This window comes from Bacteroidota bacterium, from assembly GCA_019637975.1.
Classification (GTDB): domain Bacteria; phylum Bacteroidota; class Ignavibacteria; order UBA10030; family UBA6906; genus CAADGV01.
Genome location: JAHBUR010000007.1, coordinates 115,343 through 163,659, shown reverse-complemented (window position 1 = coordinate 163,659; position 48,317 = coordinate 115,343). Strand labels below are relative to the sequence as shown.

General features: G+C 51.6%; 59 protein-coding genes and 6 tRNA genes (1 of these 65 cut by a window edge). 2 read left to right on the top strand and 63 right to left on the bottom strand.

What is annotated here, in order from left to right:
• The 49 genes from rplQ to KF749_05440 all read right to left on the bottom strand — a co-directional run.
• Window positions 1–359 (bottom strand): 50S ribosomal protein L17 (gene rplQ, locus KF749_05680; GenBank protein ID MBX2990642.1); only part of this gene is annotated, 359 nt, incomplete at its 3' end.
• A 38-nt stretch (window positions 360–397) separates the two neighbouring features.
• Complete coding sequence (locus KF749_05675; GenBank protein MBX2990641.1) at window positions 398–1,390, bottom strand: DNA-directed RNA polymerase subunit alpha; 993 nt, start codon at window positions 1,388–1,390, stop codon at window positions 398–400.
• Between the two features lie 22 nt (window positions 1,391–1,412).
• Window positions 1,413–2,042, bottom strand: a complete 630-nt coding sequence (rpsD, locus tag KF749_05670) for a 30S ribosomal protein S4 (protein ID MBX2990640.1) — start codon at window positions 2,040–2,042, stop codon at window positions 1,413–1,415.
• A gap of 47 nt (window positions 2,043–2,089) precedes the next feature.
• Window positions 2,090–2,488 (bottom strand): 30S ribosomal protein S11, encoded by a 399-nt coding sequence (gene rpsK, locus KF749_05665; GenBank protein ID MBX2990639.1) that lies wholly within the window; start codon window positions 2,486–2,488, stop codon window positions 2,090–2,092.
• 69 nt (window positions 2,489–2,557) lie between these two features.
• The gene (rpsM, locus tag KF749_05660) at window positions 2,558–2,941 is read right to left on the bottom strand and encodes a 30S ribosomal protein S13 (protein ID MBX2990638.1); all 384 of its coding nucleotides are present in this window, start codon (window positions 2,939–2,941) and stop codon (window positions 2,558–2,560) included.
• Between the two features lie 28 nt (window positions 2,942–2,969).
• Window positions 2,970–3,083, bottom strand: coding sequence for a 50S ribosomal protein L36 (rpmJ, locus tag KF749_05655; GenBank protein ID MBX2990637.1), 114 nt, complete (start codon window positions 3,081–3,083; stop codon window positions 2,970–2,972).
• A gap of 52 nt (window positions 3,084–3,135) precedes the next feature.
• Window positions 3,136–3,354 (bottom strand): translation initiation factor IF-1, encoded by a 219-nt coding sequence (gene infA / locus KF749_05650; GenBank protein MBX2990636.1) that lies wholly within the window; start codon window positions 3,352–3,354, stop codon window positions 3,136–3,138.
• Window positions 3,355–3,372: 18 nt separating this feature from the next.
• Window positions 3,373–4,137: a type I methionyl aminopeptidase gene (map, locus tag KF749_05645; protein ID MBX2990635.1), complete on the bottom strand. Its 765-nt coding sequence runs from the start codon at window positions 4,135–4,137 to the stop codon at window positions 3,373–3,375.
• A 15-nt stretch (window positions 4,138–4,152) separates the two neighbouring features.
• On the bottom strand, window positions 4,153–5,478 hold the full coding sequence (gene secY, locus KF749_05640) for a preprotein translocase subunit SecY (protein MBX2990634.1): 1,326 nt from the start codon (window positions 5,476–5,478) through the stop codon (window positions 4,153–4,155).
• Entirely contained in the window at window positions 5,478–5,960 is a 483-nt protein-coding gene (gene rplO / locus KF749_05635) for a 50S ribosomal protein L15 (protein MBX2990633.1), read from the bottom strand. Before rplO ends, secY begins: the two co-directional genes overlap by 1 nt.
• Window positions 5,961–5,994: 34 nt before the next feature.
• Window positions 5,995–6,180 carry a 50S ribosomal protein L30 gene (gene rpmD / locus KF749_05630; protein MBX2990632.1) on the bottom strand — a complete coding sequence of 62 codons (186 nt, stop codon included), beginning with the start codon at window positions 6,178–6,180 and terminating at the stop codon, window positions 5,995–5,997.
• A gap of 14 nt (window positions 6,181–6,194) precedes the next feature.
• Window positions 6,195–6,695, bottom strand: a complete 501-nt coding sequence (rpsE, locus tag KF749_05625) for a 30S ribosomal protein S5 (protein ID MBX2990631.1) — start codon at window positions 6,693–6,695, stop codon at window positions 6,195–6,197.
• A 73-nt stretch (window positions 6,696–6,768) separates the two neighbouring features.
• A tRNA-Gln gene (locus KF749_05620) sits at window positions 6,769–6,839 on the bottom strand.
• Between the two features lie 42 nt (window positions 6,840–6,881).
• A complete protein-coding gene (gene rplR, locus KF749_05615; GenBank protein MBX2990630.1) occupies window positions 6,882–7,250 on the bottom strand; it encodes a 50S ribosomal protein L18 in 369 nt (122 codons plus the stop codon).
• Between the two features lie 22 nt (window positions 7,251–7,272).
• Window positions 7,273–7,824, bottom strand: coding sequence for a 50S ribosomal protein L6 (gene rplF / locus KF749_05610; GenBank protein MBX2990629.1), 552 nt, complete (start codon window positions 7,822–7,824; stop codon window positions 7,273–7,275).
• Between the two features lie 24 nt (window positions 7,825–7,848).
• Entirely contained in the window at window positions 7,849–8,244 is a 396-nt protein-coding gene (gene rpsH, locus KF749_05605) for a 30S ribosomal protein S8 (GenBank protein MBX2990628.1), read from the bottom strand.
• A gap of 64 nt (window positions 8,245–8,308) precedes the next feature.
• A complete protein-coding gene (gene rpsN / locus KF749_05600) occupies window positions 8,309–8,578 on the bottom strand; it encodes a 30S ribosomal protein S14 (protein MBX2990627.1) in 270 nt (89 codons plus the stop codon).
• Window positions 8,579–8,594: 16 nt separating this feature from the next.
• Entirely contained in the window at window positions 8,595–9,287 is a 693-nt protein-coding gene (gene rplE / locus KF749_05595; GenBank protein MBX2990626.1) for a 50S ribosomal protein L5, read from the bottom strand.
• Window positions 9,288–9,350: 63 nt separating this feature from the next.
• Window positions 9,351–9,674, bottom strand: coding sequence for a 50S ribosomal protein L24 (rplX, locus tag KF749_05590; GenBank protein ID MBX2990625.1), 324 nt, complete (start codon window positions 9,672–9,674; stop codon window positions 9,351–9,353).
• 10 nt (window positions 9,675–9,684) lie between these two features.
• Window positions 9,685–10,053, bottom strand: coding sequence for a 50S ribosomal protein L14 (gene rplN / locus KF749_05585; GenBank protein ID MBX2990624.1), 369 nt, complete (start codon window positions 10,051–10,053; stop codon window positions 9,685–9,687).
• Between the two features lie 24 nt (window positions 10,054–10,077).
• Window positions 10,078–10,347, bottom strand: coding sequence for a 30S ribosomal protein S17 (gene rpsQ / locus KF749_05580; protein ID MBX2990623.1), 270 nt, complete (start codon window positions 10,345–10,347; stop codon window positions 10,078–10,080).
• Window positions 10,344–10,559 carry a 50S ribosomal protein L29 gene (rpmC, locus tag KF749_05575; GenBank protein MBX2990622.1) on the bottom strand — a complete coding sequence of 72 codons (216 nt, stop codon included), beginning with the start codon at window positions 10,557–10,559 and terminating at the stop codon, window positions 10,344–10,346. Before rpmC ends, rpsQ begins: the two co-directional genes overlap by 4 nt.
• A 25-nt stretch (window positions 10,560–10,584) precedes the next feature.
• The gene (gene rplP, locus KF749_05570) at window positions 10,585–11,016 is read right to left on the bottom strand and encodes a 50S ribosomal protein L16 (GenBank protein MBX2990621.1); all 432 of its coding nucleotides are present in this window, start codon (window positions 11,014–11,016) and stop codon (window positions 10,585–10,587) included.
• Between the two features lie 13 nt (window positions 11,017–11,029).
• The gene (gene rpsC, locus KF749_05565) at window positions 11,030–11,695 is read right to left on the bottom strand and encodes a 30S ribosomal protein S3 (protein ID MBX2990620.1); all 666 of its coding nucleotides are present in this window, start codon (window positions 11,693–11,695) and stop codon (window positions 11,030–11,032) included.
• 18 nt (window positions 11,696–11,713) lie between these two features.
• The gene (gene rplV / locus KF749_05560) at window positions 11,714–12,226 is read right to left on the bottom strand and encodes a 50S ribosomal protein L22 (protein ID MBX2990619.1); all 513 of its coding nucleotides are present in this window, start codon (window positions 12,224–12,226) and stop codon (window positions 11,714–11,716) included.
• Window positions 12,227–12,263: 37 nt separating this feature from the next.
• Window positions 12,264–12,551 carry a 30S ribosomal protein S19 gene (gene rpsS / locus KF749_05555; protein MBX2990618.1) on the bottom strand — a complete coding sequence of 96 codons (288 nt, stop codon included), beginning with the start codon at window positions 12,549–12,551 and terminating at the stop codon, window positions 12,264–12,266.
• A 24-nt stretch (window positions 12,552–12,575) separates the two neighbouring features.
• Entirely contained in the window at window positions 12,576–13,403 is an 828-nt protein-coding gene (gene rplB / locus KF749_05550) for a 50S ribosomal protein L2 (protein ID MBX2990617.1), read from the bottom strand.
• Between the two features lie 30 nt (window positions 13,404–13,433).
• Complete coding sequence (rplW, locus tag KF749_05545; GenBank protein MBX2990616.1) at window positions 13,434–13,724, bottom strand: 50S ribosomal protein L23; 291 nt, start codon at window positions 13,722–13,724, stop codon at window positions 13,434–13,436.
• 11 nt (window positions 13,725–13,735) lie between these two features.
• Window positions 13,736–14,365, bottom strand: a complete 630-nt coding sequence (rplD, locus tag KF749_05540) for a 50S ribosomal protein L4 (protein ID MBX2990615.1) — start codon at window positions 14,363–14,365, stop codon at window positions 13,736–13,738.
• 15 nt (window positions 14,366–14,380) lie between these two features.
• On the bottom strand, window positions 14,381–15,013 hold the full coding sequence (rplC, locus tag KF749_05535; GenBank protein MBX2990614.1) for a 50S ribosomal protein L3: 633 nt from the start codon (window positions 15,011–15,013) through the stop codon (window positions 14,381–14,383).
• A gap of 112 nt (window positions 15,014–15,125) precedes the next feature.
• Window positions 15,126–15,434: a 30S ribosomal protein S10 gene (gene rpsJ / locus KF749_05530; GenBank protein MBX2990613.1), complete on the bottom strand. Its 309-nt coding sequence runs from the start codon at window positions 15,432–15,434 to the stop codon at window positions 15,126–15,128.
• A gap of 62 nt (window positions 15,435–15,496) precedes the next feature.
• Window positions 15,497–16,708 carry an elongation factor Tu gene (gene tuf, locus KF749_05525; GenBank protein MBX2990612.1) on the bottom strand — a complete coding sequence of 404 codons (1,212 nt, stop codon included), beginning with the start codon at window positions 16,706–16,708 and terminating at the stop codon, window positions 15,497–15,499.
• Between the two features lie 45 nt (window positions 16,709–16,753).
• Entirely contained in the window at window positions 16,754–18,853 is a 2,100-nt protein-coding gene (gene fusA / locus KF749_05520; GenBank protein ID MBX2990611.1) for an elongation factor G, read from the bottom strand.
• Window positions 18,854–18,878: 25 nt separating this feature from the next.
• The gene (gene rpsG / locus KF749_05515; GenBank protein MBX2990610.1) at window positions 18,879–19,346 is read right to left on the bottom strand and encodes a 30S ribosomal protein S7; all 468 of its coding nucleotides are present in this window, start codon (window positions 19,344–19,346) and stop codon (window positions 18,879–18,881) included.
• 18 nt (window positions 19,347–19,364) lie between these two features.
• Window positions 19,365–19,739 carry a 30S ribosomal protein S12 gene (rpsL, locus tag KF749_05510; protein ID MBX2990609.1) on the bottom strand — a complete coding sequence of 125 codons (375 nt, stop codon included), beginning with the start codon at window positions 19,737–19,739 and terminating at the stop codon, window positions 19,365–19,367.
• 139 nt (window positions 19,740–19,878) lie between these two features.
• Window positions 19,879–24,153: a DNA-directed RNA polymerase subunit beta' gene (gene rpoC, locus KF749_05505; protein MBX2990608.1), complete on the bottom strand. Its 4,275-nt coding sequence runs from the start codon at window positions 24,151–24,153 to the stop codon at window positions 19,879–19,881.
• Between the two features lie 78 nt (window positions 24,154–24,231).
• On the bottom strand, window positions 24,232–28,002 hold the full coding sequence (gene rpoB, locus KF749_05500; GenBank protein ID MBX2990607.1) for a DNA-directed RNA polymerase subunit beta: 3,771 nt from the start codon (window positions 28,000–28,002) through the stop codon (window positions 24,232–24,234).
• Window positions 28,003–28,274: 272 nt separating this feature from the next.
• Window positions 28,275–28,661, bottom strand: a complete 387-nt coding sequence (rplL, locus tag KF749_05495; GenBank protein MBX2990606.1) for a 50S ribosomal protein L7/L12 — start codon at window positions 28,659–28,661, stop codon at window positions 28,275–28,277.
• A 49-nt stretch (window positions 28,662–28,710) separates the two neighbouring features.
• Window positions 28,711–29,232: a 50S ribosomal protein L10 gene (gene rplJ, locus KF749_05490; protein ID MBX2990605.1), complete on the bottom strand. Its 522-nt coding sequence runs from the start codon at window positions 29,230–29,232 to the stop codon at window positions 28,711–28,713.
• Between the two features lie 145 nt (window positions 29,233–29,377).
• Entirely contained in the window at window positions 29,378–30,073 is a 696-nt protein-coding gene (rplA, locus tag KF749_05485; GenBank protein ID MBX2990604.1) for a 50S ribosomal protein L1, read from the bottom strand.
• A gap of 97 nt (window positions 30,074–30,170) precedes the next feature.
• Window positions 30,171–30,593 carry a 50S ribosomal protein L11 gene (rplK, locus tag KF749_05480; GenBank protein MBX2990603.1) on the bottom strand — a complete coding sequence of 141 codons (423 nt, stop codon included), beginning with the start codon at window positions 30,591–30,593 and terminating at the stop codon, window positions 30,171–30,173.
• Window positions 30,594–30,623: 30 nt separating this feature from the next.
• The gene (gene nusG / locus KF749_05475; GenBank protein ID MBX2990602.1) at window positions 30,624–31,157 is read right to left on the bottom strand and encodes a transcription termination/antitermination factor NusG; all 534 of its coding nucleotides are present in this window, start codon (window positions 31,155–31,157) and stop codon (window positions 30,624–30,626) included.
• Window positions 31,158–31,167: 10 nt separating this feature from the next.
• Window positions 31,168–31,353, bottom strand: coding sequence for a preprotein translocase subunit SecE (gene secE / locus KF749_05470; protein ID MBX2990601.1), 186 nt, complete (start codon window positions 31,351–31,353; stop codon window positions 31,168–31,170).
• 190 nt (window positions 31,354–31,543) lie between these two features.
• Window positions 31,544–31,617 (bottom strand) — tRNA-Trp (locus KF749_05465).
• 25 nt (window positions 31,618–31,642) lie between these two features.
• Window positions 31,643–31,792 (bottom strand): 50S ribosomal protein L33, encoded by a 150-nt coding sequence (gene rpmG, locus KF749_05460; GenBank protein ID MBX2990600.1) that lies wholly within the window; start codon window positions 31,790–31,792, stop codon window positions 31,643–31,645.
• A gap of 32 nt (window positions 31,793–31,824) precedes the next feature.
• Window positions 31,825–31,897, bottom strand: a tRNA-Thr gene (locus KF749_05455).
• Window positions 31,898–31,927: 30 nt separating this feature from the next.
• A tRNA-Gly gene (locus KF749_05450) sits at window positions 31,928–32,000 on the bottom strand.
• A gap of 6 nt (window positions 32,001–32,006) precedes the next feature.
• Window positions 32,007–32,089, bottom strand: a tRNA-Tyr gene (locus KF749_05445).
• Window positions 32,090–32,144: 55 nt separating this feature from the next.
• Window positions 32,145–32,217, bottom strand: a tRNA-Thr gene (locus KF749_05440).
• A gap of 324 nt (window positions 32,218–32,541) precedes the next feature.
• On the opposite strand from KF749_05440, the gene KF749_05435 reads away from it, so the two are divergent.
• Window positions 32,542–33,426: an SCO family protein gene (locus KF749_05435; protein MBX2990599.1), complete on the top strand. Its 885-nt coding sequence runs from the start codon at window positions 32,542–32,544 to the stop codon at window positions 33,424–33,426.
• A 54-nt stretch (window positions 33,427–33,480) separates the two neighbouring features.
• Here the strand turns inward: KF749_05435 and KF749_05430 are convergent, their stop codons facing one another.
• From KF749_05430 to KF749_05395, 8 genes are all read right to left on the bottom strand, one after another.
• Entirely contained in the window at window positions 33,481–35,298 is a 1,818-nt protein-coding gene (locus KF749_05430) for an alpha-glucosidase C-terminal domain-containing protein (protein ID MBX2990598.1), read from the bottom strand.
• A gap of 34 nt (window positions 35,299–35,332) precedes the next feature.
• Entirely contained in the window at window positions 35,333–36,535 is a 1,203-nt protein-coding gene (locus KF749_05425; GenBank protein MBX2990597.1) for a DUF1624 domain-containing protein, read from the bottom strand.
• A 56-nt stretch (window positions 36,536–36,591) separates the two neighbouring features.
• Complete coding sequence (locus tag KF749_05420; GenBank protein MBX2990596.1) at window positions 36,592–37,734, bottom strand: DUF1624 domain-containing protein; 1,143 nt, start codon at window positions 37,732–37,734, stop codon at window positions 36,592–36,594.
• Window positions 37,735–37,798: 64 nt separating this feature from the next.
• Window positions 37,799–38,173 carry a response regulator gene (locus KF749_05415; protein ID MBX2990595.1) on the bottom strand — a complete coding sequence of 125 codons (375 nt, stop codon included), beginning with the start codon at window positions 38,171–38,173 and terminating at the stop codon, window positions 37,799–37,801.
• 59 nt (window positions 38,174–38,232) lie between these two features.
• Window positions 38,233–39,600 carry a hydroxysqualene dehydroxylase HpnE gene (gene hpnE, locus KF749_05410; GenBank protein MBX2990594.1) on the bottom strand — a complete coding sequence of 456 codons (1,368 nt, stop codon included), beginning with the start codon at window positions 39,598–39,600 and terminating at the stop codon, window positions 38,233–38,235.
• A complete protein-coding gene (hpnD, locus tag KF749_05405; GenBank protein ID MBX2990593.1) occupies window positions 39,575–40,462 on the bottom strand; it encodes a presqualene diphosphate synthase HpnD in 888 nt (295 codons plus the stop codon). The genes hpnE and hpnD overlap by 26 nt, the downstream gene beginning before the upstream one ends.
• Window positions 40,463–40,464: 2 nt before the next feature.
• Entirely contained in the window at window positions 40,465–41,274 is an 810-nt protein-coding gene (hpnC, locus tag KF749_05400) for a squalene synthase HpnC (GenBank protein MBX2990592.1), read from the bottom strand.
• A 64-nt stretch (window positions 41,275–41,338) separates the two neighbouring features.
• Complete coding sequence (locus KF749_05395) at window positions 41,339–41,842, bottom strand: nuclear transport factor 2 family protein (protein MBX2990591.1); 504 nt, start codon at window positions 41,840–41,842, stop codon at window positions 41,339–41,341.
• Here KF749_05395 and KF749_05390 point away from each other — a divergent pair.
• Entirely contained in the window at window positions 41,841–42,182 is a 342-nt protein-coding gene (locus KF749_05390; GenBank protein ID MBX2990590.1) for a hypothetical protein, read from the top strand. The two genes, KF749_05395 and KF749_05390, sit on opposite strands and share 2 nt — an antisense overlap.
• Window positions 42,183–42,187: 5 nt before the next feature.
• On the opposite strand, the gene KF749_05385 is transcribed toward KF749_05390, so the two are convergent.
• From KF749_05385 to ftsH, 6 genes are all read right to left on the bottom strand, one after another.
• The gene (locus KF749_05385; protein MBX2990589.1) at window positions 42,188–42,496 is read right to left on the bottom strand and encodes a DUF59 domain-containing protein; all 309 of its coding nucleotides are present in this window, start codon (window positions 42,494–42,496) and stop codon (window positions 42,188–42,190) included.
• Between the two features lie 309 nt (window positions 42,497–42,805).
• Entirely contained in the window at window positions 42,806–43,762 is a 957-nt protein-coding gene (locus tag KF749_05380) for a restriction endonuclease (GenBank protein MBX2990588.1), read from the bottom strand.
• Window positions 43,759–45,180 carry a site-specific DNA-methyltransferase gene (locus KF749_05375; protein MBX2990587.1) on the bottom strand — a complete coding sequence of 474 codons (1,422 nt, stop codon included), beginning with the start codon at window positions 45,178–45,180 and terminating at the stop codon, window positions 43,759–43,761. Before KF749_05375 ends, KF749_05380 begins: the two co-directional genes overlap by 4 nt.
• Before the next feature lie 89 nt (window positions 45,181–45,269).
• Window positions 45,270–45,737, bottom strand: a complete 468-nt coding sequence (locus KF749_05370) for a hypothetical protein (protein MBX2990586.1) — start codon at window positions 45,735–45,737, stop codon at window positions 45,270–45,272.
• An 8-nt stretch (window positions 45,738–45,745) separates the two neighbouring features.
• Window positions 45,746–46,411, bottom strand: coding sequence for a dolichol kinase (locus tag KF749_05365; protein MBX2990585.1), 666 nt, complete (start codon window positions 46,409–46,411; stop codon window positions 45,746–45,748).
• Window positions 46,408–48,317: the 3' portion of an ATP-dependent zinc metalloprotease FtsH gene (ftsH, locus tag KF749_05360; protein MBX2990584.1), read on the bottom strand. 97 nt of this gene lie beyond the right edge of the window; 1,910 of the gene's 2,007 nt are visible here — the last part of the coding sequence; its start codon lies off the right edge, out of view — the gene reads right to left on this strand; the stop codon is at window positions 46,408–46,410. The genes KF749_05365 and ftsH overlap by 4 nt, the downstream gene beginning before the upstream one ends.

The following is a 48,317-nucleotide window of genomic DNA, read 5'->3' as shown; positions in this document are numbered from 1 at the left end:
GCCATCTCGGCGGCGTCGCCTCTGCGCAGCCCGAGTCGCACAATGCGCGTATATCCTCCGGCACGTGTCGCCACTTTTTCGGCTATTGTTGTGAATAATTCCTTGATCACGGATCGATCTTTTATAAGCCGCCCGACTTCACGACGGGCATGAACTCCGACCGCCGGAGCATCCTGTTTTGAGGCTGCATTCTTCGCCCGTGTGATCAACTTCTCAACCACCATGCGGGTTTCCTTTGCCTTCGCCACGGTTGTCGTGATCCGTTTGTGGCGGAGAAGAGACGTTGACAGGGATGCCAACGTAGCTCGGCGGTGACTGGCTGTGCGCTTGAGTTTACGTCCTGACTTGCGATGTCGCATAATAGCTATCCAAAAAATTCTACCTGTGAAACAGCGACTTAGTTTGTTTGAATGTCGCCGATGTATTTTGTCACATCCATTCCGAATTTCAACTGCTCGCGCTCGATGATCTCGGAGAGCTCTGCTAGCGACTTGCGTCCGAAGTTGCGGAACTTCAACAATTCCGCTTCATCGCGGCGAACAAGGTCGGCAATAGTCTTGATGTTCGCTGCCCGCAGGCAGTTATGCGATCGAACGGAAAGCTCCAACTCATCAACCGGCGTGAGCAGCACTTTACGCACGCGGGAGAATTCCGCGTCCATTTCGCTTTCCACTTTTTCCGCTTCCTGCTCCGTATCGAAGTTGATGAAAAGCTGAATGTGATCGCGCAGGATTTTTCCCGAGTACGCCATTGCATCTTCGGGGGTGATCGAGCCGTCCGTCTCTACTTCAAGAATCAACTTTTCGTAATCCGTCTGCTGGCCCACACGAGTCGGCTCAACAAGATAGCGGACGTTCTTGATCGGCGTGAAAATGGAATCAAGCGGAATAACGCCCGCCGCCTGGTCGGCGGATTTGTTCTCCTCGGCGACAACAAATCCGATACCGCGTCCGATGCGAATATCAAGCTCGAAGCCGGCTTCCGCATTCAGCGTGGCGATGTGGAGATCGGGGTTCAACACCTCGATATCGCCCGAAGCATCCTGAATATCCCGCCCTGTAAACTCGCGGGGCCCCTTTAACGGAACGATAACCCGGTTGCTTTTCCTGTTGACAAGTTTCAGACGAACTTGCTTGAGATTCAAAATCATATCCGGCAGATCTTCGACAACACCGGGAATGGTTGAGAACTCATGTTGCACGCCGTCAACGTGGATGGAGGTGATGGCATATCCGGGCAGAGATGAAAGGAGGATACGACGCATCGAATTGCCGATGGTGGTTCCGAATCCCTTCTCTAGTGGCTGTACAATAAATCGTCCGAATGTGCCGGTGCGGCTCGATTCCTCGAGCTGAATGCGCTCCGGCATCTGGATTGTTCCTGCTGTCATTGGCTACACACCTTGTTTGTGATTACTTCGAATATAACTCAACAATCAACTGCTCGTCGGCATTCAGCGGAATATCCGCCCGCTCCGGAATGTTGAGGAATATGCCGGTCATAGTTGCTTTGTCGAGACTCAGCCACGGAAGCATGGCTGTATCCTTCATTCGTTTCATCGATGCATGGAACACATCGAGTTTTCTGCTTTTTTCCCGCACCGAAATTGTATCACCCGACCTGAGCAAGTACGACGGGATATCGACCGGCTTGTTGTTCACAAGAATGTGGCCGTGCGTGATCAGCTGCCGGGAGGTTTTCCGGGACGGAGCGAGACCGAGACGATACAGAGTATTATCAAGACGGCGTTCAAGCATCTTCACCAATGTCTCGCCGGTACGCCCGGTCTGCTTCAGCGCTTTCGCAAAATAATTGCGGAATTGGGTTTCCTGCAAGCCGTACATGCGGCGGACCTTCTGCTTCTCGCGCAACTGCGTTCCGTACTCCGAAACCTTTGTACGCCGCGATTGCCCGTGCTGACCTGGCGCATAGTTCCGCCGTTCAACCGGACATTTCTCGGTGAAGCACTTTGTTCCTTTGAGGAACAGCTTCTGCTTTTCTCTTCTGCAGAGCCTGCAGTTTGAATCGATGTATCTTGCCATGAATCCTTCCTTTGATGATCAAGCCCCCCTCGCGGGGGGGTGTACACTTACACTCTGCGTCGTTTCGGAGGCCGGCATCCGTTGTGCGGAATCGGCGTGATGTCGCGGATGGCGGAGATTTCGAGTCCTGCAACTTGCAGGGCGCGAATTGCCGCTTCACGACCGGAACCCGGACCTTTCACAAACACCTCAACTTTCCGAAGTCCAAGGCCAAATGCTGTCTTCGCCGCAGCCTCTGCCGAGACCTGAGCCGCAAACGGCGTGTTCTTCCGCGAGCCCTTGAAGCCGTTCTTGCCGGCCGACGACCAACTGATGGTGTTGCCGTAGATATCGGTAATCGTCACAATGACATTGTTGAATGTGGCTTTCACGAAAACCTTGCCGCTGATATCTACCGATATTTTCTTTTTCTTTTTAACTACGTCGCCTGAAGTGGTTTTTGCCACGTCGTACTCCTTTTTGTTCGTTTAACATTCTACCAGGCGCTCAGGCCTCGCAACGATACGCTGAACAGATTACGTCTTCGCAGCGGCCTTCTTCTTGCCTGCAACTGTCTTACGCTTGCCTTTGCGCGTACGCGAGTTGGTGCGTGTCCGTTGACCGCGTACTGGCAATCCCTTGCGGTGACGCAACCCGCGGTAGCAGCCGATATCCATCAGCCGTTTGATGTTGGATTGGACTTCACCGCGCAGCGCACCTTCCACTTTATAGTCTGCGGTGATGATGCCGCGAATCTTCGCGACTTCATCGTCACTCAGATCGGCGACTTTCTTGTCGAAGCTGATACCGGCCTTGGTAAGAATATCCGCCGCGGTTGTGCTTCCGACACCGTAAATGTACTGAAGGCCGATAATCGAACGCTTCTTTTTTGGTAAATCGACGCCAGCTATACGAGCCAACTGACTCCTCCTTCAATTAGAAAACGAATTAACCCTGACGCTGCTTGTGTTTCGGGTTCTTGCAAATCACGCGCACAACGCCGTTGCGACGGATGATTTTGCAATTGATGCAAATTTTCTTGACTGATGATCGTACTTTCATACTTTACTTCTCCTTGTGCGCCGTCGCCGGTTGTCTGCGACGGTCGATACCGTCATTTATATCTGTACGTGATTCTTCCTTTTGTCAGATCATACGGCGACAGTTCGACGGTTACTTTGTCGCCGACAAGAATTTTGATGAAATTCATGCGCATCTTTCCGGAGATGTGGGCCAAAACTTCGTGCCCGTTTTCCAGACTGACTTTGAACATTGCGTTGGGCAATGTGTCCGTGATAACACCGTCAACTTTAATGGGACCTTGTTTTGCCATGCTTCAGAAGTTCCGGACTTAGCGTGTCAGAATTTCAGCTTCTCCTTTTCGTACAACAACCGTGTGTTCAAAGTGTGCCGACGGTTTTCTGTCAACCGTTCTCACCGTCCAGCCATCGGGATCGTGTTCCACTTTGTATGTTCCGGCATTAACCATCGGTTCGATGGCAAGTACCATCCCTTCCTTCAACTTCACACCCGTTCCCGGGTCACCGTAGTTTGGAATCGCCGGCTCCTCATGCAAACTCTTCCCTACGCCGTGTCCCACTAGGTCTCTCACCACCGAATACCCGTTAGCTTCGACATACTTCTGGACTGCGAACGATACATCGTGAATGTGATTTCCTGCTACCGCCTTCTCGATCCCCTTGTAGAGAGATTCCTCCGTCACCCGCATCAGTCTCTGCTTTTCCTCCGAAACCCGCCCGACGGCAAATGTTCGTGCGCTGTCGCCGTAGTAGCCGTTCTTGCGAACGCCCACGTCAATCGAAACAATCTGCCCTTCCTCCAACTTCCTGCCATTCGGAATCCCGTGTACAACCTCTTCATCTATCGAGATGCAAAGGCTTGAAGGGAACAAGTTCTTTTTGTCGCTGCCGTATCCTTTGAACGCCGGTGTACCGCCTCTCGACCGGATGAACCGTTCGGCGACTTCATCAAGTTCTTTCGCGTCGACTCCGGGCTTGATTCTCGTTCCCACCAATGCCAACACTTCCGCCACAATTTGACTGCTTTCCCGAATCAACTCGATTTCGCGCGGCGACTTTATCGGAACTTTACCCATCATGTTTTGCGCCGGTTACCGCATCCGCCCTTTCAGCTTGCCGGATTTCATAAACCCATCGTAATGCCGCATCAGGAGATGTGACTCAAGCTGTTGTAACGTGTCGAGGGCAACGCCTACCATAATCAGCAGGCTGGTGCCGCCGAAGAACTGCGCAAAACTCGGTGTCACATTGAAGCGCGACACAAACGCCGGGAGGATCGCCACAATGGCAAGAAACACTGAGCCCGGCAGCGTAATTTTTGTCAGAATGTTGTCAATATAATCCGACGTGTGTTTGCCGGGACGAATGCCCGGGATAAACCCGCCTTGCTTCTGCATGTTCTCCGCCACGTCTTTCGGATTGAACGCGATTGCCGTGTAGAAATACGTGAAGAAAATAATCATGAGTGCGTACACAACGGAATACGTAACCGAAGTGTACTGGAAGTAACTTGCCGCCTCCTGCATCCATTCACTCGTGGGGAAGAACGTCACGGCCGTCTGCGGAATAAACATAATCGACTGGGCAAAGATAATCGGCATAACGCCCGCCGTGTTGACGCGCATCGGGATGTATTGCGTAACGCCGCCATACACCTTCCGGCCGACAACCCGCTTTGCATACTGAACCGGAATTCTTCGCGTTCCCTGTGTCACGAGCACAACACCGGCAACCACGGCAACCATAAACGCAACCAGAACGGTTCCGATGATGATATTCTGGCTGACGACAAACTGATCGATGATCGAGTGCGGGAATCGGGCAATAATACCGATGAAGATGATCAACGAAATACCGTTACCGATACCGCGTTCGGTTATCTGTTCACCGAGCCACATCATGAAAATCGTGCCTGCCGTCAGGAAGATCACCGTGGAAAGAGTGAACGCAATTCCCTGCACGGCCTCCGGCACAATCGGAATACCGGCAACATTCAGGTTCAACAACCGGACGCTGACACCCCACGCCTGAAGCGCTGCTACGAGCACGGTGCCATAACGGGTCAACTGCGTAAGCTTTCGTCGTCCTTCCTCTCCTTCCTTCGAGAGTTTCTGGAAGTAGGGAACAACGGCGCCGAGCAATTGCAGGATAATAGACGCGCTGATATAAGGCATAATGCCCAATGCGAACACCGCTGCGTTCTGGAACGCGCCACCCACAAACAAATCGTACAACCCGAACAGCGTATTCTGTTCCTGATTCTTCACCGCCTGCGCGAGCAGAATCGCGTCCACGCCGGGCAATGTCACATGAGCCCCGACGCGAACAACAACAAGAATCATCGCCGTGAAAAACAGCCGCGTGCGAAGTTCCTGAATCTTGAAAACGTTACGAAAACTCTCGGCTAAATTAACCATTATTCTTTCGGAGTTGAGCTGATTGTTTGCGCCTTGCCGCCCGCCTTTTCGATTTTTTCCTGGGCGGATTTGCTGAATGCATGTGCCGTTACATCGAGCTTTGCATTGAGATCACCGTTACCAAGTACCTTTACCGGGGCGGACGATTTTTTAACGATACCGAGCTTGGAAAGCACCTGAGGAGTAATAACCCCCGACTGCAACTTTCCGTCCTGCGAAAGCTTTCCAAGCGTCTCGACATTGACGATCTGGTATTCGACCCTGAACGGACTTGTGAAACCCCGTTTGGGAACGCGCCGAACGAGCGGCATCTGACCGCCTTCGAATCCGGCAACGAAGCGTGTTCCGGAACGGGAACCTGCACCTTTGTGTCCGCGGGTGGAGGTTCCGCCATGACCCGATCCCTGGCCTCTGCCGATACGCTTGCGCCGTTTGCGCGATCCGGCTGCGGGTTTAAGATTGCTGAGAATATCCTTTGCCATTTCTATCCTTACCTTGCTTGAGCGAAAGCGGCCTTCAGTTGATTTCTTCGACCGTCACCAGATGGACAACCTTGCGAATCATGCCGCGAATTTGCGGCGAGTCGTTTTTCTCGACAGAGTAGCCCGGCCGCCCGAGACCAAGCGCTTTGATGGTACGCTTCTGCGGTTCAATTTGGTCGATGATGCTTCGCTTTTGTGTGATTTTCAGTTTCTTTGCCATTGCTTTCTACCTTATTATGCAGACTGTGCAGTCGTCTGGTTGCCGAATAGTTCCGGCAATGTAACGCCGCGTCGTGATGCAACCGATTTCGCATCTGAAAGACTGAGCAACGCAGCCATTGTTGCTTTGACCACGTTGTGCGGATTGGAGGAACCCATCGACTTCGTCAGAACGTCTCTCACGCCGGCAGATTCGAGAACAGCGCGAACGCCACCACCTGCAATCAACCCCGTACCGGGCGATGCGGGCTTCAACATCACGCGTCCCGCACCGTACTTCCCGATCACTTCGTGCGGGATTGTTCCCTTGACGATGTGAACGAGGACGACATTCTTCTTCGCATCATCCACACCTTTGGCAATTGCATCGGCTACTTCGTTCGCCTTGCCGAGGCCGATACCGACATGACCCTTACCGTCGCCAACTGCGACGATGGCGTTGAAGCTGAACCGGCGCCCGCCCTTCACAACTTTTGCAACGCGGTTGATGTGGACGAGCCTGTCCTTCAACTCCATATCACTTGCTTTAATTCGTGCCAACTTTGTTCCTTCGTTAGTGACCTTGTGAAAAACTTCTTGAGCTTTGCTGCTCTCGGGCGTGGATTCGAACCACGATTAACGGCTCCAAAGGCCGCTGTCCTGCCATTGGACGACCCGAGAATTTTTTCCGGTCGGGCGAGAGACAGCCTGCGCCCGGGCGAATCAGAACTTCAATCCGCCTGCCCGTGCGCCATCGGCCATCGCTTTCACGACGCCGTGGTACAGGTACCCGTTCCGGTCGAACACCACTTCTTTGATGTTTGCGGAGACGGCCTTCTTTGCGACAAGCTCTCCAACCTTCTTGCTGATATTCATCTGACCTTTGATACCGCTGAAATCGCCTTTCACGTCTTTAGCGATGTCGGACACCGAAACAAGCGTCTTACTTGTTGTGTCGTCGATGATCTGAGCATAGACATGCTTCGCGCTTCGAAAGATTGTCAGCCGCGGACGCTCGGGCGTTCCGGTGACACGCTTTCTGATATGCACTTTGATGCGGCTGCGATTTTCTGATTTACGTTTCGTGATCATTCTGTATCCTCAAAGACTCGGTTTATTTGCCACCGCCCGCTGCAGCAGCCTTGCCTGCCTTGCGACGAATATGCTCGCCCTCATACTTCACTCCCTTGCCCTTGTACGGCTCGGGCGGACGGAACGAGCGGATCTTCGCGGCAACCTGCCCCACCAACTGCTTGTCAATCCCCGAAATCATGATACTCGTCGGGGTGGGTGTTTCAATCTTGATCGCGTCCGGAGGACCGAACAGGATAGGATGAGAGTAGCCGAGAACGAGTTGAACCTTCTTTCCCTTCATTTCAGCTTTGTACCCGACACCGACCAGTTCAAGTTTCCGCGAGTAGCCTTCGGTAACGCCGATGATCATGTTCTGCATTAAAGCACGCCACAAACCATGCAGCGAGCGGATTTCCTTTGCTTCCGATGATCGCGTAATGAAGACCTGATTGTCCTTGATCTCAAACCCGATGTCTTCGTGTACCAGCGCAGAGAGCTCGCCCTTGGGTCCTTTCACGGACACCTGTTGCGCTGTCCGTTGCACCTTGACGCCGCTTGCGATGGGTATTGGTTTCTTGCCAACTCGTGACACGTTTCTTTCTCCTTACGTCAATATTTACCAGATCTCACAGAGTACTTCACCGCCGACTTTGGCGGCACGGGCCTGGCGATCCGTCATTAACCCTCTGGAAGTTGACAACACTGCAATGCCCAAACCTCCCAACACTCTCGGGATGCTTTCCGCGTCCGAGTACTTGCGGAGTCCCGGAGAACTGATCCGCTTCAACCCGCCGATGACCGGCTTACCGTCGTTGTATTTCAACTGAATGCGAAGGACGCCTTGCGGGCCCGTTTTGACCTCCGTAAAGGCTGCAATCATATTCTGGGCGAGCAACAACTTCGTCAACTCTCGCTTCAGGTTGGAGGCGGGAATATCGACACGTTTGTGCTTTGCCTGTAGGGCATTGCGCAATCGTGTAAGATAATCTGCAACCGGGTCTGTCATTGTCATGTGTACAACTCCTGCTTCAATGTCTTATATTCTGAACGTGCGGCTGATCATGAGTCCGGACAATCTACCAGCTCGATTTCACGACGCCGGGAATCTTTCCGTCAAGCGCCAGGTCACGGAAGGCAATCCGTGACAAGCCGAATTTTCTGAGATATCCGCGAGGCCTTCCCGACAAGGAGCAGCGGTTGTGGAGCCGTGTCGGTGCGCTATTGCGCGGCAACTTCTGCAACCCCGCGAAGTCTCCCTTCTCCTTCAATTCCCGCCTGATGGCTGCGTACTTCGCGACCATCTTCTGTCGTTTCAGTTCTCGTGCTTTTGCGCTTAGCTTTGCCATGCCGGCAATTCTCCTGTTAGGATTTTTGAGTTTCCAGAACTTCCTGTCGCTTCACAAACGGGAAGCCCATTGACTTCAATAACTCGTATGCTTCCTGGTCCGTTTTCGCCGTCGTGACGAACGTGATATCCATGCCGAAGATTTTCGAGATCTTGTCAACATCGATCTCAGGAAATACGATGTGTTCTTTCAAACCAAGTGTGTAGTTCCCGCGGCCGTCGAACGATCTGTCGTTCAGCCCGCGGAAGTCACGCATACGGGGAACCACAACCGCCACAAAGCGATCGAAGAATTCCCACATGCGTGCCCGCCGAAGCGTTACTCTGCATCCGATCGGCATTCCTTCACGCAGCTTGAAATTCGAGATGGCCTTTTTCGCCTTCGTGATGACCACCTTCTGCCCGACAATCGATTCGAGGTCACGCGCGGCAGAGTCAACCAACTTCGCATCCTGGGTTGCCTGCCCGACGCCGATATTCACCGAAATCTTCTCAAGCCGGGGAACCTGCATCACACTTTTGTACTTGAAACGCTTCATCAACGCCGGAACAACATCGTTGCGGTATGTTGTCAGTAAACGCGGAGTAACGCGTTCTTCTTTGCCTGATGAGCGCGGCGCCTTGTCCGAAGCTTGCGCTGCAGCGGCACCTTTTTCTTTTTTCTTTTCAGGTTTTGGAGCCCCGCCTTTTTTCGATTTCTCTTCAGCCATGGAACTGTACTTTCATTATTTTGGTGTGTCTGGTCTTTGTCAGACAGTTGGTTCGATATTCAATTAGAATGTTTCGCCGGTTGCCTTCGAAACACGAAGACGAGTTTTCTTGCCCGTCGTTTCATCCTTGATCAGCTTGGTGCCGACGCGTGTCGGCTCGCCCGTTTTCGGTTCGATCAACATCACATTGGAAACGTGGATGCTTGCCTCTTTCTGGACGATACCGCCCTGCGGATTTTTCTGGCTCGGACGCGAGTGCCGCTTCATGATGTTGACGCCTTCAATAATCACGCGGTTCCTGTCCGGAAATACTTTCAATACTTTGCCGGTTTTGCCTTTGGCGTTGCCGGAAATAACGGTCACGTTGTCGTTTTTGCGAATCATTATTCTTCCTCAATTACAAAACTTCGGGTGCGAGGGAAACAATCTTCATGTACTGCTTCTCGCGCAGTTCACGTGCTACGGGTCCGAAGATACGGCTCCCCCGCGGCTCGCCTGCATCGTTGATCAACACTGCGGCATTCTCATCAAAGCGGATAAATGATCCGTCTTTGCGCCGTGTTTCTTTCCGGGTTCTCACAATTACCGCCTTGGCTACTTCGCCTTTCTTTACTGTTGCACCGGGAATAGCTGATTTGACAGCAACAATCACCACATCGCCAAGTCCTGCATACCGGCGGTCGTGACCGCCCAGCACACGAATGCATCGCGCTTTCTTTGCGCCGGAATTGTCGGCCACAACGAGATTGGTTTCTTCTTGTATCATGACACTTTCTCCGTGAACAGCTGGTTACTTGGCTTTGTCGACAATTTCAACGAGGCGCCACCTCTTATGCTTGCTGAGCGGACGGGTTTCCATAATCTTCACTGTGTCGCCAATCCGTGCTTCTCTCTTTTCGTCGTGTGCCATCAGCTTCGTTGTCAGTTTGAAGTACTTTTTGTAGATCGGGTGCGGCATCTTGCGTTCGATCGACACCGTGATACTCTTGTCCATTTTGTTGCTGACCACTTTACCGACACGCGTCTTGCGACGGGTGGTCCGTTGTGTTATTTCACTCATGACTTCTTTGTCTCAGGTTGTTGTGCTTTCAACTTTCGGTTCAGAACTGTTTGCAGTCGAGCGATATCGCGCCGGACGGTTCTCACTTTGATCGGACTCTCGAGCTGGCTTGTTGCCAATTGGAACCGGAGGTGTGAGAGGTTTTCTTCCTCTTCCTGCAATCTCTTCTTCAGTTCGTCAACCGGGAGATCTTTGATTTCGAGTGCTTTCATGTCTTCTTCTCTTGGTATCCCTGTGTTAAACCGCCGAACTCGTTCCGTAATCGGGGCGTACACTGATTTTGGTTTTGATGGGCAACTTGTGCGAAGCCAACGATAACGCTTCAACGGCAACGGCCTTTGAGGTTCCGCCGACCTCAAACATGATCCGTCCCGGCTTGACAACTGCCACCCAGTATTCCGGCGCGCCTTTTCCGGAACCCATTCGTGTTTCCGCGGGCTTCTTTGTCACCGGTTTGTCGGGGAAGATGCGAATCCAGACTTTCCCTTCGCGTTTCATCATACGCGTCAACGCTACACGAGCTGCTTCAATTTGGCGCTGGGTGATCCAGCCCGGTTCGAGGGCCTTCAATCCGAAGTCACCGAAATCCACGTTCGACCCGCGGGTCGATTTCCCGCGCATTCGTCCGCGCTGCTGTTTTCGAAATTTCACTCTCTTGGGCATCAACATGACATTCTACTCCTTACTGACTTTTACGAGCGAGTGACTGCTGGGAGTCGCCTTTACCGATCACTTCGCCCTTGCAAATCCACACCTTTACACCGATGGCACCGTACACTGTTCGTGCAGTTGCTGTTGCATAATCGATGTCGGCGCGCAGTGTATGCAGAGGTATACGGCCTTCCTTGTATTGTTCGCGCCGCGCCATTTCAGCTCCTCCCAACCGACCCGACGTCATCACACGCACACCCTCGGCTCCCATTCTCATAGCAGCCGTAATACCGTTCTTCATCGCACGACGAAACGCGATACGTCCTTCAAGTTGCTGTGCAATATTTTCCGCGAGGAGATATGCATCGAGCTCGGGTCGTTTGATTTCGTTGATGAGGATTTTGACTTCTTTGTTTGTAATCTTCTTCAATTCCTCTTCCAACTGTGAGATTTCTTTTCCGCTCCGCCCGATCACAATACCGGGACGTGAGGTATTGATGGTAATGACGGCACGCTTGGGAGTCCGTTCGATCAGAATTTTTGAGATGCCCGCTTTTTTGAGACGGTTCCGAACGTAGTTGCGAATTGTTGCATCCTCCTGGATTTTTCCGGAGAACGACTTGTCATCGTACCAGTTGGAATCCCACGAGCGGATGATTCCCAATCTCAAACCAATCGGATTAACTTTCTGTCCCAATGTTCCTCCTTAGCGGGATTACTCTTTGTCTTTTTCTTTCGAAGACGCTTTTTTAGTGCGGGTCTTCGGTTTTTCGGCTGCAGGTTCCGTTTTCTTGGTTTTCTTCGGCTTTGCTTCAGCCGAAGCCGGTTCGGGTGTTGCCGTCTTTGCTTTCGTTGCCTTCGGCTTTGCCGCAGGTTTGGCGGCGTGCTTTTCGCCCTGCACTACAATCGTCACGTGATTCGAGCGCTTGCGGATGCGGTAGGCACGGCCCATCGGTGCCGGACTGATGCGCTTCATCGTCATGCCGCCATCGACGAACGCCTCTTTCACTACCATGTCGGAGGTTTCCAGACGTCCGCCTTCATCCTTGTTTTGCAGATTCGAGACAGCGGAACGAAGCACCTTCTCGGCCGTTCGTGCAGCATGTTTCGGTGAAAAGTGGAGAATGTGCAATGCCTGGTCGACAGACTTTCCGCGTATCAAATCAATCACCAGCCGCATCTTCCGCGGTGACGTTCCGATATATCTATTGATTGCTCGAGCTTCCATAAGATGAAATTTCCTGAGGATTCTTTTCGTTTATCTGTCAACCGGCTTTCGACGATTCTTCCTTCTTCACGCCCGGGTGAACCCTGAAGATACGTGTCGGGGCGAACTCACCGAGTTTGTGTCCGACCATTCCCTCATGCACATACACCGGGATGAATTTGTTGCCGTTATGCACGGCAAACGTGTGGCCGACAAAATCAGGGGTGATTGTGGATGCACGCGACCAGGTCTTGACAACCTTCTTTTGGTTGGACTTGTTCAGTGCCGCAACTTTTTCCTGCAGCTTCACGCTGACAAACGGGCCTTTCTTGAGCGAACGACTCATGCTCTGCTTTTCCTAAGTTTAGAATTACTTTCTGCGCTTGACGATAAACTTGCTTGTCGGATTCTTTCTCCAACGTGTCTTCTTACCCTTGGTATGCCAGCCCCACGGCGACACCGGGTGCGGATTGCCTTGCGGCGATTTACCCTCGCCACCCCCGTGCGGGTGATCGACGGGGTTCTGGACTACGCCGCGTGACTGGGGGCGAATACCCAGCCACCGTGAGCGTCCCGCTTTGCCGAGGCTGAGGTTCTCATGCTCGGGATTGCTGACCATTCCGATGGTTGCCATGCACTCTGCACGAACATTCCTGACTTCCCCCGAAGGGAGACGCAACTGCGCAAACTTTCCTTCCTTTGCCATCAACTGTACCGATGCTCCGGCGCTGCGTGCCAGTTGTGCGCCCTTTCCGGGACGCAACTCAATGTTATGCACGAACGTACCGGGCGGAATGTTCGCAAGCGGCATGGCATTACCGTTCTTGATTTCCGCATCTGCTCCTGAGCGCAATACTTCGCCAACTTTCACGCCATCTGCAGCGATGATGTATCGCTTCTCACCATCGGCATACTGGAGCAACGCGATGCGCGAGGTACGGTTCGGGTCGTATTCGATCGCCACAACCTTGGCATCCATCCCGAACTTGTTGCGTTTGAAATCGATGATGCGATACATCTGTTTGTGCCCGCCGCCCCGGTGGCGTGAGGTAATACGCCCCGTATTGTTCCGGCCGCCCGATTTACGCAGCGGTTCAAGCAGACGCTTTTCGGGTCGCGACTTCGTGATAGTGGCAAAATCGGACACCGACATCCATCGGGTTCCTGCCGTCATTGGTTTGAGTTTACGAATTGCCATAGTTCAACTTTCGGATGTTACAGCGTTCACTTACACGTTCTGGAAGAATTCAATCTTGTCGCCTTCCTTCAGCCGCACATACGCTTTTTTCCAGCTCGACGTACGGCCGGCAAAACGTCCCCGCCGTGTCATCTGCGACTTTGCTTTTCCCTTGTGCGTAGCTGTGCGTACGCTCAAAACGGTAACGTTGAATTTCTTCTCGACTGCCTTCTGAATCGAAATCTTGTTCGCGTCCTTTTCCACCTCGAACGCGTACACACCTTTGTCCTGCATTGCAGTCAGCTTTTCCGTAACAATGGGGCGCTTCAGAATCCCTACCATAACGTTCTCTCTTATTGCTTGAATGTGTTATGAAGAACTTCCACGGCGCTCTTCTGGAACAAGATCACCTGGTTGTTCACCAGATCATAAGTCGACGCCTTGTCCGCACGAAGCACTTGAACACGCGGGATGTTTCGTCCCGACTTGTAGACGTTCACATCGCCGGTTGCCGTCAGTACCAGAGTCTTGCTTGAATCCAACTGCAGCGCCTTCAGAACAGCAGCCATCTCTTTCGTTTTGGGGCCTTCGAACGAGAAATCCTCGACAACCTTGATCTGGCCTTCTTTTGCTTTCGCGGAGAGAGCCGACTTGCGCGCCAACTTCTTCATTTGTGCCGGCAACTCATTCGAATAATCACGCGGCTTCGGTCCAAAAATCGAACCGCCGCCGGTCATTACGGGAGATCGAGATGTTCCCTGGCGGGCATTGCCGGTGCCTTTTTGCTTGAATGGTTTTTTTCCGCCACCGCGTACTTCAGCGCGAGTTTTCACCTTGTGCGTTCCTTGACGCTGGTTGTCGAGATACGAACGCACAGCCATGTAGATTGCATGCTGGCTCGGTTCGATACCAAAGACATCGGGCGAGAGCTTTACCATTTCGCCACTCTTCGATCCGTCTTTCTTATAGACTTCTAATTCCATCTCAATCTCGTTCGATTAGTGTGCAACAACCTTATGAATCTCAACATACCCGTTAATTGCGCCGGGTACCGATCCCTTGACGAGCAAGAGGTTCGAATCGGGAATAACGCCAACAACCTTGAGATTTCTTACAGTCACCTGCTCGCCACCCATGCGCCCTGCCATTCGCAATCCTTTGAACACGCGCGACGGATACGACGATGACCCGATGGATCCCGGCGCCCGTTCACGATCGCTTTGACCGTGCGTGCGAAATCCGCCGCCGAAATGATGACGCTTCACGACGCCCTGGAAGCCCCGGCCCTTCGACGTTCCGATGATCGACACTGTGTCGCCTTTTGTAAAGACGGCCTCGACCTTGATTTCCTGTCCGGGCTGAACCTCGGAAACACCATTACCGCGAAACTCACGCACGATGCGCACCGGCTTAGTGTTCGCCTTTGCAAAATGGCCGCTCATCGGCTTGTTGGCAAGGCGTTCGGCTTTCTGATCGAAGCCCAACTGCACCGCTTCATATCCGTCACGCTCTTTGGTTTTGACCTGCGTGACAAAGCACGGCCCGGCCTCGATAACTGTACAGGGAATCACCTGACCTGCATCATCGAAGATACTGGTCATCCCAATCTTTTTTCCTAATAGTCCTGTCATGATAGCATCCAAATAAAGATACACCACTCTTGTCGGTTGCGCAGCGGCACAAACGTCCACTTCCCGCAAGAACCCTTACGAGATTACACTCGTACCAAATTGTCAAAAAGAGTTACACTTTGATCTCGACGTCGACGCCCGCGGGTAAATCAAGCTTCATCAAGGAGTCGACTGTCTTGTTGGTCGAGTTGAGTATATCAATGAGGCGTTTGTGAGCACGCGTCTCAAATTGCTCTCTCGACTTTTTGTCAACGTGAGGAGATCGAAGCACAGTATACACCGTACGCTTCGTGGGTAACGGTATCGGGCCTGAAACCACAGCGCCTGTTGACCTTACAGTCTTGATGATCTTCTCCGCAGACTTGTCGATCAGGTTGTGGTCGAACGACTTAAGCTTTATGCGAATCTTTTGCCCGGCCAATGGTACACTCCGTTTCTCTAAACAAAAGCGGTGAGACCGAGCCCGGCCTCACCACCGTGATTTTATTCGATAATCTTTGTTACAACACCCGCGCCGACAGTGTGTCCGCCTTCGCGAATAGCAAACCGCAAGCCTTCTTCCATAGCGATGGTGGTAATGAGTTCAATACTCATACCGTCAACATTGTCGCCAGGCATAATCATCTCGGTTCCGCCCGGAAGGGTTGCAACACCGGTCACGTCCGTTGTGCGGAAGTAGAACTGCGGACGGTATCCGCTGAAGAACGGCGTGTGACGGCCACCTTCTTCTTTCTTCAATACGTACACTTGGGCCGAAAACTTCTTGTGCGGGGTGATGGAACCGGGTTTTGCAAGAACCATTCCGCGTTCAAGGTCTTTCTTGTCCACACCGCGAAGCAGAAGGCCTGCGTTGTCGCCTGCAACAACTTCATCAAGTTCCTTGCGGAACATTTCAGCACCGGTAATGACCGACTTCATATGTGCGCCAAGGCCGACAATTTCGACTTCGTCGCCAACCTTTGCCCTGCCGCGCTCGCAACGGCCCGTACCAACCGTACCGCGACCGGTAATCGAAAACACGTCTTCAATCGGCATCAGGAACGGCTTGTCAACATCACGCTGCGGAACGGGCACATAGGAATCCACAGCATCCATCAATTCCATGATGCACTTGAACGCGGGATCGTCGACCTTCACATCAGGCTTCAATGCTGCCTCCATCGCTTTCAGTGCAGATCCGCGCACGATGGGAATTTCGTCGCCGGGGAATTCATACTTCTTCAGAAGGTCGCGGAGCTCGAGCTCTACGAGGTCGAGAAGCTCGGGGTCGTCAACGGCATCCACCTTGTTCATGAACACAACAATTTTGGGCACGCCCACCTGACGGGCAAGCAGAATGTGCTCGCGTGTCTGCGGCATGGGGCCATCCGTCGCGGCGACAACAAGGATTGCGCCGTCCATCTGAGCCGCACCTGTGATCATATTCTTCACATAGTCAGCGTGACCGGGGCAGTCAACGTGAGCATAGTGCCGGTTTGCCGTCTGATACTCAACGTGCGCAGTTGCAATCGTGATACCGCGTTCGCGCTCTTCGGGCGCATTGTCGATCGAATCGAATGTGCGGATTTCGGACAAACCCTTTTTTGCAAGGACCATGGTGATCGCTGCCGTGAGTGTGGTCTTACCATGGTCAACGTGGCCGATGGTACCCACATTCAGGTGAGGCTTTGCACGATTGAATTTCTCTTTTGCCATTGTGTTCTCCTCTTGACTAGATAAGGGGTATTGTTAGTCTCTTAGTTATGCAGGAACTGTTTCCTTGCCTTTGATCTTTTCGATGATCTGCTCCGACACACTCTTCGGAGTCTCATCATAGTGTGAGATCTCCATCGAGTAGATCGCACGACCCTGCGTCATCGAACGCAACGTGGTCGAGTAGCCGAACATTTCCGACAGCGGAACCATTGCGCGAATCACTTGCGCATCCTTCCGCGGCGTCATCCCCTCAATCTTGCCCCGGCGTGAATTTAAATCTCCCATCACATCACCCATATACTCTTCGGGCGTCACCACTTCGACCGCCATGACCGGCTCGAGAATAACGGGATTTGCTTTGCGGGCCCCTTCTTTGAAACCCATCGAACCGGCAATCTTGAAGGCCATTTCCGACGAGTCGACATCGTGATAAGAGCCATCGAACAACTTGACTTTTACATCCTCGACCGGATACCCTGCAAGCACACCATTCTTCATCGCCTCAACGATACCCTGCTCCACCGGCCTGATATACTCCTTCGGAACGACGCCGCCAACAATGGCATTTGTAAACTCGAATCCTTTGCCTTTTTCGTTCGGCTCGATTTCAAGCCATACGTGACCGAACTGACCGCGACCGCCGGATTGGCGAACGAATTTCCCTTCGGCTTGCACCTTCTTCCGGATGGTTTCTTTGTAGGCAACCTGCGGCTTGCCGATGTTCGCTTCAACGCGGAACTCACGCTTCATACGGTCGACAATGATCTCAAGATGCAACTCGCCCATTCCGCTGATAATGGTCTGGCCCGTTTCTTCATTTGTAGATACGCGGAACGTCGGATCTTCTTCCGACAATTTCGAAAGGGCCTCGCCCATCTTTTCCTGATCAGCCTTGGTCTTCGGCTCGATCGCAACATGGATAACCGGCTCGGGGAACGTCATCTTCTCAAGAACGATAGGGTCACTCTCATCACACAACGTGTCGCCCGTCTTTGTAAACTTCAAACCAACGGCAGCGCAGATATCGCCTGCGTACGCTATGTCCACATCTTCACGTGTATTTGCGTGCATACGAAGAATGCGGCTGATGCGCTCTTTCTTTTCGGAGATCGGATTGTACACGTACGATCCGGCCTTCAAAGTCCCTGAGTACACGCGAAAGTACGTCAGTTTGCCGACAAACGGATCCGTCATAATCTTAAAAGCAAGGGCGCTGAACTTCTCGTTGTCGCTGACTTTCCGCGAGATATGGTCGTTCATATTCACGTGGTGTCCGTCTACCTTTCCTTCATTCAGGTCGAGAGGAGAAGGAAGATAGTTAATGACAGAATCGAGAAGCGATTGAACGCCTTTGTTCTTGAATGACGATCCGCAGAGCACCGGAATGATACTGACCTTCAACGCTGCACGACGAAGCACCGTCATGATTTCCTTCGGAGTGATCTCCTTCCCTTCGAGATAATTCTCCAGCAACGTATCATCCTCGTCGGACACAGCCTCGAGCATCTTGGTTCTCCACTCGGCAGCTTTCGCCTCCATATCGTGAGGAATATCCATGTCCTCCCAGTTCTGCCCCGTGGTATCTTTGTACATCCGCGCTTTCATCGTAACGAGGTCGATGATCCCGGTAAACAGATCGCCTTCACCCACGGGAAGTTGGATCGGAACCGCATTTGCCCCGAGACGCTCTTTCATCATATCGACGCATCCAAGGAAATCGGCACCGACTCTGTCCATCTTGTTGACAAAGGCGATGCGCGGTACGCCATACTTATCCATCTGACGCCAAACGGTTTCCGACTGGGGTTCAACACCTCCGACAGAACAGAACAGGGCTATGGCACCATCAAGCACGCGTAACGAGCGTTCGACTTCAGCTGTGAAGTCGACGTGGCCCGGTGTATCAATGATATTAATGCGGTGATTGTTCCAGAAACACGTTGTCGCCGCTGATGTAATCGTGATACCGCGTTCCTTCTCTTGCTCCATCCAATCCATCGTCGCGGCGCCGTCATGGACTTCACCGATGCGATGCAGAACTCCTGTATAGAACAGGATGCGTTCCGTCGTGGTAGTCTTGCCGGCATCAATGTGGGCACTGATTCCGATGTTGCGTGTACGTTCTAAGGGATACTGTCTTGGCATAAACTTGTAACTCTCTGCACCTTCCTTACCACTTGAAGTGAGCAAACGCTTTGTTTGCTTCAGCCATCTTGTGGACGTCTTCCTTCTTTTTGATCGCGCTTCCTTCGCCGTTTGAGGCTGCTATGAACTCGGCTGCGAGTTTCTGCGCCATCGATTTGTCTTTTCTGTCGCTCGCATAGTTGATAAGCCATCGGATGGCGAGAGCCACACTCCGGTCCGAACGGACCTCAGTGGGAACCTGATAGGTAGCGCCGCCAACTCGTCTCGCCCGGACTTCCAAGACGGGCCGAACATTACTCATTGCCTTTCGGAATACATCAAGGCCCGGATTCTTTGTTCTCTCTTCAACCAACGCAAGGGCATCATACATGATACGCCGGGCTGTGTGTTTCCTCCCCTGCTTCATCACCGAATTGATGAACTGAGAAACAAATACATCGTTATATCGGGGGTCCGGCATCGTCGGACGTTTTTCTGCTCTCTTTTTTCTCACAGCGACTTCTGACTTAGGTTATGATTTTGCTCTTTTTGCACCGTATTTCGAACGGGCTTGTTTCCGGTCGGCAACGCCTGCTGTATCAAGGGTTCCGCGAATGATATGGTACCGGACTCCGGGCAAATCCTTCACACGTCCGCCCCGGATCATCACAATAGAGTGTTCCTGCAGATTGTGTCCTTCACCCGGTATATATGCCGTTACTTCTATTCCGTTTGTCAAGCGTACACGGGCGACTTTCCGAAGTGCAGAATTCGGCTTCTTTGGCGTCGTCGTGTAGACGCGGGTACATACCCCCCTCTTTTGGGGGCTTTTATCCATTGCAGGAGCCTTGGATTTGTATGTTACCTTCTTCCGGCTCTTGCGAACTAACTGGTTGATAGTTGGCAAAAAGTACTCCGTTGAACTAACTCGTGCGGGACTGTAAATTTCAAGCTTTTAAAGATAGCAAATGCGTGTGATATAGTCAACAATGGGCCATCTCCACATCACATTAGAAATTATTAACTCAACCGCGCAGGGTTGGTGGTTATATGACAGCCGCTTTTTCTTTTGACTTGCCTTTCTTTGCAGGCGTTTCTTCCACCTGTTCTTCAACAACATCTTCGGTATCCTTGGGTGTAACAAGGATATCTTTGAAGTACTTCAGGCCCGTACCTGCGGGTATCAGGTGGCCCATGATTACATTCTCCTTGAGACCCAAGAGACTATCAACACGTCCTTCAATGGCGGCGTCGGTCAGCACCTTGGTTGTCTCCTGGAATGATGCTGCGGAGATGAAGCTGTCTGTTGAAAGTGCTGCTGAGGTGATACCCAACAATACCGGTTCGGATGTTGCCGGTTCTGCATCTTTGTACTCGATTACTTTCTTGGACTTCTTTCGGAGTTCGCCGTTCGTCTCCCGCACTTTCTTCTTCAATTGAATCTGACCGTTCTTGAATTTCGAATCGCCCTTGCTGATGATGACCACCTTGTCGCGTAATTCCTCGTTCTCCTGTTCGAACTTCAGCTTATCGACATAGTCGCCTTCCAGGAATTTCGTGTCACCGGAATTTGTCACGCGAAGTTTTTGCATCATCTGCCGAACGATCACTTCAATATGCTTGTCATTGATCTTCACGCCTTGGATGCGGTACACTTCCTGAATTTCGTTGACGAGATACTCCTGCACTTCACGAACACCCTTGATGCGGAGAATGTCATGCGGGTCGATAGAACCGTCGGACAAGCGCTCGCCGGCCCGTACCATGTCGTTTTCCTGCACGAGAACGTGCTTGCCGAGCGGAACGGGATATTTGCGGATATCTTTTCCGTCATGGCTGGTTACGACTACCTCCCTCGATCCCCGCTTCTGTGCTCCGAAGCTCACGACGCCGTCCACTTCCGATACGATTGCCGGGTCTTGCGGGCTGCGAGCTTCGAACAATTCGGTAACGCGAGGCAAACCGCCCGTAATGTCACGGTTCTTTCCGATATCCCGCGGGATCTTGACAAGCACGGTTCCGGCCCCGATTTCCTGCCCGTCATCCACTATGATGTGCGCCCGGGTGGGAATAATATAACTTGCCGACTTCTTTCCCTTGGCATCCGTAATGACGATACTCGGACTCAGAGTCCGATCACGGGAATCTATAACAACTTTTTGAATGTGGCCCGTTTGCTCATCGGGTTCCTCACGGTATGTGACGTTTTCTTTCAGGTCATGGTACTTGATACGGCCCGGATGCTCGGTAATGATAACGGCGTTGTAGGGATCCCACTCATATATGATTTCCCCTTTCGCGATCTTCGCACCATCCTTCATCAATAATACTGCGCCATACGGAACATCATACTTCGTGAGCATGCGATTGTCGCGGTCGAGCACATTGACGATGCCGCTGCGTCCGGTCACAATAATGCGGGAGCCTTCGTCGCCGTCAACAGTAAGGAATTTGATTCCCTCGTAGTGGAGAGTTCCCTCGAACTTCGAGGCAACTTGCGATTGCGAAGCACTCAAGCTTGCTGCGCCTCCCGTGTGGAAGGTACGGAGTGTCAACTGGGTTCCCGGCTCGCCGATGGACTGTGCGGCAATAATCCCGACAGTTTCGCCGACTTGAACCAGCTTCCCGGTACTCAGGTTACGCCCGTAGCAACGGGCACAGATGCCGCGTCGTGCTTCACAGGTTAGAACAGAACGGATTTCGACGGTTTCAATAGATGTTTCACCGATACGATGCGCTCGTTCCTCATCAATCATTTCACCGGCTTCGAGGATGGTCTGACCCGTGAGCGGGTCAACAACATCATTCACTGTGACGCGTCCCAAAATGCGTTCGCCGAGAGGCTCTTTCACATCCTCGCCTTCTTTCAAGGCGCCGGTAACTACTCCGCGGATTGTTCCGCAATCCTCGTCTTTGATGATCGCGTCCTGGGCAACATCAACAAGCCGGCGGGTCAGATATCCCGCGTCCGCTGTTTTCAAAGCCGTGTCCGCCAGGCCTTTGCGTGCACCGTGTGTCGAAATGAAGTACTCGAGGATTGAAAGTCCTTCACGGAAGTTTGCAATGATCGGGTTTTCGATCAGTTCTCCTGTTGCCCCGGAAAGGGATTTCTGCGGCTTCGCCATCAACCCGCGCATCCCGGCAAGCTGGCGCACCTGTTCCCGTGAACCGCGGGCGCCGGAATCCACCATCATGTACAACGAATTGAAGCCGCTTGCGGAGTGCTGCAGCGACTCGAACAACTTCTCCGCGACACGCGTCGTTGCCCGTGTCCAGATATCGATTACTTTGTTGTATCGCTCACCGTTGGTAATGAAGCCGCGTGTATATTGCGAGTATACTTCATCAACGTTCTTCTGTGCTTTTGAAATGATCTCCTCTTTCTCTTTCGGCACCTGAACATCCTCGAGGCTCACGGACAAACCGCCTGCGGTTGCATAACGGAAGCCGAGTTCCTTTAGTCTGTCAAGAAATTCCGCCGTCGTCAAATTTCCGACCTTCCTGAAGGATGCCGCAATAATTTGCACGAGGCGCTTCTTGTTGAGCAACTCATTGATGAAACCGAGTTCCCTCGGAACGATCTGGTTGAAGATCACCCTTCCCGTTGTCGTTTCAACGAGCTTGCCGTTGATGCGGACTTTGATACGCGCATGAAGCCCGACTTTTCCGTAGTTGTAAGCAATAATAACTTCGGACAGATCGGAAAAAACCAATCCATGCCCGACTTCTCCCTCTTTCGATTTTGTAAGATAGTAGCAACCCAGAACCTGATCCTGTGTCGGATTGACAATGGGAGCCCCGGAGGCAGGCGAAAGAATGTTATGGCTCGACAGCATCAGAATTCGCGCTTCAAGCTGTGCATCGAATGAAAGAGGAACGTGCACAGCCATCTGGTCGCCGTCGAAGTCGGCGTTAAATGCCGTCGTAACCATCGGATGGATGCGGATTGCCTTCCCTTCCACAAGCACGGGCTGGAATGCCTGGATACCAAGTCGGTGCAGAGTCGGGGCGCGGTTCAGCAACACCGGATGGCCGTCGATGATACCCTCGAGAATTTCCCACACCTCATGGCCCTTCTTATCCACCATTTTTTTTGCGCTCTTCACTGTCTTCACAATGCCGCGCTCGATCAGCTTGCGGATAATGAAAGGCTTGAACAATTCAACTGCCATGTCCTTCGGAATACCGCATTGATGCAACTGGAGTTCCGGCCCGACAACGATCACCGAGCGGCCCGAGTAGTCAACACGCTTGCCGAGCAGGTTCTGGCGGAAGCGGCCTTGCTTTCCTTTCAACATATCCGACAATGATTTGAGGGCCCTGTTGTTGTCGCTGCGAACCGCATTCACGCGGCGCGAATTATCGAACAGCGAGTCAACAGCTTCCTGCAGCATTCTCTTTTCGTTGCGCAGAATGACATCCGGCGCCTTGATATCAATAAGCCGTTTGAGACGGTTGTTGCGGATAATCACCCGACGATACAAGTCGTTCAGGTCAGACGTTGCAAAGCGGCCACCTTCGAGCGGAACCAGCGGGCGCAACTCGGGCGGGATAACCGGGATAATATCAAGGACCATCCATTCGGGTTTATTCAGCGGTCCGTCTTCACGTTCGCGAAATGCTTCCACAACACGGAGGCGCTTCAGTGCATCCTGCTTCTTCTGGACGGATGTTTCCTCGAGGATTTGCGCGCGCAACTCGGCGGAGAGTGTCGGAATATCAACCTGCTTCAACAGATCCTTGATTGCCTCCCCGCCGATTTTCGCGACAAACCTGCGCTTGTCGGTCGGCTCAAGATGATCGTTGTTGTCGGGTAACGTCGAGAGAATTTCAAAGTACTGATCTTCCGAAATCAAGTCCTTCCTCTGCAAACCGGATGTACCCGGATTAATGACGATATAGGATTCGTAATAGATGACTTTCTCCAAATCCTTGGTTGTCATCCCGAGAATGTACCCGATCTTCGATGGCAGCGAACGGAAGTACCAGATATGCACAATGGGTACGGCGAGGGCGATATGCCCCATGCGCTCGCGGCGTACGCTTTTTTGTGTTACTTCAACACCGCACCGGTCGCAGATAATACCGCGATAACGAATGCGTTTGTACTTGCCGCAATGACATTCCCAATCGCGTACCGGGCCAAAAATCTTTTCGCAGAAGAGACCGTCCTTTTCCGGGCGGAACGAACGATAGTTGATCGTTTCCGGTTTGGTCACTTCGCCGTGCGACCGCTGCAGAATCATATCGCTGGATGCGAGGCTGATAATGATCCTGGAGAAGTTCTTGCGTGTGTCTCTGTCGTGGCTTCCAAATGCCATGGTATATCCTCCAAACAAATTCGTGTGAGTTCCCCCTCCCGCCACCGAAGCGGGAGGGGGTTTCGTTTCTCACAAAGTCTAATCCAACTTCACGTCGAGGCCGAGACCCATAAGTTCCCGGACCAGGACGTTGAACGATTCCGGAATATTTGCTTCCGGCAGGTTTTCGCCTTTAACGATTGCCTCGTACACTTTTGCACGGCCAGAAACGTCGTCGCTTTTTACGGTCAGCATCTCCTGCAAAACGTGCGAAGCGCCGTAGCCTTCAAGTGCCCACACTTCCATTTCCCCGAAGCGCTGGCCGCCAAACTGCGCCTTGCCGCCGAGGGGCTGTTGCGTGATGAGCGAGTAAGGCCCGATCGACCGGGCGTGAATTTTGTCATCAACCAGATGCGAAAGCTTCAACATATAGATGTACCCGACTGTGACTTCCTGATCGAACTTCTCGCCCGATCGGCCGTCGTAGAGAACGGATTTCGAACCCTTGTTCAGGTTTGCTTTCTCCAATTCTCCCTGCACATCCTCCCATGTTGCCCCGTCAAAAATCGGTGTTGCGTACTTGAGATCAAGGACCTTTGCCGCCCAACCGAGCGCCGTTTCGTACAATTGCCCGAGGTTCATACGCGAAGGAACTCCGAGCGGATTCAACACAATGTCAACAGAGGTTCCGTCGGGCAAAAAGGGCATATCCGCAACGGGCACAATGCGCGAAACCACGCCTTTGTTTCCGTGGCGTCCCGCCATCTTATCACCAACCGAGAGTTTGCGTTTCTTCGCCACGTATACCTTTGCGAGTTGAACAACGCCGGGAGGCAACTCATCGCCGAGTTGAATCTTGTTCTTCTCGTGACGGAACTCTTCTTCAATACTGTTGAGACGATCGTTGTAGTTGGTAAAAATCTTGGTGATAGTTGTGTTCTTCCGCTTGTCGTCAACCCAATCGGCATTGAAGTCCAGCTTTTCGATATCGTCATATGATTGGAAGGTATCAGCCTTGAATTGCGTTGATGCACGAAACACGACGTTTCCATCTGTGTCACGAACACCAATGGATTTTTCGCCGTCCAGCAAAAGACCGAGCTTCGTGGCGAGACGCTCTTTGAGGTCGCTCAGCAGTTTGCGCCGCTGACGGTCGAGTGCATCACTCCTCCGTTTGTCTTCTTTTTTCGATTCGGCATCCTTCTTCTTGCGGGAGAAGAGTTTGGTCGCAATCACAATTCCCTTCATGCCGGGAGGCGCTTTCAGCGATGCATCTTTCACATCACCGGCCTTCTCGCCGAAGATTGCCTTGAGCAGTTTTTCCTCGGGCGTCGGATCCGATTCGCCTTTCGGGGTGATCTTTCCGATGAGAATATCGCCCTCGACAACTTCGGCACCGACACGGACAATGCCGTTTTCGTCGAGATCTTTCGTGGCATCCTCGCTGACGTTTGGTATTTCCCTTGTCAGTTCTTCTTCACCGCGTTTGGTATCGCGAACCTGAAGTTCGAACTCCTCAATATGGATTGAGGTGAACACGTCCTGCGAGACGATTCGCTCGCTCAGAATAATCGCATCCTCAAAATTGTACCCGTGCCATGGCATGAACGCCACCAGCACATTGCGGCCTAAAGCAAGTTCGCCTTCCTCGGTCGCAGGGCCATCCACAAGAACATCGCCCTTCCTGACTTTATCTCCCGGCTTCACTACCACACGCTGGTTGATGCATGTGTCCTGATTTGTTCGGAAGAATTTCGTCAACTTGTACTCGACACGACGCTTATCGTCGAACGAAATGAGAGCCTCCGTGCTCGTCTCGTCAATATCGTAAAGAACAACAATGCGGCTCGCGTCAACGTAATCCACCACGCCGCTGCGCTCGGCGACAATGAGCGAGCGGGAATCGCGCGCGATCTTCTCCTCAAGCCCTGTTCCTACCATCGGCGATTCCGGCCGCAACAGCGGCACGGACTGGCGCTGCATGTTCGAGCCCATAAGGGCGCGGTTCGCATCGTCATGCTCGAGAAACGGGATGAGTCCGGCTGCCGCGCTCACAATTTGGTTCGGCGCAACGTCCATGTACTGCACTTCATCGGGTTTCACCACGGGAAAGTCGCCCTGAAACCGCGCCTTCACACGATCGCCTTGGAATCGCCCGTGGCCGTCGAGCGGCGCGTTCGCTTGTGCGATCGTGAAATTATCTTCCTGTTCGGCATTCAGAAATTCAATCTCATCAAGCACACGGCCGTTCTTCACCTTGCGGTACGGAGTTTCGAGAAAGCCGAATTCGTTGACGCGTGCATGAATACACAGCGAAGAAATGAGGCCGATGTTCGGGCCTTCCGGCGTCTCGATCGGGCACAAGCGTCCGTAGTGGGTATAGTGAACGTCACGGACTTCGAAGCCTGCACGCTCACGCGTTAAACCGCCCGGGCCAAGTGCCGACATGCGACGCTTGTTTGTCAATTCGGCAAGCGGATTCGTTTGATCCATAAATTGCGAAAGCGGGTTGGTACCGAAGAACGCATTGATAACGCTGGTGATTGTTCTCGCGTTCACCAAATCCTGCGGTGTCAGGTTCTCACTGTCGCGGACATTGAGACGCTCGCGAATGGTACGCGCCATTCTCGCAAGTCCGATATTGAACTGCTGGGCAATCTGCTCGCCAACTGTCCGCACGCGGCGATTGCCGAGATGATCGATATCATCAACAGTACGCTTCCCCTGCTGCAACTCAATCAAGTAGTTGATGATGGCGATGATATCCTGTTTGGTCAGCGTCGTTGTCGCCGTCGGAATATCGAGATTCAGTTTCTGGTTGATACGGTAGCGCCCGACATCGCCGAGATCATAGCGTTTTTCGTTGAAGAAGAGACGCTCGATCAACCCTTTGGCGGTTTCCAAATCGGGGGCGTCGCCGGAACGGAGTTGCTTGTAGATGGCGCCGAGGGCGTCCTCTTCGGAACGCACGCTATCCTTCATGATCGTTTTGGCGATAACGGATACTTCGTTCCCCTGTTGCTGCAGGAAGCGAATCTTCTTGACGTTCGACTTCTTGATGGATTTGATGTGATCCTCGGTCAGAACCGCATCTTTATTGATGAAGATTTCGCCCGTCTTCTTGTCGATTACGTCACCGCAGATAACGCGACCGACATACTCTTTCAAATCCACTTTCGCGATGTCGATCTCTTCCACAAGGCCGAAAAGTTCGAGTATCTCATCGTCGGAGGAATATCCAAGGGCACGGAGCAGCGTGGTAACGGGAAACTTCTTCTTCCTGTCGATGTACGCGTACATCACGTTGTTGATGTCGGTCGTGAATTCCACCCACGATCCGCGGAAGGGAATAATACGAGCCGAGAAGATCGGCGTTCCGTTCGGATGGATGGATTCGCTGAAGAACACTCCGGGTGAACGGTGAAGCTGGCTTACGACAACCCGCTCGGCACCGTTAATGATGAACGTGCCGCGATGCGTCATCGTCGGGAGGTTGCCGAGATACACATCCTGTTCAATGGTGTTGATAAAGCTGTTCCCGTCTTCCGACTTCTGGGAGAGACGAAGCTTCGCCTTCAGAGGAACGGCATACGTCAACCCCCGCTCTTCGCATTCGGGTACGGAGTATTTTTCTTTCTCGACATAGTATTCCACAAACTCGAGAAGGAAATTTTCGCGGGCATCCGTCACAGGAAAATTCATTTTGAAAACGGACTGGAGCCCTTTGTTCTTGCGCTTCGCCGGGGATGCATCTCTCTGCAAAAATCCTTCCCACGATTCAAGCTGGATATTCAGCAGGTCGGGGGAATCGATAACATCGGGAATCTTTCCGAACGAAATTCTCTTGGATTGGTTCTTCAAGAGTACCACTCCTTCTATGTGATTGTACTGTTCAATCCTTGCATCCGGACGTCAGCATTGATCTCCGGGATGTTCAGATTCCGGCGCGGTGAGAGAAACAGCAAGCCGATAACAGAAGTTGACGATCACTTCCCATTATCGGCTGCAAATTCCCGTTCATCTTGTTGTTCACGCCGAAACCAAAAAAATGCTTGAAAAAGGTCCTGCAAGTTCCGTCTTGCAGTGTTGAGAAAACGCGTCCCGCCGCCATCGGGAAGCGGGACGTTGAACCATCGGAAGAGTTATGCCAACTCTACTTTTGCTCCTGCTTCCTCGAGTTCCTTCATCAGTTTTTCCGCGTCGGCTTTCGGCAAGCCTTCCTTCACGGTTTTCGGTGCGCCGTCCACAAGATCTTTCGCTTCTTTCAAGCCGAGGCCTGTTGCTGCACGAACGACTTTGATGACATTGATTTTCTGCGCGCCCGCCTCTTTGAGAACGACGTTGAATTCGGTTTTCTCTTCCGCTGCCGGTGCCGCTGCACCCGCCGCTGCACCGGGCATCATGCCGCCCATCATCATCGGTGCTGCCGCGGTGACGCCGAACTTCTCTTCCAGCGCCTTCTTCAGTTCGACTGCTTCAAGAAGAGTGAGCTTCTCGATTTGTTCAACGATTTCTGCAATTGCTGCCATGGATTTTTCTCCTATTAGTAATAACGATTTCTGGTTCCTGAAGATCGGCTTATGCAGCCTTCTTCTTTTCGATTTCACCGATAACGCTGACAAGCCCGCTCAAGACAGCGTTGATTACCGTCGGGACTCCCGCAAGAGGAGCCTGGATGCTGCCAAGTACACTTGCCATGAGTTCTTTCTTCGACGGTAGCTTCGCAATGTCCTTCAGCTTGGAGCCGTCGTACACCTGCTTCTCAAGCACCGCAGCCTTCAGGGAAAGCTTCTTGTGCTTTTCGGCAAACTTGTCGATAACCTTCGCCGGGGCGATTGCATCGTCGAATGCGAATGCCACACCGGTCGGCCCGACAAGACTGTCGTACACCTTGTCGTAACCTGATACCTGCTCCAGCGCTTTCTTGATGAGGGTATTCTTCACAACCCGATACTCAACGCCGGACTTGCGCAACTCGCGACGCAATTCCGTCGCTTGTTCCACTGTCAGGCCCGAGAAGTCAGTGAAGTACATCCCCGTCGAGCGAGAAACAGTCTCGGCTACTTCGGCGATAATTTGTTCTTTTTCTGACCGTTTCATTCTTCCTCCCTACTTGCGTAGGTCTGTATGATGTTTGTTCAGAGAGAAGCCCATGTCAGATACCCGTGCATGGCAATGAACAGAACTGTTCCCTTCGGCAAATTCACCGCTTCAGGGCGTTTGCTATGAGTGCGTAAATTCTGTGTTAGTGTCCGACAATCTGATTGCGATCAATCTTGACGCCAGGCCCCATTGTACTGGAAAGCGCAATGGATTTGACGTACGTGCCTTTTGCAGTTGCCGGCTTCAGTCGAACGATAGTGCTCAGAAATGCGTGAAGATTGTCGGCCAGTTGCTTCGGTTCAAAATTTGCTTTCCCGATGGAAGCGTGCACTACTCCCGCCTTGTCAACTCGGAATTCAATTTTACCGGCCTTCACTTCTTTCACAGCCTTCGCAACATCCATTGTCACGGTGCCGCTCTTTGGGTTGGGCATAAGGCCGCGGGGTCCGAGTACTTTGCCTAACTTTCCAACCTCTCCCATAACATCGGGAGTTGCAATAATAACGTCGATATCCGCCCATCCTCCCTGAATTTGCTGGAGGTAGTCGGTAAGTCCGGCATGATCTGCGCCCGCCGCTTTCGCTTCCGCGTCCTTTGGCGCTTTCGCAAGAACCAGCACACGGACTTCACGTCCGATACCGTGTGGCAGCGCTACTGTTCCGCGAATCGCCTGATCGGCCTTCTTCGGGTCAACACCAAGCCTGACTGCGACGTCTACCGACTCAACGAATTTTGCCGTTGCGCTTTCCTTGACTTTGGTAATCGCTTCGTCAATGGTGTACGTTTGTGCTGCATCAATCTTCGAGGAAGCAGCCTTGAATCGCTTGCTCTGTTTCATTCTGATGTTTCTCCTTGTGGTTCAAGCGTCACCTGTGAACGGGACTCCCACTTTAGTGTTGTGATAATGCGTTTTCGGAATTCCTTCCCCGCCTCTCTTATCCTTCGACAACCAATCCCATGCTTCGGGCAGTTCCCGCAACCATACTCATGGCGGCTTCTACGCTAGCGGCGTTCAAATCCGGCATTTTCATTTCGGCTATTTCACGAACCTGTTGCTTAGTTACTTTGCCGACCTTGTTGCGATTTGGTTCCGCCGATCCCTTCTCGATTTTTGCGGCCTTTACCAACAACACCGCGGCCGGCGGAGTTTTCGTGATGAAGGTAAAGGATTTGTCTGAGAAGACGGTAATGACGACAGGAATAATGAGTCCTGCCTGCGCCTGTGTCCGCGCATTGAACTGCTTGCAGAACTCCATGATGTTCACGCCCTTTTGACCAAGAGCAGGACCAACCGGCGGCGCCGGATTTGCCTGGCCTGCCGGAATCTGTAACTTGACGTAACCTGCAATTTTTTTCATGTCATGATCTTTCTAACTGATCGTTGAGAATTACTTTTCTGCTTCCACCTGGCTGAAGTCAAGTTCCACGGGTGTTTTTCTTCCGAAGATGGAAACCATGACTTTCAGCTTCATCTTTTCCTCATTCACTTCCTGGACAAAGCCGGTAAAGTTGTTGAACGGCCCATCGGTTACCTTTACTGCGTCACCGGCTTTGAACGGCACCTCCATCACTTCAACATCCTTCTTCGCTTCAATCTTTCCTATGAGCCGTTTGACTTCCGCGGGTTGCAGCGGCGCGGGTGCATTCTTCGGTCCGACAAAGCTGATCACGGAAGGCGTATTCAGAATGATATGCGTGACCTGCGTGTCGAGTACCGCCTCAACGAGAATATAGCCGGGGAAGAATGTACGGGTCTTGCTCTTCTTCTTGCCATCTTTCACCTCGAACACTTTTTCCGACGGAACAATAACCGAACCGACGCGTTCCACCAAACCCGCCTGGGAGATTTCATTCTCGATATAGGCCTTGACTTTGTTTTCGTGACCCGAATACGTTCGGACCACGTACCATTTTTTTTCCAACTATCTCACCTTATGATAGGATGGCCTTCAGGACGAAGCTCACGCCCTGGTCGATAACATACACGAATGCCGCAACGATCAAGCACACTACGAGGACAATAACTGTCGAATCACGCAACTCTTCTTTCTTCGGCCACGTGACTTTTTTCATCTCCTTGACAACGTCTTCGAAGAAGGCAATAATTTTTTCTTTCATACCTGTGTCTTCATCAAATGGCAATACTTGTGAGTTCGCAACGAGTGATGATGGAGGAAGGACTGGACGCCCGACCATTCTCAGCAATTGAACTCTTGTCTGTCAGACGCTTACCGCATGCAGGAATCCGAAACCCGCCTGCTCCTTGAAACTCTCTCTCCGTGAATACAGCACACCTCATCATACCTTGCACGTCAGGAGGGACTCGAACCCCCAACCTGCGGTTTTGGAGACCGCTGCTCTAGCCAATTGAGCTACTGACGTATGCACAACTCTCCAGCAAACGCAACTACTTGGTCTCTTTGTGCGGAGTGTGCTTCGCACAGAAACGGCAGAATTTCTTATACTCAACGCGACCTGACTGCTTCTTCTTGTTCTTCGTTGTTGTATAGTTCCGGCGCTTACACTCTGAACATTCAAGCGTGATAATATCTCTCACAACATACTCCAAAGTTTTGTTTAGGTTCCTCGAGCTTGCGACCGGGATTGAACCGGTGACCTCTTCCTTACCAAGGAAGTGCTCTACCAACTGAGCTACGCAAGCACAGTTTCAGCGATTACTTCACACAGGCTGAGCGGGAGACGGGACTCGAACCCGCGACCAACAGCTTGGAAGGCTGTGACTCTACCAACTGAGTTACTCCCGCGTGTTGTGGGCAGGGAAGGATTCGAACCTCCGAAGGCCGAGGCCGTCAGATTTACAGTCTGATGCGTTTGACCGCTTCGCTACCTGCCCGTCCTTCTTCCCCATCTTATTTCCCTACACGCGCTACAACTTTTTCCTCGTCTTGAGCTGGCGACCAGAGTCGAACTGGTGACCTGCTGATTACAAGTCAGCTGCTCTACCAACTGAGCTACGCCAGCATGGCTTCAGAGCTGGTTACTTTGCGGAAACCGGAAACGCCTTTCTGCAAACCTCGCCAGTTTGCAGGGCTAAAATGGTTATAGCTCGCCAATTTTGGGGTAAGAACTGAGCAAATAAATATAACAAAAAGCGATAAACAGTCAATTATGAAACCTCTTTTTAGCATAATATTTGTAAATGAAATTTTGTTCATGCTGTGAATTGGAACTATCCCCAATTGTCACACGCAATCTACACTTCTATCCAAAGTTTGTCTATCTTCATTCTTGAGAAAAGGTTTCTCAGATCAACTCTTCATCCATTGACATAACTCGTTTAGAGCCATGAAGATACCATTCACTCGCACGGGGCTGATTATCATCTCCGGCACATTCCTTCTCATTTCCTGCTCGCGAAAGGAACATAAGCAAACCGACCTGGTAACCTTCCCTTTGAAAGGTGAGATCGTCGAAATCGATACGGCAAAAAGCAGGCTTATGGTCGCTCATGAGGAGATTCCCGACTACATGATGGCTATGACTATGCCGTTCAAAATCAAGAATTCCGACCTGTTTCATGAACTTGAAGTCGGCGATACAATCACTGCAACCCTTGCCGTTTCGCGAACCGAAAGCTGGCTTGAGACTATTACAGTTGTCGGAAAAGGCGAACCACCCGATCCTAAACTGATTGAAGGCGCAATCCTGGCCCGGATACTCAAGACGGGGGATCGGCTGCCCGATTACGCTTTGATGAATCAGGACGGTAGGACTGTGAAGTTCAGTGACTTTGGAGGAAAGGCCGTTGCGGTCACGTTCATTTATTCACGTTGCCCCTTGCCCGATTTCTGCATTCTCATGAGTAACCAGTTTGTGAAACTGCAGAAACTCCTGGCGCGAGATCAATCCCTCAACGGCAAATGGCATCTTATCACCATCTCCTTCGACCCGAAATTCGATTCTCCGAAAGTGATGAAGAGCTACGGAAAATCATACAATGCAGATTTTGCCACGTGGGATTTTCTGACCGACCCGGATACAACAGGCAGGAACATTATGAAGCTTGCAGACGGACTCGGCCTTTCGTATGAGAACGACGAGGGCGGATTGATTGCCCACAATCTCCGAACCGTCGTAATCGGCAAAAACGGTGAGCTTGCCGCGAATTTCACAGGTAACGAATGGACGATTGAGGAGGTAGCAACCGCAATGAAGAAGGCAATGAAATGATTGATAATGGCGGAGCGTTATCGGCAGACATTCCGCCTGCTGATTGTTGGATTGCTATTCGACTACAAAGACTCTGTATCCGTGGGGACTCAAATGCAGGGGCAATTCTGCCGCTTGCTTTGGTGAGAACCGATGTATCTCTCCGCTGAATAGTTCTTTCATCGCTACCGTGGTTGATAATCCGAAGAGTTCCTCTGCTGGAATCTTCAGTCGCACAGATGTGCTTGCCGAAGAAAAGTTCAACACAACAATCACCTTGTCCTTTCCCGAAACCCGGGCAAAAGCATACACCGCATTCTCCCCGGAGGTAGTCAGCCGAACCGTGTTTCCGCGTGACAGGGCAGTGTTGTGCTTTCTGAGACGAAACAGCGTGCGGTAGATGTCGCCAACTTCACGTGGTCTGCTCCAATCAATATCGACCTTTTCGAACAAGTCCAACTTCCTGTCGTTGGCCACTTCTTCGCCGTTGTAGATGAGCGGCACACCCTGGATAGTATTCACAAAAACGGTGGCAAGTTTCAACCCCTCCCGACCAAACAAGGTTACTGCCGGAGCATCCCACGCATTCTTGTCGTGATTCGTAGTGAAGCGCAAACGTAATGACCCGACGGGGAATTGTAGCGACTCGTTTCTGAATAACTCATCTACAACAGCAACCGGGCGTTTGCCGGAAAGAAGCGGCTGCAAAACATCATACGTATTCCACGCGTACGTAATATCGAACGCCTTCATGTGATGTTCGGGAATTGTTCCTTCACTCAGCATCATCACGGACTTGATTGAGTTCAGTTCTTTTCTTGCATCCTCCCAGAAATCCGTCGGCACAAGCTCGGCTACATCACAACGGAATCCGTCAATGCCCACATCCTTCACCCACCACTTCATCATCCCGATCATGTACGTGCGCAGCTCAGGTTGTGAATAATCGAGGTCTGCAACATCCGTCCAATCATCGTTGGGTGGGATGATATTCCCTTCGCCATCCCGTGTATACCACTCGGGGTGTTGGGTAATGAGAGGATTGTCCCATGCCGTATGATTCGCAACGAGATCGATAATCAGTTTCATTCCGTGACGATGAACTGTTGCCAGCAGTTTCTTGAAATCCTCCATCGATCCGAATTCAGGATTGATGCCGTAATAGTCACGAATGGCATACGGAGAGCCGAGAGTTCCTTTTCGATTTTTGACGCCGACGGGATGAATCGGCATCAGCCACAACACTGTGGCGCCCAGCTCTTTCAACTCAGGAATCCGTTTTTCAAGCCCGGCAAAGTCGCCTTCTTTCGAAAACGACCTGAGATACACCGAATAGATGCATGCATCTTTCACCCAGTCAGCGCTTTTCACAGCGGGCTTTCCGAAGTAGGGGCTTTTCAGTAATTCATCCAGATTCTTCGTTTCGATGAGCGTAATCGGTTTGTAGATTCCGCCGCCACCCGCGTAATCCTTGACAAGAACAACAACAAGATTTTCGCCGACACGAAGGGCCTTGCTCACATCAAGCGCAAAAGGATCGCTGTAGCCGGTGTGGTCGCCGACTTCCATCCCGTTGACCCACACAACTGCATCATCGTCCACGCCGGCAAAGTGCAGACTCACCGGCTCGTCGAGCTGCTGTACAACAACTGTCCTCGCAAACCAACCCCAGCCGTCGTATGTTGCAAGACCCGGGTAATCCTCCCAGAACCGCGGAGTTTCAACCGTCTGCCAGCCCGACCGGTCGATGGTTTGCTTGTACCACCCGGCATCAACCCCCGCTTTCATGCTATCAACTTTGAAAAGCCACTCGCCATCAAGCGATATTCGCTGCGACATTCCTGATGAAGCCATAACAAAGAGGAAGATAATTAAACACACAATTGATTTCATGACACGCTCTTTCTGTGATTACGCAATGAGGATATCATCCTTTCGGGCCGAAGAAAAACACGATCACCATTCCGGCGGCAACGGCCCATTGAATTCGTTGTTTTACATGTATCTTTTTTTTCCTGATTGAACTCCACCAGAGAGCCGCGAGAATCATTATGCCAATCAGTATGGTTGTGGTGAACAAGGCTTCTGTATACCCGAAGGTATGATTGACGATTTTTGAGAAACCATAAGGACCAAAGTCGCCGTAGATCAGGAAAAGATGCAGCGTGTACACAATCAACGATTCGCGACCAACAAGCGTAATGATTGATTTTTGGGAAACAGCGACAATCTTCTCATAAAAATACAATCCCGCACAAAGGATCATCACAATCCCCAATCTCAGAAAGAAAAAACTCGGGCTCGAAAGTCCATAGTTGTATGAAGGATAGATTGTTGCGGCAAGCGGCTCGATGAGGATTGAAACTGCAATCATCACCGGGGCAATCCACAGCACCTGCTTCATCAATGCGTTCTCGTTGTATTTCGATTCGGGATTTACTGATACGTCTTTCGCCCTCAGAGAGAAGAAACCGAAGGCCGCACCGGCAAAGAGAAATGCCATCCACGGGAACAACGGAAATCCGGGGAACTGCGGAAAGTGAATGCCGTTCATGTATCCGGCAAGAGGAAGCGGGAGAATCTCCCGAAAATCAATACCCCAAATGAATGGAGTGACAAACGGGATGAGCACTGCCAACCCCGTTACTGCAACATACAAACGTTTCTCGGTTCGGAGAAGGAACAACAAGAGCTGAATCAATAACAGGCTCACACCGATACACTGCAACACATCCGCCTGAAAGAAAATCTGCCATGAGAGCTCGGTTGTTTCGGCAATGATTTGTCTGAAGTTGAATTTCGGGATATGCAACAGGTATCCGATCATCACAACAAACAAGAGACGACGGATTTGCTTGTACAAACCCGGACCAAATGAAAGATAGTCGCCCAACTTCCGGCGCGACGTTACAGCGTAGGCGAGTCCCGAAGCAAAGAGAAACGAAGGAGCAACAAGGCCGTTGGCAAACTTGACCCATCGGAAGAAATCGCTTTCGACAATCTCATTTGCCAACGTCGCATTCATGACGTGGGTTTCGATCATGACGAGTACTGCCCAGCCACGCAGCAGGTCGATGTATTCCACCCGGCGCGATTTGAGGGAAGATGCTTGAGATGAATATTCAGGCATGAGGGTGAGAGATTACGTAACAAGACCCGGCAACAGAGGTGAGATACCGGGCAACACTACCACGGGCGCGAAACAAAAATGTAGAGCAGCGAACTCCCAAGCCCGACTTGAATGATGCGTGTTGGAATGAAATGCCGTGAGCGGAGATAGTTCCACCCGAACACCACCGCAATCATCAGTCCGAGAACGAAGACTCCCGTTGCGACAGCGTAATGCGCTTGTAACGTTTGTCCGATCAGCTGGGAGAGCCCCTTATTCATCGACGAACCGTACACAACAACGAGGTGAAGGGCGTACACCATAAGCGATGCCTGCCCAAGGCGTACAAGGCTTCGCTCGAGCGGTTCCGGCAACCTGCGGATGTAATAGAACACAAGGGTTACCAACATCACGATACCAATCCGGATGACGAACAGATTTGGACTGGTTTTCCAGAAGTCGTGGTCGGGGTATAATGAAATCGGGGTACGGTCGAAGACAAACGCCAGCACGATCGCGCAGATTGCAAGAGCTGAAATGCGCTTGACAAAAACTGTTTCCTGTTCTGCCCGTCGTGCTTCAAGAAAGTAGTATCCCACCACAACACCGGAGAATAGATACGCTGCATACGGAAACACCGGAAACATTGAAAGCTGGGTCTGATTGAAATACGGCGACAGCGCAGGCGACACGATGGGCGCGAAATCAATGCTCCACACGAGCGGAGACGCTAACGCTATTCCTGCAGTCAGACCAGTTATCGTGTGGACAAAAGTGCTTAGCGAAGGAGTCAACAACAAGACAACATGCAGAGCGAGCAAGCTGGCAGCAACACAATGCAGAATGTCCACCTGAAACAGTTGTGCCAACTCCGGCGATGTTGCATTCGTCAGAATTTTGCTGAGTGAGAAAAACGGGAAATGAAGAGCGTATCCGATTACAAAAAGCAATGCCACCCGCGACAATCGCTTCAGAACCGGTTTGCCGAACGTACGATAGTCCTCCCACCGTTTCGCTGTAGCAACTATGAATGCGTAGCCGGCAACAAACAGGAACATCGGAGCGGTAAACCCGCGGAACATGTCGTACCAGCGAAACGCAACTGTTGCACGCGCCTCCGGCGACAATACGGAATCGATGCTGTGCCCCATCACCATCACAACGACGGCGAAGCCCCGCATGATGTCTAAAAAATGAATCCTATTTAATTGTTTGTCCATAAATGAAAAATCCCGTCAACATCACGGGCTTTGGGTTACAGTATCTGCACGAACAACACGTTTCTTACTCTCCGATCTTTTCCTTGATGATCTGTTCCAGCTCGTCGAGATCCACGGGTTTGGTGATGTATGCCGCACCGCCGATTTCCTTGCCGAATTTCCTTGCGTAGTAGTCATCAATGCCGGTGAGGAAAACAAACGGCAACGATTTGAAATCCGCCTGCTTGCGCACTTCCTGGAACAATTCAAAACCGTTTGTTCCGGGCATGACCAGGTCGGAGACGACAATGCTTGGATTCAATGACTTGATCACCGTCATCGCTTGCTCTGCCCCTTCCGCTGCTTCGACTTTGAAACCGCGCTCGGTCAGGCCTGCTTTGGTGGCCACCAGCATTCCCGGTTCGTCATCAACAAGAAGTACGAGCTTGTCTTTCAACATTGCATCATGTGTCATGTGTGGGAATAAATTAAATCGATTCTCGAACGAAATGCAATGAATCAGAGATGAAACTCTTTTAACTGAGACACTTCTGCTGCAAACGCAGCACAGCGCTCACCGCTCAAAATTGCCCCTTCTATCGTCGCAGGCAAGCCTGTGTTCGTCCAATCGCCTGCGAGAAAGAGATTGGCGATTCCTGTCTGATGGTTGGGACGAAGCTTCTCGCTTTCGGGAGTGCAGGAGAATGTCGCTCGCTTCTCTCTGATAACAACTCCGTGTGAAGGCGCGAGAGGGACTGAAGGATAGACAGATTGCAGATCTTCTACTGCAATCCGCACCAACTCGTCACTCGACATGCCGGTGAATTCATCGCCCGCGCTGATCACACACGATACATGCCCGCCCTCGCCTTTCTCTTCGTTGATCGTTCTCTTGTTGAACACCCACTGCACACGTCTCCCGATCAACCCGAGCATATCATAAGGCATGAAGTCAATCGCAAACCAAAGATGAATCGAGACGATAGGTGTATTGGGCACGGAGGCAAACGATGTGAGATTTGTCGGTTGAAGTTGAGGAGGCATCAGATCAGGCAATCTATAATGCGGAACGGAGAGAATCACGGCAGAGCATTCTACATCAGCCCCGCTTCGCGTCTTGACATGACTGATGCGACTATCACACGCTTCAAGTTGCAGCACGTCGGCGATGACACGAATCTCTCCACCCCGTTCACGAATGAACCTGACGGCATCGTCAACATATAATTCGCTTAGCCCGACTTGCGGGATGGCAATGGCCGAGTTCTTCCGTTCGGCAAGAAATGCATGACGCAACGAATCAATGAAGACACGCGCAGAGGCTTTGGCAATGTGTTCGTTCATGATAGAAATTGCAAGCGGTTCCCAGAATGAGCGTTTCGTCTCATCCGTCTGACCGGTGTCATCAAGCCACTCCTCGATCGTCATTGTGTCGAGAGAAAAATCATTGTCAGATGTTCGAAGAGAGATGCCGGCGCGTAACAGTTTCAGCCTATCCCGCCATGAAAAAAGATCCGTCGAGAGAATGCCTGCCAACAAATGAAATGGTGACGGAAGATCAGGAATACGGAATGAACAGAATCCCCTGCGGGGATGATGAAAATGAAGAAGGGGTTGATTCTGAATAGTGAGAAGATGTTTCGTTCCGATGCGTTCCAGAAATCTCATCGTTCTCTCATACCCCGCAATCAACACATGCTGGCCGTTGTCAATCACATCGCCGGTTGTTTCATCAACAAACGAATACGCCCGACCGCCCAACTTGGGCTTCTGTTCGAGTACAACAACGGGAATGTTCCTTGACGAAAGTTCAACAGCGGCAGCAAGTCCGCTTAACCCGCCGCCGACAATGACGACAGGCTTAGAATCCAATGATGGAGAGTGCATGACGCGGAGCGCGAGGCTCGTGCGCGTATTGAAGTTGATGGCTCAGCCAATAGCGGAACGCGATGAGCAGTTTGAGGGGTTTGGAAATGGAGATTCGCCGCTCGAACACATTATAGTTCGAGCGCTCGATTCTGCGAAGCGTATGTGCGTAAATCGACCACATGATGCGGGCGGCAAAGAAGTAATGCTTGTCCTCGTCTTTCAACGCGTTGCGGGCGAGATCGAAATACTCGCGGGCGCGGTTGCATTCGAACCGCATCAGGTTGGCAAAGTTCTGTGTGTAGCGGGCGTTCAAAATGTCGTCTTCCGTAACGCCGAAGAGCTTCATATCTTCGATCGGGATATAGATGCGTCCGCGCTTCGCATCGTCCTTCACATCACGCAGGATGTTGGTGAGTTGCAGCGCAATACCAAGATTGATCGCGTAGTCGCGAGTCGATTCGTTTCTATACCCGAAAATTTGCCTGCACATCAACCCGACAGACGATGCCACGAGATAGCAATACTCTTTCAGTTCGTTGAAGTCATTGTAGCGGTTCTTCGACAAATCCATCTCAACGCCGCGAATCAGTTCGTAGAAATGATCAACCGGAATGTTAAACCGCCGCGCTGTTGAGGCAAGCTGATTCAACAACGGTACGCTTGACTCGCCGTGCAACGTCCGGGCAAGTTCCATGCGCCATTTCCGCAACATCACAACCTTCTTCGTCTCGTCGGAGCCTTCATCAACGATGTCATCTGTGTAGCGGCAGAATGCGTACACGGCATGAATTGCCTCACGCTTGTGTGGCGGCAAAACGGAGAACGAGTAGTAGAAACTCGTGTTACTCTGTTTTGTTATGTCTTCGGCAATTGCACTCATACCTATCGCTGAAACAATGATCTCATCACAATTGAAAACTTATCCGTCGAGGTAATCGTCGGACGACGAACAAACACATTGTACTCTTGACGCTCTATCTTCCGGAGAATCATTACGCCGCCGTGCCACGTGAGGGCCAATTCAAACCGCAAACGACGAGTGGCTTCACTCAACAGCGGGCGTCCCTCATTAAACAGCGCTTGCGTTCGTTCAACTTCAAACTTCAACAGCCCGATGAAACGCTCATCCCGTTGCCGGGCCAGAAGATCCGTTTCAGTATAGCCAAAACGACGAATATCTTCAAGCGGGATATAGATGCGTCCCTTGCTCGCATCAACGCCGATATCCTGCCAAAAGTTCGCAAGCTGCAACGCCGTACATATCGAGTCAGACAGCATCATGTTTCGCTCGGAGGCATCATCGAACAAATGAAGCACAATCCTCCCAACGGGATTTGCCGAATGCCTGCAGTAAAACATGAGATCGTCGAACGTCGCATACCGGTTCGTCGTCACGTCCATTTTGAAGGCCGTCAGCAAATCTGACAACAATTGTTTCGGAATCTTCTTTTCACGCACGACTTCGGCCAACGCAATGAAGATGGGGTCTTCGGCATTCCCATCATAACATTCATCCAATTGTCGCTGCCAGCCCTCAAGTTTCTCCAACCGCTGCTCCGGAGGAATCGAGCCTTCGTCGGCAAAATCATCGGCTGTTCTTGCGAAGGCATACACTGCTGCAACGTAGGGCCTGAGGTGTTTGGGGAGAAAGAAAGATGCAACGGGGAAATTCTCGTAGTGCGTGCGGGCGATCTCTTCACAATGTTTGAACGCCCGTTCAATGGACGGAGAAGAATGCGTGCGGGAATTCATCAGATCAGTTGTACCGGAAGTTGTTGTCACTTCCCTCTTCCTCGGCTACCATCATTGGAGAGCCGTGATGGTGAATCATCTTCCAACCGTCATCAACCCGTTCGAAGATGTTTGTCGCCATGATCGAACCTGTGCGGATTGAGTTCGGAGTTGTGTAGGAGATTTCTTCAATCAACGTCACGATGCCTAATGTTCCCCGTATCTCCGCCGAAATATTGCGAAGAGAAATTTTCATATTGGCGTTCGCCCGGAAAATCCTCTCCCAGCTTTCCCTGATTGCAGGCCAGCCTTCGAGCAGATGCCAGCCGGGATGGATGCACTTCACGCTTCCGGCATGACTCCACACATCATCCAATGCAGAAAGGTCGGCGCTTTCGAATGCCTCGTAGAAACGGGCGTTCTGAAGAAGCAACGTGTCTTTGTGTGTCAGAGTAGCGGCCTTCATGATGTTGTTGACGGAAAAAATATATTTATTGAGTCTGCCAATAGCAATGAACAGGGCGAGCATGAGTGTCATTCATACAATAGATGTCGCACACCCGCCGCGTCATCCCGATGTTGTTGAACGGGAGCTGAGTGCAGCGCTTTCGATGGTGAGAAACTCGAAGGCGCTTTGCATTCTCAAGATCATTCACGGTCATGGCAGCAGTGGCAAGGGTGGCTCGACGAGAGAGGTGGTTCGGAATTGGGCATTCCGTCAGCGTTCACGGGTGAGGGAAGTCATCAACGGCGAGGACTACGAAATGTACAACGCTGATGTTCAGGAAATGCGGGGAGAAGTGGGACAATACCCGGATATCGATCTGAACTGCAGCAACCCCGGCATTACGGTTCTTTGGGTGAAGTGAAGCGGTCAGCCGCCCATCCCCAATTTCTTTCTTGCCTCAGCCGACATCATGGCCGGAGTCCAGGCGGGTTGCCAGACGATGCGAACATCCGCTTCCTTAACGCCGGGGATTCTCATGACACGATTCCGTACGTTTTGTGAGATCATGCCGCTCATGCCGCAGCCCGGCGAAGTCAGCGTCATCTTCACGCCGACCCAATCGTCGATAATCTTCACATCATAAATAAGCCCGAGGTCAACAAGGTTGACGGGGATTTCGGGATCGTAACATTCGCGGAGGGCGTCGTACACTGAGGTTTCGGAGATTGCTGTCATGCTCTGTTCAGCCATGGCTGTCGTTCCTTCGTAGTCTTCGTTGGCACATTGTTGCTGTATTAAAGTACGCATTCGTGCAGGAAATATCAACGAATGAACCTCGACTGTAGTTCGGGACTCCCGTCCCGACACATGAGCTTACATCACCTGCGGGTACGTCATCTCAACAGCCTTCGCTTCAATTTTAAGAGCCTCGGTCGTCACGGCAGCAGGGCATACTCATCGCGCCGTGACGATTCAGCCGAGGATATTGTCACGGCTCCTTGACACAGCAATCTTGCCGTGGCAGCCGGAAGGGTTCTTTACAACCTACAAATTCACAATCCACTCGCAGATAGATGCCAACTGGTTATCATTTGTAAGGTTTGCAGCATTGTCGAGAGCTCCACTTTGTATTTGCTTGAAGATTTCAGAAGCCATACTGTTCTCGATTGCCGCACCGACAAAAAATGTCCGTGGCTTCTCCTTCCTCTTGCTGAAACTAATTCTGATTCGCTCCAAGGCAGAATTGGCGGTCTTCCAGTGTTCGTCTGCGCCAGCGGGATCAATGCCGCCTTTTAGTTCTCCAAGGGCTACATATGCGTCGGTCTTGTGTAAAATGGATTGACTGCCCTTGCGCAAGTCAAGGACTGTACCGTCCAAGATTGACAGGTCGACGTTCTTTTCCACAACTGGCACTCTGATGTTCATCATCAGAAGCCGGTTGCGCCCATTGTTTGCCCAGTACAAGCCTTTGGTTCGCTTTTCGATATCTGTGTCATCTTTCAATCGTGCATGCCATGTATTAGTTTCGTCATCTTTCCATTGGTAGCTGATGCCCGATAGATTGAAAACCGACAACAATGTGCGCAAGAACTTTCTCTCGCCCAAGACTCCAGCGAGATTTCTTGCTTTCCCGCCTAACGCATCCCCCTTCGTCAGCAGATAGCGATAAACGAGTTCATCGATGAAGTCCCCCCCCGCTGGTTCAAGAAACTTCTCTATCATTTCCTTTATAGCGAGCGTCTTATCTGTTTCAGTCAAATAGTTCAAGGATTTGTCGGAAAGGCCCGAAGCGGTGAGCAAACCAACTCTCAGGTCTTTGACTTGCAGTAGGTCTGTGGGGTGTGAAACCCTGGCTGCAAGCGATTTCAATGCCTTTGCTTCTTCGATGTAAGGGACAGCTAAGTAGTTTTTCTCCAGGGCAAGCGATATAAAACCAGCCCTTGTTTTCTCACGCGGAGTAACCAGGTCTTCCGCTGATGTGATTGGACTTTGACGTCTCATCGTTTTTGCCATAGATACACGCACTTTCGAATTTCCGTTCGACCATAGTTTCCCATCTGTTGGCTGCTGTTTCCCTTGCCTCTGGGCAGGACAAAAATATTCCGAACGATGAAGCCAAATCCCTCAGCAAACTCGGAGAGAATAAGGTCGACAGGAATCTCTTCACCACCATAGCGAACATTGTCGTTTACCATAACGCAATACCCGCCACTCTTGGTAACTCTGGCCATTTCGGAGACTACAAAACACATCTCGAGAAAGTAGTTGCGCACCATTCTCGGAATATTGTTGTTGTTGAGTTTCTCCAATTTATTGAGTTCGGCTAGGATGGCGTTCACTTCAGTCATTGCAAGTGAAGAATCGTATACACGAAGCACCGAATCAAAGGACTCACTTTTGCCGAAAGAAGTGTAGAGTTGTCTCAGTTGTTCTAGTTTCTCTTTGTTTTCGACGGTGCATGACAAAAGTTCTTGGCGCAGGTTGCGTACCTTGTCAGAATCGCATCCGAGAAAGACTAGTTCGAGCGCGTAAGTTCTTGTGTAATCATAGCGATTGCAGTATGGCGGCGATGTTACAATGAAATCGAAGGAGTCATTATCTAGAGTTGGCAGTTTCGCTAGACATGACCCCTCTATGATATTGATGGGCCGCTTATCGTGCCCGTTGTCACTTGGAGTGTCAAAGAGTGAGTCATTCTGAGGGCCAAGGTCGGCCACAATGTGAGAGAGTTTTAATCTTAATGCCTGCTCGAAAGTGAGGATTCTGCCTTTATTGAAAGGTTTACCTGCCAAGTCCCTCTTGGAACGGTAGTCCCATCTGAGGTATTGCCCGTCTTTTCTCGTGTAGCTGATTTCTTCAAGAAGAGAGAATGCGGCAAACCTCAAGAGTGTTTTGATGTCCTTGTTATGCAAACTTTCGCAGTATGTAAGGAATCGATTTAGGGCAACTTCAGTGTCATCTGGGAAGGCATCTCTTGTGATTGATATGTGATTGAAAAGGGTCTTGGAATTCTCAATTCTGTCGAATTCTGACCAAAAGGTCTGGATGCTCTCGCTTAAATTAAGTGGATTAATCTTGGGCAAGGCCTCCCTTGTCTGCATAACAAAAACGCCAACGGGTAGAACTTCAATGCCATAAGAATCCCAACCAAGTGACTGGCCAGCGAATAAGGTTGTTCCTACTCCGGCGAAAGGATCAAGAAGTCTCCCCGGTTTATCTGAATACTTGTTCAGGAAATACTTAACGAGCCCTGAAGAAAACCCCTCCTTGTATTTGAACCAGCGATAAATCGGTTCCTCTTTGTTCGCCTGAAAGCTCACAAGTTGGCGATTGAGATGAGACGCCGTCTGAAGCTTGTCTGCAAACCTCTCGTAGAGCTTCTGCCGTTCAGTAGGGAATATTTCTACAAGTTCATTCAATGGAGGAAACCTGAGGAGAATTGTTAATTTGTAGCAAAGATAGCAAAATCAATCGGGTATTCCAATCACGCTGATGGGGATCGATTGGCTCACATCATCAAAAACTTCTTCAACTCATCAAACGATGAGAAGATCAGCGTTGTGCATCCCAACACCCAGCCGGGAATTTCGGTGTAGGGCATGGAGGTGACCATGTACACCGGCTTGCTGAAGTACTTTGCCATCGTCAACTCCCCTTTTGTGCCGGCGCCGCGCATCGCGGAATCATCCCAATAACAAATCACCAGCTCCGACCGCTCGGCAATTTCCTTGCAGTCGATGTCAACGAGTTGCGCAACAATCGCCGCATAGGTCACGATGTCTTTCTCCTTGAGCGCACGAACGTCGATACGGGGGTAGTTGCGGGCAAAGAAGCGGTCGCTTTCGACGTTGGGATTGAAGACTCTGCACTTGAGGTTTTCTTCGAGCCAAGTGTGCATCTCCTGCCGCCAGTCACGCCCCTCGTTGTCGGCGTACTCCATCCCGCCGGAAAGATAGACATGTGTGAAGTTGGTCATGCAGAATTTCAGCGAAGCATATCGAGGGCATACACGTCGACCGCGGGAAGCAGCAGTGCATACAACGCCCACATCACCGCCCCGACGACGAGAGGGATCGAGAGGTTGTCGTCAAACTTCGTGAGCCACGACTCGACAACGGCTCCCGCCAATGCGGCAATCCCGCCGATCAGATATTCCATCCACCCGCCATCGACTTTCGGGGTGAGGGCAACCACCACAAGGGCGCTCAGGAAAAAAGCGGCCGCGCCTTCCAGGCTTTTGTTGAGAAACCGGCGCTTGCCGAACTTGCGTCCCACCAACGCCGCGAGCGTGTCGGAAATAATCAGAATGGAGAAGGCGGTTATGAACACAACTTTCGGAAAGATCCAGATAAACAGACAGGCGGCAATGAGAACGTATGTCGCCCCGTTGAGATTCCGTTCGCCGTCATCCAACTCATGTTTTCTCAGCAGCCAGCCAAACAGCTTGTGATAGAGTTCCCTGGTTGGCGGGTGATAGACGCGGGCAAGATCGGACAGCCCGAACAGCAGCGTGAGAGGAAGAAGAATGGACAGCGCCGTGGATTTGGTGATGAAGTAATAGACGACGGGAATCGAAAGCGAGCAGAGGTGAATCGTCTTGCGGACTAATTCAACAGCATAACTCTGCTCGACATTCGGAAAGCCATTCATTTCTTGATATCGGAGGAGCCAACAGGGGCAGGTTCGATGTGTCCGTTCCCCCGTTTTTCCAGCGGCGGAAGCTCTTCACCGCGGATGATCGTGTCGATTTCGTTTGCGTCGAGAATTTCGCGTTCGAGCAACGCTTGTGAAAGCCGGTGCAGCAAATCCATATTTTCGTGGAGAATCTTCTCCGCCCGGTTCATACCTCCCTCGACAATTTTCTTCACTTCCGCGTCAATGGCAATCGCCGTGTCTTCACTGTAGTTTCTCTGGCGCGTGATTTGCCGCCCGAGGAAGATCTCTTCATCTTTCTGGCCGTACGTCAACGGGCCGAGCGTCTCGCTCATTCCCCACTCGCACACCATTTTTCTGGCGATTTCCGTGGAACGCTCAATGTCGTTGCCGGCGCCGGTTGTCAGCTCACCAAAAATCAGCTTCTCAGCTGCCCGTCCGCCCAATGCGTAGCAGATCATCGCTTCGAGATACGCCTTCGAGTATGTATGCTTTTCATCAATCGGCAGGTAGGTTGTCAAACCGAGCGCCCTGCCGCGCGGGATGATCGTCACTTTATGCACAGGGTCGGCTTCGGGAATCATCCGCGCCACCAACACATGCCCGATTTCGTGATAGGAAGTGATCTTCTTTTCCTTTTCGGAAATGATCATACTCTTCCGTTCCATCCCCATCATCACTTTGTCCTTTGCCTCTTCAAAGTGACGCATCGAAACGGCCTTGTCATTTTGCCGTGCGGCAAGAAGCGCAGCCTCGTTGACGAGGTTGGCAAGCTCGGCGCCCGCAAGTCCCGGCGAGCCCTTGGCAAGCGTCTCGAGCTTCACATCTTCAGCAAGAGGAATATTCTTCGTATGTACGCGGAGAATTCCTTCTCTCCCCTTCACATCGGGACGATCGACAACAACTTGCCGGTCGAAACGGCCCGGACGCATCAAAGCAGGATCGAGCACATCGGGACGATTGGTTGCCGCGATGATGATGACGCCGCTATTCTGCTCAAAGCCATCCATCTCAACAAGCAACTGATTCAACGTCTGTTCACGTTCATCATGTCCGCCGCCGAGACCCGCGCCGCGGTGACGGCCGACGGCGTCGATTTCATCGATGAAGATGATGCAGGGAGCGCTTTTCTTTCCCTGCTCAAACAGATCGCGCACACGGCTCGCTCCAACACCGACGAACATCTCGACAAAATCGGCACCAGAAATCGAGAAGAACGGCACACCCGCTTCTCCGGCAACGGCGCGGGCGAGAAGAGTTTTTCCCGTACCGGGAGGGCCGAGGAGAAGCACGCCGCGGGGAATCTTGCCGCCGAGTTTCTGGAATTTCGTCGGCTCTTTGAGAAACTCGATAATCTCCTGCAACTCGACCTTCGCTTCGTCTGCTCCGGCGACGTCGAGGAACGTCACCTTTGGGGCGCCTTCGTTCAGCATTTTTGCGCGGCTCTTTCCAAAGGAGAAGATGCCCTTCGGCCCGCCGCCTTGCATCCGTCGCATGATGATAAGCCAGACAACCAGCAGCAATATCCACGGCAGGATCCCGATCAGCGCGCTGATCCACGTATTGTCTTCACGAACAACGGTGAATTTGAGCCCGCGGTCAGTCCAATCCTTTATGACAGCGCTGTCGAGAATCGGCAGGGTGAGAACAAACTTATCAAACACAACTTCCTTGCCGCCCCGCATCACTCTCTTGCGTTCACGCAACTTGCCATGAAAATCGTAGTTGGCCAAATCCGATTTTTTGATTGTGGCCTCGGCGATATCATTTGCTTGCAGATATGCCTGATACTCGGTGTACGTGATCTCCTGCTCGGCACCTTCCGGTCCTTTGAACATCTGCATCATCACAAACACGAGAACAATAATTGCCGACCAGCTGAGAACAACCTTCAGCACCCTGT

Excerpts from the sequence above, each read along its gene's own strand:
- KF749_05385 (MBX2990589.1), bottom strand. The coding sequence starts at position 42,496 with ATGACAGCAATCTCCGAAACCTCAGTGTACGACGCCCTCCGCGAATGT.
- KF749_05415 (MBX2990595.1), bottom strand. The coding sequence starts at position 38,173 with ATGTTGAAAGACAAGCTCGTACTTCTTGTTGATGACGAACCGGGAATG.
- secY (MBX2990634.1), bottom strand. The coding sequence starts at position 5,478 with ATGGTTAATTTAGCCGAGAGTTTTCGTAACGTTTTCAAGATTCAGGAA.
- rplW (MBX2990616.1), bottom strand. The coding sequence starts at position 13,724 with ATGGTAGGGATTCTGAAGCGCCCCATTGTTACGGAAAAGCTGACTGCA.
- rplC (MBX2990614.1), bottom strand. The coding sequence starts at position 15,013 with ATGACAGGACTATTAGGAAAAAAGATTGGGATGACCAGTATCTTCGAT.
- KF749_05435 (MBX2990599.1), top strand. The coding sequence starts at position 32,542 with ATGAAGATACCATTCACTCGCACGGGGCTGATTATCATCTCCGGCACA.
- KF749_05430 (MBX2990598.1), bottom strand. The coding sequence starts at position 35,298 with ATGAAATCAATTGTGTGTTTAATTATCTTCCTCTTTGTTATGGCTTCA.
- rplO (MBX2990633.1), bottom strand. The coding sequence starts at position 5,960 with ATGGCAAAGGATATTCTCAGCAATCTTAAACCCGCAGCCGGATCGCGC.
- rpmC (MBX2990622.1), bottom strand. The coding sequence starts at position 10,559 with ATGAAAGCACTCGAAATCAAAGATCTCCCGGTTGACGAACTGAAGAAG.
- rpsS (MBX2990618.1), bottom strand. The coding sequence starts at position 12,551 with ATGAGTCGTTCGCTCAAGAAAGGCCCGTTTGTCAGCGTGAAGCTGCAG.
- KF749_05675 (MBX2990641.1), bottom strand. The coding sequence starts at position 1,390 with ATGACAGCAGGAACAATCCAGATGCCGGAGCGCATTCAGCTCGAGGAA.
- rpsE (MBX2990631.1), bottom strand. The coding sequence starts at position 6,695 with ATGGAGTTGAAGGACAGGCTCGTCCACATCAACCGCGTTGCAAAAGTT.
- KF749_05380 (MBX2990588.1), bottom strand. The coding sequence starts at position 43,762 with ATGAGACGTCAAAGTCCAATCACATCAGCGGAAGACCTGGTTACTCCG.
- KF749_05365 (MBX2990585.1), bottom strand. The coding sequence starts at position 46,411 with ATGAATGGCTTTCCGAATGTCGAGCAGAGTTATGCTGTTGAATTAGTC.
- KF749_05395 (MBX2990591.1), bottom strand. The coding sequence starts at position 41,842 with ATGCTCGCCCTGTTCATTGCTATTGGCAGACTCAATAAATATATTTTT.
- rplB (MBX2990617.1), bottom strand. The coding sequence starts at position 13,403 with ATGGCAATTCGTAAACTCAAACCAATGACGGCAGGAACCCGATGGATG.
- rpsD (MBX2990640.1), bottom strand. The coding sequence starts at position 2,042 with ATGGCAAGATACATCGATTCAAACTGCAGGCTCTGCAGAAGAGAAAAG.
- rpsH (MBX2990628.1), bottom strand. The coding sequence starts at position 8,244 with ATGACAATGACAGACCCGGTTGCAGATTATCTTACACGATTGCGCAAT.
- rpsQ (MBX2990623.1), bottom strand. The coding sequence starts at position 10,347 with ATGAGTGAAATAACACAACGGACCACCCGTCGCAAGACGCGTGTCGGT.
- infA (MBX2990636.1), bottom strand. The coding sequence starts at position 3,354 with ATGGCAAAACAAGGTCCCATTAAAGTTGACGGTGTTATCACGGACACA.
- tuf (MBX2990612.1), bottom strand. The coding sequence starts at position 16,708 with ATGGCAAAAGAGAAATTCAATCGTGCAAAGCCTCACCTGAATGTGGGT.
- KF749_05420 (MBX2990596.1), bottom strand. The coding sequence starts at position 37,734 with ATGGACAAACAATTAAATAGGATTCATTTTTTAGACATCATGCGGGGC.
- map (MBX2990635.1), bottom strand. The coding sequence starts at position 4,137 with ATGGGTAAAGTTCCGATAAAGTCGCCGCGCGAAATCGAGTTGATTCGG.
- rplV (MBX2990619.1), bottom strand. The coding sequence starts at position 12,226 with ATGGAAGCTCGAGCAATCAATAGATATATCGGAACGTCACCGCGGAAG.
- rpmD (MBX2990632.1), bottom strand. The coding sequence starts at position 6,180 with ATGGCAAAGAAACTGAAAATCACACAAAAGCGAAGCATCATCGACCAA.
- rpmJ (MBX2990637.1), bottom strand. The coding sequence starts at position 3,083 with ATGAAAGTACGATCATCAGTCAAGAAAATTTGCATCAATTGCAAAATC.
- rplK (MBX2990603.1), bottom strand. The coding sequence starts at position 30,593 with ATGAAAAAAATTGCAGGTTACGTCAAGTTACAGATTCCGGCAGGCCAG.
- KF749_05390 (MBX2990590.1), top strand. The coding sequence starts at position 41,841 with ATGAGTGTCATTCATACAATAGATGTCGCACACCCGCCGCGTCATCCC.
- KF749_05425 (MBX2990597.1), bottom strand. The coding sequence starts at position 36,535 with ATGCCTGAATATTCATCTCAAGCATCTTCCCTCAAATCGCGCCGGGTG.
- rplD (MBX2990615.1), bottom strand. The coding sequence starts at position 14,365 with ATGGAATTAGAAGTCTATAAGAAAGACGGATCGAAGAGTGGCGAAATG.
- rplA (MBX2990604.1), bottom strand. The coding sequence starts at position 30,073 with ATGAAACAGAGCAAGCGATTCAAGGCTGCTTCCTCGAAGATTGATGCA.
- hpnE (MBX2990594.1), bottom strand. The coding sequence starts at position 39,600 with ATGCACTCTCCATCATTGGATTCTAAGCCTGTCGTCATTGTCGGCGGC.
- rplN (MBX2990624.1), bottom strand. The coding sequence starts at position 10,053 with ATGATACAAGAAGAAACCAATCTCGTTGTGGCCGACAATTCCGGCGCA.
- rplP (MBX2990621.1), bottom strand. The coding sequence starts at position 11,016 with ATGTTGATGCCCAAGAGAGTGAAATTTCGAAAACAGCAGCGCGGACGA.
- KF749_05370 (MBX2990586.1), bottom strand. The coding sequence starts at position 45,737 with ATGACCAACTTCACACATGTCTATCTTTCCGGCGGGATGGAGTACGCC.
- rpsN (MBX2990627.1), bottom strand. The coding sequence starts at position 8,578 with ATGGCAAAGCTAAGCGCAAAAGCACGAGAACTGAAACGACAGAAGATG.
- rpoC (MBX2990608.1), bottom strand. The coding sequence starts at position 24,153 with ATGGCATTTGGAAGCCACGACAGAGACACACGCAAGAACTTCTCCAGG.
- rplE (MBX2990626.1), bottom strand. The coding sequence starts at position 9,287 with ATGGCTGAAGAGAAATCGAAAAAAGGCGGGGCTCCAAAACCTGAAAAG.
- fusA (MBX2990611.1), bottom strand. The coding sequence starts at position 18,853 with ATGCCAAGACAGTATCCCTTAGAACGTACACGCAACATCGGAATCAGT.
- secE (MBX2990601.1), bottom strand. The coding sequence starts at position 31,353 with ATGAAAGAAAAAATTATTGCCTTCTTCGAAGACGTTGTCAAGGAGATG.
- rplR (MBX2990630.1), bottom strand. The coding sequence starts at position 7,250 with ATGATCACGAAACGTAAATCAGAAAATCGCAGCCGCATCAAAGTGCAT.
- rplJ (MBX2990605.1), bottom strand. The coding sequence starts at position 29,232 with ATGAAACGGTCAGAAAAAGAACAAATTATCGCCGAAGTAGCCGAGACT.
- hpnD (MBX2990593.1), bottom strand. The coding sequence starts at position 40,462 with ATGAGTGCAATTGCCGAAGACATAACAAAACAGAGTAACACGAGTTTC.
- rplL (MBX2990606.1), bottom strand. The coding sequence starts at position 28,661 with ATGGCAGCAATTGCAGAAATCGTTGAACAAATCGAGAAGCTCACTCTT.